The following is a 57671-nucleotide window of genomic DNA, read 5'->3' on the forward strand; positions in this document are numbered from 1 at the left end:
ATGTTAGCCTCGGCACTGGTGCCCTGAAAGCTTGAGTCTTTTAATAGGTGACGTGGATAGCGTTTAAATGCCTCAAATACTTGTTCGGTCAGTAGGTAAAGATCTTTAGGCGGCAGCAGTGGACGCAGCGGATCGACTCTGCGATTCTCATAACGCTGAGCGACTTCCACAAGGTGAGTTTTGGCGGCCAGTTCCAGATCGCCCACGGTCACAATATGTGTGTGCTCGGGGAGGTAATCAAATAGTGTCGCCGTTTGTTCAAAAAACAGCGGCAAGTAGCTTTCAATGCCAGCAGGCATCACTTTGCGACTGACCATCTGGTAGATAGATTCAGGCTCTTTTACGACGACGTCAAACTGTCGACGGTAACGTTGACGGAAACCCTCAATGGCAGTGTCATCGGTTGGAAACTCTTTGGCTGGCAGCAAGCGTATCCCTGCTATTTCACCACTGGAACGTTGGGTTTCTGGGTCAAACTGGCGTATCGATTCCACTTCATCATCAAATAGCTCTATTCGATAGGGATTATCGGAGCCCATTGGGAATATATCGATAATAGAACCGCGCACGGCGAACTCACCATGTTCATACACTTGCTCTACCATGTGATAGCCAGTGTTGATTAACTGCTGGCGAACCTGTTCAAATGGATAGGTATCGCCTTTATTGAGCAGCAATACATTGCCAGTCAAAAATGAATGTGGTGGCAATTTCACCATCAAGGTGCTGATGGGCACGATAACAAGGCTCTGCTGAGCGGCTGGGATACGCGACAGTGTTTCTAACCGCTGTGAGACGAGATCTTGGTGGGGAGAAAAACTGTCATAGGGCAAAGTTTCTCGGTCGGGAAACAGCAAAACAGGTATCGATTTTGGGCCGAGTAAGTAGGTTAACTCAGTTTCAAGTTGCAGGGCGCTAGGGGTGTCATGGGTGACAACCAGGGTTAAGCCGGTATGATTTGCACACAGTTGCGCAAGCGTTATGGCTTGGGCTGCACCGGTTAAATGGCTTAAGGTTTTTGGGGTTTTAGCCCCTTTCACTTGGGGTGGCTGTAGAACTGAGAAAGCTTTCATTGAGATGAGACAACTGGCCAAAAATCGACAAAGATGCTGGCTATTGTAGAGGCTTAGACTCAGTTGTGCCAGTGAAAACTAGGGCTGTTGTTGCTTCTGTTTCTTTCGCAGTTGTAGCTGTTTTTGTTGCACATTTAGACTGGCTTTGACTAACTGCTCGACATCTTCATCTAAGATTTGAGTAAATTCGAGTTCGCAAAGATAGCGCGGTTCCTCAGTATCATCGCTGAGTGGCTGACATGCGATGCATTTGGCGATACATAGCACTGACAATAATGCATCTTTGATATGCAGCGACATTTTGTAGTGTTGATTGACCAATAAAGGTGTTGGACTCTCAAGGCTTATGCCGCTCCCGCCAAACGTTACCCCTTGGCATTTGTCACCTTCGTGGGCTTGTTGTTCCATAACATGGGTGAGCACCAGATCAATTTTCTTCGATTGTAATTTCAAATAATCAACAACAGTACGGGCATCATCATCGAGGTTTCTTAGTTGCAACAGACAGCTGGCCTCCATTGCCCTAACTTCGTTGACTAATTGCATACCAACGGGAAACATCGCCTTTAATTCCGTTTCAGTGGGCAGGGGCGTATTGGTCGACCAAGCCGTGAGATAAGCGCTGAAGCTGTGCTTAACGCTAAAATAGGAGTTTGAGTCTGTGTTCAACGGATTGCCTCTTGTTTTTATAGTGCTATTACCCCTATTATCGTGCGCATCTCAATGATTTATCAAGGCTCATAAGCAAAGAGACCCAGCCAAACATGAATTTAGCGTTATCTTGGAACATAGGTTATCGATATTGGCGAGCTCGCAAGGCTAACTCGTTTGCCTCTTTTATTACCCTGTTTGCCGTATCAGGTATCTTACTTGGGGTTGCTGCATTGATTGTAGTTAGCTCGGTAATGAATGGCCTAGAGGGACAGTTAAAACAGCGAATTTTAGGAGCAGTGCCGCAACTGACTGTTTATAGCGAGAAGTCGATGGATGATTGGCAGTCCGTGGCTAGTAAATTGGTTGCACTCGATAAAATAGTAGCAGTCAGCCCCAGTGTGTCGACCCAAGCCATGTTGCAGTCGCCTGGTGCGATAAGTGCGGTACAGATTTATGGTATCTATCCTGAAAGAGAGCAGCAAAATCTAGCCGCGATGTCGGCACATTTTAATGGCTCGCTAGCGGCATTGACTCCCGGAAGTTACCATATTGTATTGGGCGCAGAGCTGGCGCGACGTCTCGACTTATCTGTGGGTGATAAGGTGCGGGTGCTAAGTAGTGACGGTGTGGTCTATTCACCGCTTGGCCCGGTTCCAGCACAACGCAACTTTACCGTAGCGGGCATTTTTGCTATGGGCTCTCAGGTTGACGCCAACTTGGCCTACGTCTACCACGATGATGCTCAACGGTTAATGCGAAAAAAGGCGGGTGAAATAAAGCAGTTACGGCTATACCTCAATGACCCGTTTCAAGCGTCGGCGATTCGAGATACGGTTGTCGAGCGTTTTAACACTGACGGGATAATGGTGACCACCTCCGATTGGCGGGATAACTATGGCCACCTGTTCTCAGCGGTCAACATGGAGAAAAACATGATGTCGCTGATGCTCAGCCTGATCATTGCAGTGGCCGCCTTTAATATTGTGTCTGCACTGGTGATGATGGTGGTCGATAAGACTACAGATGTGGCGGTGCTAAAAACCCAAGGATTAACCACTGCCAGTGTGATGGGTATTTTTATGATCCAAGGAGCATTGAACGCATTGCTTGGACTATTGGGTGGTTTATTTGTGGGAATATTGGTCACCTTAAATCTTAATACACTGCTCGCGATTCTTGGGGTGTCGATTTTGGGCGCCGGCCAATCACTACCTGTTCAGTTGGAGTGGTCACAGTTAAGCGTTATCGTTATCGGCACCTTGGTCGTCACTTTTTTAGCGACCGTGTATCCAGCACTAAGGGCAGCAAATGTACAGCCCGCCAGCGCACTAAGGTATGAGTAAAAGATGAGTCAAGAACTACTGCTAGAAGTTAAGAATGTTAGTAAACGTTATCAAGAGGGGAGTATCGATACCCAAGTGTTAAATGGGGTTGACTTAAGTGTCTATCGCGGTGAGCAGTTGGCGATTGTTGGTACCTCTGGTTCGGGTAAGAGTACGTTGCTACATATTATGGGGACACTGGACAAACCGAGCGCAGGTCAAGTGTTGATGCAAGGTGAAGATCTGTATCAGCTATCGGCCGCACGTCAAGCAAAGGTTCGTAATCACGATTTGGGTTTTATCTATCAGTTTCACCATTTGTTACCCGAATTTACCGCGTTAGAAAATGTTGCTATGCCGGGATTGATCCAAGGGTTACCACGTAAAGAGGTTGAGCAAGCGGCTAAAGCCCTACTTGAAAGAGTGGGGCTTGGACATCGATTGCAACACACGCCAGCGGAGATGTCTGGTGGTGAACGCCAACGAACGGCGATTGCCAGAGCTTTAATCAATCAACCTAAACTCGTCTTGGCCGATGAGCCAACGGGTAACCTTGACGCGGCAAGCGGCGATGCTGTTTACGCACTAATCAGAGAGCTGGGCGAGCAGTTTGGTACCGCATTTGTCATCGTAACTCACGATCCCAAGTTGGCAGCCAGAATGGATAGGCAGTTATTGATGAAAGATGGCTTTTTACAAGCAGGGCAGGCGCAAGGATGAAACAAGTGCTGTCATTGTGGATAGGCTGGCGCTTCTATATGGCGCGGCAATCTAATCGGTTTATTAGCTTTATCTCATTTGCGTCGACGGCGGGGATCGCCTTAGGTGTGGCGGTATTGATTATTGCTTTATCGGCGATGAATGGTTTCGAGCGTGAACTTGAACAGCGATTACTGGGCGTTGTCCCCCATGGTGAACTGACAGGGGTCAATGAGCCTATTCATCAATGGCAAAATATCGCCCAAGATGCCAGTTTAATTGACGGGATCGTCGCAGCGGCACCTTTTGTGCGTATTTCTGGCTTGATTCAAAAGCCTGGAGGATTTCAAGGGCTCAGTGTGGTGGGGATTCAACCTGATCTCGAAGCAAAGGTATCCAGTATCGCCCAATTTATGCCAAAGCAAAGTTGGCAGGCTCTGGCACAGGGGGATAAAAACAATATCGTGCTAGGTAAAGGCTTGGCCGATTCTCTTGGTTTAGCCATAGGTGATACCTTAAGCCTCTATACTCCGAGTATGGGTGCGACAAAAGCTCAGCGTATTGGTGCCGCTAAGAGTCACCGTTTTATCGTTGCTGGAATATTTGAAATCGGCGGCGAGATGGACTTAGGCACTGCTTATGTACCAATGGATTATGCGGCCGATATCCTTGGCTTAGGTGACGGAGTGAGTGGAGTTCGTATCAAAGTCGATGATGTGTTTGCTGCGCCTCGCCTTATACGCGATTTGGGCTACAGCCAGCAGCAATATATGTATCTGTCTGATTGGACCCGAACCCAGGGCCATCTCTATCAGGATATTCAGTTGGTCAGAGCGGTAATGTATCTTGTTTTGGCGTTAGTGATCGCGGTGGCCTGTTTTAATATTGTGTCGACATTGGTGATGGCGGTGCGAGACAAGCAATCTGAAATCGCGATTTTACTTACGATGGGCATGGCCAAAGCAACTGTGATGGGAATTTTTGTCGTACAAGGTGCACTTAACGGCATTTTAGGTTGCCTAATTGGTGGCGCGTTGGGTGTACTGGTGGCATTAAATTTAAGTTCAATCGCCAGCAGCATTGAGCAAATGTTGAGTGTACAACTGCTCTCGGCCGATGTTTACTTTATTGATTTTTTGCCATCTCAGCTTGTGCTGCAGGATGTTGCGTTAGTGATTAGCCTGGCGTTATGCATGAGCCTGCTATCAACTATTTACCCTGCCTGGAAGGCGAGCCGTGTGCATCCAGCCATGGCACTAGCAGGGAGATAAATGGCACATTGAAGCGGTTATAGTTTTTCGCGATGGATTAATTTTTGCTGGTACATGCTCCGATCAGCATCGGACAGTAACTCTTTAACATTGACGTTTTGTCCCACGTAACTGGCATAGCCAATACTGAGTGATGGTTCTAATTGATGTTTTCCCCAGTGAAAGGGCTGTGATGCGATCGAGTCCTTGAGCTGGGTAATAATACTTTCGATCTGTTCAAGGTCGGTGATCTCGTACAACAAGACTAAAAATTCATCGCCACCAAAGCGGGCAACGCTTCCTTTGGCGCCAACTTCTTTGGTCAGTTGTTTAGCAATGTATCTCAGTAGGTCGTCGCCAGCTTCATGCCCCAGTTCATCATTGACCAGCTTAAAGTCGTTAAGGTCGATGTTAAGTAGGGTGAACTTAGGTTTATTATTGCGTTTTATCAACCGAGAAAGCTCTGAAATAATAAAGCGTCTGTTTGGCAGGTGAGTCAGTTCATCTTGCAGTGCTGCTTTATGGGTGTATTGGTAGTTTCTAAAGAGTAATAAGATCAACAGATACAGCAGAATGGCGGTAACACTGCCTATGATCACCACTGCCATTCGAATGTTAGTAACACGCTGTAAGTTTTCAGTATCAAATTTGGCCGCTATGGTCCACATGCCACTGGGCAACTTTATAGGATACTCCACGTCAGGGTTATCGAAAATAGCCGCATCGCCATAAAATACCTGTTGAAGCTCACTTTGGATGACATGCTTTTTAATGGCAATTTGTCCACCGCGAAATCGTGTTATGCCAGAGCTTTCTAACAGTATGTCATAGTCCATGACAACACTGACGCTTCCCCAGTAGTGTTGGTTTAATGGATAGTCTGAGAAGATAGGGTAACGAGCGATGAGGCCTATCCCACCTTGTACTAAATTTACTGGACCGGCGATATAAACAGCCTGCTGTTGTTTGGCCAGCATAACGGTTTTTAACTGCTCTGGCCGAGTACGAAAGTCGAAACCTAACGCTTGCTCATTGCCTGCTAACGGATACACATATTTAATGATGTTATTGGGAGCAAGCGCGACACTGCGTACATATTGGGCTTTATCGAGCAATTTACCGGAAATAGCTTCCCAGTTACTAATGGCAAATTGAGAGTCGAGTGTCACGACTGTGGCCAAGCTATCGGCCAGGTAGGTATCTTTGTAAATACTGGCTTCAAAATTAACACGAATGAGGGCGAGACTTTTACGAAGCCGTTCATCTTCTTTTTCTATTTCATTTTCGACAAAGTAATGGGTGACGGTACTAACGGTCAAGACTGCAACTAATAGAAACAATAATGAACATAAAAAGAAGACAGCAGCCTGTTTCTGGCGTGATTTTAGGTACATGGCCTTCCCATAAATTTGTGGTGTTCTTTTGACAAAAAATAAAACTCTAGGAACGTCACTGAGTTTGTTACAGATTGTTGCGTTTGTAATGAGTTTGATCATTCTATCGTAAGTTTAGCTAATAAGCGAAACTTGAGTGACGGCATCTATGGAGAGTAAACCGTCACATCACGGCTGATATTAGAGAGGAAGGAAATTTTACTTTGATCGACTTTTCCACTTAAACAGGATTGAGTACTTCCACAGGTTATGGACGGTAAAATAGCCGATGGCGGCGAAGATTATCCCTAATACAAGGCAGCCAACTAAAAATGGCGGACCTATTGTGGAGATAGATGCTTCTATCCATTGCCAACTGGCTTCAAAGGCAAACTCTTGCGGAGGATGACTTAAGAGCTTTGCGCCCAGTAGGTAAGCGGCGTAAAACATAAATGGCATGGTAACTGGATTGGTGATCCACACTAGCGCAACAGCAATAGGCAAGTTGCAATTAAAAATAATGGCCAATGCCGCAGCGAGCACCATCTGGAAGGGCATTGGGATCCAAGCAACAAATAGCCCAACGGCAAATGCCATAGGCGCCGAGCGACGGTTAAGGGTCCATAAATTGGGTTTATGGAGTAGGTCGCCGAACATCTGCAAATGTTTATGATTTCGCAATGTTTCTGGTTTAGGCATAAATCTTTCAATGATTTTTTTTGGCATAGCGTCGGATTGCAGTCTTAAATTACTCATTATGAATCGATTTATGTTTGGCTACTGTGCCTCGATCATTTCGGCGCTCATTTGGCCGTCATTACTTTCACCTCAGCTTGCTTGGTGCTCTCTATTTGCGGCGTTTTTACACTTACGCTGGTCAAGAATATTGGCGGGTAGCCTATTAGCACTGGCATGGATGAGTCTATTTTGTCATCAAATGTTAGCCTTTCCAGAGGTAACAGACGGACAATCTATCCAAGTAAGGGGCGAAATCATATCACTAGTTCAACGAAACAGCGACTGGATAAGTGTCGATATTCGGCTGCTAAATGATAATTTATTTGATTTCCCGCAAAGATTCATGCGTCTTGAGTGGTTAACTGAACAGAATCCGACCTTGGGGTCCCAATGGTTACTCAGGGTAAAACCGCGTTCCATTTCTAGTCATTTGAATCAAGGAGGGTTTAATCGCCAGCGCTATTTTCTCTCAAAACATATTATCGGCCGTGGCAAAGTGGTTGCTGCAACCGCAATAGAGGCAACACCTAATCCCCGCTTTCAGTTGATCAGTCAGTTAATCCCACAAGTTGAAAACTTAAACAATGGTGATTTGATCTTGGCACTGATGTTTGGCGATAAGCAGCTCATCTCTACTGAACATTGGCAAGGGCTTCGCCAAAGCGGTACGGGCCATCTTATCTCTATCTCAGGTCTACACCTATCGGTTTTAGCCTTGTGGTTATTACTATGTATTGGTGGGGGGCTTAAGCGTATGCGGCCACGTTATGGACTATCGAATACTTACCTTACCGCATTGGCGACCATCATGGTTACAGCCATCTATGGCTACTTATCTGGTTTTTCTCTACCTACTCTTAGAGCATTCAGCATGCTTTGTCTGGTTATCGTCGTGGGGGTACTACAGCGGCATTCATCACCATTTGAGCGCTTGTTGTACGCACTATTTATTGTGTTGTTGCTTGACCCGTTAAGTGTATTGAGCTCAGGGCTGTGGCTATCGTTTGGTGCACTGGCGGTAATTTTGTGGTTTGGTGGTCAATTGGCTAATGCCGTCAAGGTTGAGGAACAGCAACAACCTGATTGGTTAACCATCTTTTGGCGACGGCTTGTTATCTTATGGTCAATTCAGTGGCGATTAAGTCTACTGATGGGGGCGATGTTACTGCTGCTGTTTGGTGGCGTATCACCTTACTCTGTGTGGTTCAATCTACTGTTTGTGCCCTGGTTTAGTGTCCTTGTTATTCCCTTTACCTTTATCGCGCTGATGTGGTGGGGAGCCAGTGTCTATTTGCAGCTTCCAGCAGGCTTACCATTGGTAATACTAGACTGGCTCATCGCGCCACTGACCTACAGTTTTAATGGGTTGCAATATCTACCAGGGAGTTGGTTGAATGTTTCATCGCAGCTTGCATCAGCTTTGCTCTTTGGGCTCGTTGCTTTTGGGGTCTATCGTTTACCTATCGCGCTTAGGTGGAAGGGCGTCGCTAGTGTGCTTTGTGCCCCATTGCTATGGCTGATGATCTCACCTATGTTGGTTCGCGATGAAGAGGGATGGCGTGTGCATCTGTTAGATGTTGGTCAGGGGCTGAGTGTGGTGATTGAGCGACGTGACCACATTTTATTGTATGACACAGGTGCGGCATTTGGTGAGAGTTTTAGTTATGCCAAACAGGTTGTCATTCCGTTTATGCATAGTAAAGGGTTTAGTCGCGTTGACTATTTAGTGGTGAGTCATGGTGATAACGATCATGCTGGCGGCACCGATGTGTTGATTGCACAGTATCCTCAAGCGCAGATAATCACTGATTTAGCACCGTATGAGGGCCTGAATTGTCGGCCAAAAACCTTAACCTGGCATGAGCTTACTATTAATGTTCTTGGCCCGCAGCGAGCCGAGAATGGCAACAATGGCTCCTGTGTGTTGCAGATAACCGATGGTCTGCAGCAGATAATGCTACCGGGTGACATCGAAATTGAAGCTGAAATCGACCTAATTAGTCAGCAAACACCGCTATCGCCAGGGCTTTCTAGCAGAGTGTTAGTGGCACCGCATCATGGTAGTAATACCTCTTCTAGCCAGGGCTTTGTTGACGCTGTGGCCCCTGAGATTGTGCTGTATGCAGCGGGACTCAACAATCGTTATGGGTTTCCTAAAAACGCCGTGATTAAACGGTATGATCACATTGATGCTTCGCAGTATAGTGTGGGCACTAACGGGCAGATTAGCCTTTTTTTTGAACAAGATGGCATTAAGGTTGTTAGCTATCGTCGTGATATTGCGCCTTTTTGGTATAATCAGGTGTTTGAATTTGGTGAGTTCGCTAATACAGAGTAGAATATCGTTTTTGCACCAATGATAGAATTTTGAATGACAACTTCTTCTAAAAGCGAAGTGCGCACCGTTTTCGTTAGACTGCTTACTTATCTTGTTCCCCTCAAAGGGGTGTTATTTCTGTCAGTATTTGGCCTAGTATTATACGGCCTGGTTGACGCAACCTTTATCTATTCCATTAAACCTTTTATTGACCAGGGGTTTGCCAGTAATGTTCCGACAACGCCAAGCATGGTGCAGGGTGTTGATTTGGGGCTCGGCGGCGGATTTAATTCTGATAGCGATGTGCTAATGATGGCGCCATTCGTAGTGATTGGATTATTTTCCCTGCGTGGCTTAGCTAACTTTCTGTCGACCTATGGCATCTCGTACATCAGTGCGCGCATGATCATGGATATGCGTCAGCAGGTGTTTGAGCACTATCTTAAATTACCTGTCAGCTACATTGACGCCGAGAGCAGCGGTAACCTTATTTCACGTGTAACCTATGATACCGAACAGATTGCTAGGGCCTCTGGTAGTGCATTAATTACCATAGTGCGTGATGGTATTACCGTTATAGGCATGCTTGGAGTGATGTTTTATAACTCGTGGAAACTTTCGTTGTGTATCTTGGTGGTCGGACCGCTTATTGGTTTAGTTATCGCAGTGGTCAGTCGTAAGTTTCGTAAAGTCTCAAAACAGATCCAAGCGGCCATGGGCGGCGTAACCTCTGTAACTGAGCAGATGATCAAAGGCCATAAAAACGTATTGGTATTTGGCGGACAGAAAGCAGAGTCTGAGCGCTTTGGTAAAGTCAACGATGATAACCGTTCGCGTACAATGAAGTTGGCTTTAGCCCAATCAATAAGCCAACCCTTGGTGATGGTCATTGGCTCATTTGCGTTAGCTTTTGTACTGTACGCTTCCAGCCTAGATAGCATGAAAGCCGATTTAACGGCGGGTACCTTTGCCACCATATTGGCTGCCATGCTCGCTATGCTGCAACCGATTAAAAGCTTAACTCGTGTTAATGCCGAGTTTCAGCGTGGTATTGCAGCCTGTAGCACTATTTTTGAAGTATTAGACACCCCTGCCGAAGTCGATACTGGCAGCTATGAAACTGACAGAGTAAAAGGGTATTTACGTTTCAATAAGGTAGATTTTCGCTACAACAATCAGGAACGATTGGCGCTAGCCAATGTGGACTTTAGTGTGAATCCTGGTGAAACTTTAGCGCTGGTAGGTCGTTCGGGGTCGGGGAAATCGACCATTGCGAGTTTAATCACCCGTTTCTATAGCGATTTGGAAGCTGGCGACATTACTTTAGACGACATTAGCTTACGTGATTACAAGTTAGCCTCACTGCGCAGTCAAGTGGCTTTAGTGTCACAGCAGGTTACCCTGATCAATGACACCATAGCGGCTAATATTGCTTATGCTTATCCGGGCGAAGTGACTGAGTCAAAAATCATTGAAGCGGCTAAATTGGCCAATGCCTATGAGTTTATAGAGCAGCTGCAAGAGGGGATTTATACTCAAGTCGGTGAAAATGGCGTGATGTTGTCGGGGGGCCAGCGGCAACGTATTGCTATTGCTCGCGCGATTTTACGCGACGCACCTGTACTGATTCTAGATGAAGCAACATCAGCTTTGGACACTGAATCAGAAAAGGCGATTCAAGGCGGTCTAGACAATTTACGTCAAAACCGTACTTCTATCGTTATTGCTCACCGTTTATCGACCATCGAAAATGCCGATCAAATCCTCGTGGTTGACCAAGGTAAAGTTGTGGAACGTGGCACCCATAGCGAGCTGCTGGCTAAACAAGGTATCTATTACAACTTGTACCAAATGCAGTTTGGAAACTAACAGGGATGCAGGCGTTTGTTAATCGACTCTGGTATGGTCGACAATTGGGTGGTTACGGGCTGTTAGCCATACTTTTACTGCCGCTGAGTGCATTGTTTTATCTGTTAAGTAGCGTTCGACGTTGGCGCTTCAAGTGGGGCATAAAGCAAGCTTGCCCCATCGATGTGCCCGTTATCGTCGTTGGCAATATCACTGTGGGAGGGAGCGGCAAGACACCCACTGTCATCTACTTAATTGAGTTACTGCGCCGCCAAGGCTACACACCAGGTGTTATCAGTCGTGGTTACGGTGTTAAGTTTGAAGGCACCAAATGGGTATTGCCGGAGTTAGGTGCAAAACAAGTGGGTGATGAACCGGCGATGATTGTTGGGCGAACTCAAGTCCCTATGGTGATAGGCAAAGACCGCGTTGCAGCGGCGAATGCATTGCTGAGTGATAATAAGGTTGATGTCATTATTAGTGATGACGGCCTGCAACATTACTCACTGCACCGTGATATTGAATTGTTAGTGTTAGATGGTGAGCGACGTTTAGGAAACGGTTTTTTGTTACCAGCCGGTCCGTTAAGAGAGGGGGTGTGGCGACAACAAAGCGTTGATCATGTCATTGTGAATGGACAAACCGCTAACGATAATGAATATGCGATGCAACTGATCCCTGGTGAGCTGGTATCGCTTACTGCACCATCAGCGGTATTTGAAGGCTACAGTGATTCGGTTGCCATTGCTGGTATTGGTAATCCAGCAAGGTTCTTTAACACCCTTAATGAAATGGGGATCTCCCCACTAATTACTCATGCTTTTGAAGATCATCATGATTATAGTGCCGCCGATATCCTAGCGATCGCAAACGGTCATCATGTGTTAATGACTGAAAAAGATGCGGTTAAATGTCGCGAATTTGCAAAAGAAAACTGGTGGTATCTTCCCGTAGATGCCAAGCTACCAGCTAAGTTTGAACAACAGCTGCTAGCGCAGCTAACAGCGTTAAAACAAGGAAATACAAATGGCGTTTGATAAGAAACTATTAGAGATTATTGCGTGTCCAGTGTGTAAAGGTCAGCTTGAATACAATAAATCTAAGCAACAACTAATCTGTAAAGCCGATCGTTTGGTTTACCCAATCAATGATGGCATTCCTGTCCTGCTAGAGAATAAAGCAGAACCTTGGACTGAAGAAGCCTAACTTCTGTCAATAGCGCGCTTGGTTGCCAGCGCGCTAGTCTCCCGCTTAAATAGAGCCTCCCTTTAGATATAATTTGCATTATTCGCTCATAGTTCCAGCAGCTGTCCCCGCCTAGATTGATTTATCTAAGATGACTTAGCATAATTGTTGCCTAATAAATTTGGAGCTTAACCTGTGACGACATCAGCCATTCAAACTGTTATTGACCAACTGTTATCCACCAAGAAGGGGGAAAGAGTGGTGAGCTTTGAGTTTGAGGGAAACCGTTACTGGCTGAAACAGACTGAGCAATTAACCGGTGCGATGCGCTGGCTTAAATCCAAACCGCACGAGTCATTGCAGTTAGAAATAGAGACTTTGTTAACCCTCGCACACAAGGGAGCACCAGTGCCCGAGCTTGTCAGCTATGGTGAAGGGTATCTCGTGGTGGCCGACGTAGGCAGCCCGGTGAACTATTGGTTAGCCAATAGTCCTTCTGATGTGCAGTTGACACAAATTCTTCAAGATAGTGGTACAGCATTAGCTAAATTACACCAGCAAGGCCTAGCACATGGACGTCCAGCACTTAGGGATATTTGTTGGAAAGCGGGTAAGGTAGCCTTTATCGATTTTGAAGCCAACCAACGTGATGATGATATTACTGCGCAGCAGCAGCGGGATCTATTGGTTTATATTCATAGCTTGTATCGCTATATCGGACCCTATCCAGAAAAGGTTGAGCCAGCTATTACCGCGTATCGGTCGGCTGGTGGCGAGGCGCTATGGCAGGCTTGCCAGCAGAAAATGCGAGGTTGGCAGTGGCTTAACTATCTTATTGCACCGCTAAAAACCATAGGCGGAAAAGATCTCCGCCCTATTTACTGGCTACTTAAGCACTTCGCTTAGGGTTTAGCGTTACTATGTGAAAGGTCTTGATACAAGGTTTCTATCCAACGTTCATCTGAAATAAAATTCCAACTCCAGCCTTGTAAGTGTTTAGGTAAACCATTTTCTTTGAGTATTTCTAACGATTTTGCTGATGCTAACTGGCTTTCCATCCAGTTAATTGATGCATCAAGTATATGTTTAAAGCGAATAAGATCATTTTTAGTGGCGAGCTCACCATGGCCCGGGATCACCTTAGTGTTGCTATCAATTTGATTAATAATGTTGGCCACACTGTCTCGATAGCCTTTCACCGAGCCGCCCGCGTTTAGATCCACATAGGGCCATCTATCTTTAAAGAAAAGATCACCCATATGCACCACGGATTTATCAGCCCACAGCACGACACTATCGCCATCAGTATGACCGGCCCCGATATGGATAAGATGTAAGGTATCGCCGTTGAAATGGATTGATGTGCCTTGTTCATACGTAATGCTAGGAAGCGCCGCTGGCGTGTATTTGTCGTTACTAGCGAGACGCTTAAGTACATTATTGTGGGCAAAAATAGTACCACTGACACCAAAGGTGTTATTTCCGCCGGTGTGGTCGCCATGATAATGGGTATTGATGACATAGCGAGGTAAACCGGGTTGTATGTCATTCAGAGCAGCGCTAATTTTCCCAGCCAAGGGAGCAAACTGGTTGTCGATAATAATAATGCCATCTTTGCCCGCTGACACACCAATGTTACCGCCAGAGCCTGTAAACATGTAGGTATTGGCTGAAAGTTGTTGTGCTTTTATCTCGACATTGGCAAACCTATCATCTGCCGCAAAGCTGCTCTGGCTTAAAAGCAAGCTAAATGCTATTAGGCTAAAACGACGTAGGGCGGTAGTTAGCTCAATCATAAGGGCTCTCTTAGTCATTATTTTATTTTGTAAGTATTTTGTTAACTTAACCTAAGTGACAGATAAAAAGAAGGGCTACAAATGTAGCCCTTAATGGTTAAATTAGTGTGCCCAAGGCATGACGCGTCTGGCAACACTGTCTGCCTGTCCTAATTTAATCGCTGCTCTATGTCGCATACGATATAACGCCTGATAACACAGAGGTACTAAGTAGAGGCTGGTGACGGTTGAGAAGCTCAAGCCGCCAATAATAGCGATAGCCATCGGTGAGTATGGTGGGCCACCGCCACCAATTTGGGTATCGCCCATTGCCAATGGAATAAGCCCCAGTACCGTTGTGCCCACTGTCATTAGCACCGGGCGTAGACGGGTGACACAGACGTCATGAATCGTCTTTGATAGTTCATCGAGTTCAGGGGTCTTCTGATTAATCTGATCGACTAATACAATCCCGTTGTTCACCACAATACCCATCAAAATAAGAATCCCTATCATCGCCATAATTGACATAGAAGTACCTGTCAGTAACAGCGCCCAAAACACTCCTGTGATAGAAAACAGGATGGAAGTGATAATGGCTGTTGGTAGTAACAGCGACTCAAATAATGCTGCCATAACAATATAGATCATAGCGATAGCCAAAATCATGTTAGTCGCCATAATGGCTTGGTCTTCATCCTGACGCTGAAACCCACCACGCAGTGAATAGTTATACCCAGGCGGGAAGTCGACCGCTTGCATCACCTTATTAATCGCCTTTTGCGCTTCTTCAGTGGTCAGCTCGTCTAAGTTAGCACCAATTGAGAGTGCTGTTTGGCGATCATAGTGACGAATTGTGTCAAATCTTGGTTGTATCTTTATTTCCGCTAAACTTTGCAGGGTGTAGACCCGGTTGTCGATACGCAAAATCGGTAGTTGTTTTAATTTCTCTAACGATTCTCGCCACTGATTTTCGAACGCTAGTTCAATACGCAGTTCGCCATTTGGATCGTGACGGAAAGAGCGCAGTGGGGCACCGCGTAGTGCCATCGATACGCTTGACGCCAGCTCGGTTAAACTTAAATCTAACCTTGCCGCCATTAAGCGGTCGAGCTGAATAATAACTTCTTGCTGAGTACCATTTAATTCAGAACGCACATCCGTTAATCCCTTTATCCCAGCAAGAAGCGGCACAACTTGTTCACTGAGGCCGATGAGTTCTGAGGTTGAACGACCCGTTAAGGTTACGCGAATACCATTATTTTCATTGCCCCATCCGAACTGTGGTTTAGCAATTGAAAACTTAGGGAATCCCTCTCTGATTTTGCGTTTGAGTGCTTTCATATCAACATCGGTATCCTCTTTTAGGATTAATGTTGATTGGCCGCGGTCTGCAGAGAAGTAACTATAGACGGAGTCAATGTAAAACTCCTCCTTATTCGCATAGAGGTAATTTTCCATGCGATTAATCATCGCTTCGGTTACATCTAGGCTGTGGCGACCCTCTACTTGATAGTTAATATAGAGGCGGTTGTTGCCTTCACCGTCAGATTGATCTTGATTGACCATGCTTAATGGCAGTGCCGTTGAGGCCAGCATGACAACTGCAATGACGCCTGAAATTTTAGGGTGAAGTAAAATCCAGTTAAGGCTGCGCTCATAAAGGTGCTGCAGTTTGCTCTCTTTGGGGTTCTGTTCAACCTTAAAATCTAGTTTGGACAGCATTAGCGGTATCAATGTTTTAGCCACAAGTAGTGACGCAGCAAGCGAGATACAGATAGCGATTGCCACATGTTCAAGGAAGATGGTTAGCTCTACTTTTACACCAAAAATATTGGGTAAAAATACAATAGCAGTCGTTAATGTCCCCGCCAGTACTGCTAAGGCGACTTTATTGACCCCTGTAAGCACAGCTTGATTTGTTGAGGTGTCGCCTTGATGTTGTTTCTCTTGCAGTACGCTTTCACTTACCACTACCGCATTATCGATGAGCATACCTACGGCCAGTAGCAAACCCATCATAGAGAGAATGTTAAGGCTGTAGCCAAGAAAGTACATACCAGCTAGTGTCATACATAATGAAATCGGTACAGATGAGACCACGACCAAGGTCATTTTCAAATTACGTAAAAATAGGTAAAGTACGGCAAAAGAGAGCAGGGCGCCGATCAACCCAGCTGTCAGTAGGTCTGATAAGGAAGATTTTACCCCAAAGGCTTGATCTTCCATGATAAAAAGTTTTATCCCTTGAAATTGCTGATCTTGTTTAGCCGCCTCAATGACTTTAAGGACTCGGTCGGATACTTCCACTAAGTTGGCACCAGACTCTTTAAATACGTCCAAGCCCACCGCATAATTTTGATCAAGATGACGGCCATCCAAGCGCTCTGGTAGTGAAAAGTTGACTGTTGCCAAGTCGCCTAACCGGATACCAGGTGCTAAGACTAGCGCGCGGATCTGCGCTAGATCTAAGAACTCACCCTTAGGTGAAACCTGATACACCTTAGCGTTGGTGCGCAGTGTACCTGCACTAACGATAAAGTTTTCTTGTTGCAGACGCGCTTGCAGAGCCTGTGTACTGATCCCACTGGCGGATAGTTTGTCAGCATTTATTCGTATCTCAATCTGCTTTTGCTCTACACCGTACAGGGTTACTTGTGACACGCCCTCTACACGCTCAAGTGGTCGCTTAAGTTGTTTGTCGAGCAGATCAAATGCGCCAGACAGCTCCCTGTCACTGGAGATGCGTATGGTCAACACTGGCATATCAGCCGTTGAGAACTGCCTGATAAACACTCGTTCCACATCTTTTGGCAATAGATGACGTACTGTATCTATTTTTTCTCTTGCTTCGAGACTCTTAGTGGCGACGTTTTCGCCCCATTTCATCCTGAGTTCGATCTCGGCACCATTTTGCGAAGAACGCGATCTTAATTCCTCAATACCGCCCATGGTCGCCAATGATTCTTCGAGCACATTAGTGATATCACGTTCAACCTCCGCTGGAGTTGAGCCTTTATAGGGCACCTCAATCAGTACTTGTGGCATCTCGATGCCCGGAAACATCTCCAGTGGCAGTAAACGACTCGATGCCAAGCCAAACAGCAAGATGGCGACGAAAAACATCGAAGTGGTGACAGGACGTTTAATCGCTAAGCGGGTGATATTCATAGCGCGTCCCCTGTTGCAGCATTGGTCGTTGTTGAGCCCGTCTTCGCTTGAAAATCTTTACGATCAAATAGCGAATAAAGCGCTGGAATAACCACCAGTGTTAGTAGTGTCGCCAGGGATAAACCAAATATCACTGTGATGGCCATTGGTGCCCTGACTTCGCTGCCATCGCCCAGTCCAAGTGCCATCGGCGCAAGACCGAGTGCCGTTGTCATGGTCGTCATAATTATGGGGCGTAGTCGTGATTTGGCAGCATCTTCAATCGCTTGTGCTTTCTCAATGCCTTGCTGGCGTAGCTGGTTAATACGATCGACCAAGACAATTGCGTTATTGACCACAATACCCGCCAGCATAATGAGTCCGATAAACACCACCACACTTAAATGAGTTTGGGTAACGTAGAGACCTAAAATACTGCCACCGACCGCCATCGGAACGGCAATCAAAATCAGCAACGGGTGGATAAGCGATTCAAATTGACTCGCCATGACCAAGTACACTAAGAAAACGGCTAAGACCAACGCAATTTTCAGTGATTGGAATGAATGTTCCATCTCCTCATTTTGACCACCGAAACGCACTTGAATCGCGCTAGGTAATGTCTGCTGATCAATAATGGCTCGTGCTGCCAATACCGCTTCATTAAGGTCACCGTGGGCAAGGTTTGCTGACACAATCGCTACACGTTGCTGACTAATTCGGTTAATGGCAGACGGCCCTAAGTTAAGAGAAACTTCAGCCACTGCACTCAATGGAATTGGCTGATTACTATTGGGGTTAATAATCATTGAATCGATATCGCTGATCTGATCGCGCTCTTCGATTTCACTACGAACCAAGATATCAATCTTTCTGTCTCTAACCGTATATTGGCTAGCGACTGTGCCACCGATACGCTGTGCGATACGGTTAGCAACAGTCGGTGCATCCATACCCAACGCGGCTAAACGTGCGTGGTCAAAACGAATACTCAGCTCTGGTTGTCCGTCTCTGAGACTTGTGTTTAGGTCAGCGAAACGATCTGAATCTGATAGTGCATCGACTAAACCGTCAGCCGTTTGCTTTAACTGGGCCAAATCATAACCAATCACTTCGATTTCAAGTGGGGTTTTGAAGCTAAATAGTTCAGGGTGCTGAATTTTAGCTTCTAACTCGGGTATACGCATCGCTGTGGTTCGCAGCACTTGGGTCACCGCATCAAATGCTTGATGATCGGCTAATACCACTTGTAGTCGGCCCCAGTTTTCGCCGCCGCGAGATGTATCTGAAGTCATTAGCCCGCCACTACCCGCTTGGCTATAGGCATGTTTAACATCGCTACGATCTTTAATAGATAGCGCAAGCTTCTGTAACACCCTGTCGGTTTCGCTGACTTCGGTCCCTGGTGGCAATAATACTTCAACGTAAAATTCACCTTGATTCATGGGAGGGATCAGCTCCATACCAAGACGTGGGATCAGGCTCATGGTGCCTGCGGTCACTATGAGTGCAATACTGAGCGTGACCCAAGTGAATCGAAGCGCTTGCTTAAGTAACTTATGGTAGATTTTTTCTAGTTGATTATAAAACCAGTTAAATATACGACTGATCGGGCGCATAACCACACCACCAAGCCAAGATAGTGCACGGCCAAGCATTAAACCTATTGTCATGAGAAATGACGGAAGGTAACTAAACAAGAGTACGAACGGGAAAGAGAAAACCGTTGCACTATAGTGCTTTAACTTGGCCATTTTAGTGTCCAGTACTGGCTTTTCACTTTTTCCCACAATGTGAGGTAGGGCTTTAAAGCCTTCGCGAGAGGCAAGCATCGGGATAGTTGTCAGCGCGACAAGCAGTGAAGCCAGTAGGGCAAAGGTCACCGTTAATGCTTGGTCAGAGAACAGTGCACCAGCAACGCCGTCGACAAAAACTAGCGGCACAAACACGGCTAGCGTCGTTAAAGTCGATGCAAAAATAGCGCCCGCAACCTCTTTGGTACCAGTCACCGCCGCATCGAGTTTATTCATGCCAAGCTTTTTACAGCGATCGATGTTTTCAAGCACCACAATGGCATTATCGACCAATAGGCCCACCGCCAGTGCTATTCCGCCTAGTGACATGATATTTAAGCTGATATTGGCAAAATACATCATGTTAAAGGTGGCGATGACCGAAAATGGGATAGAGATAGAGATGATCAGCGTCGGTACGATGTCACGTAAGAAAAGGTAGATCACTAACATAGAGAGTAAACTACCGAGCAAGGCGGCAGAGGTGACCTCACTGACGGCGCTCTCAATAAACTCAGATTGATCGTAAATGACTTGCAGTTCCGCTTTTTCATTGAGTTTGTTTAGCTTTTCAAGCTCGGCGGCCACTTTTCTGGCTACGGCCACGGTATTGGCGTCGCCCTCTTTATAAATGGCTAATTCAATCGATTCTGCCGACCCGATGCGGGTGACATCGTTACGTTCTTTATGACTATCGACAATCTCAGCCACTTCAAATAGACGCACCAACGTTTGATTATCGCGGTAGACGATGATCTGGCCTAGCTCTTCTAACGAGTTGAATTGGTTGAGTGTTCTAACTAAATACTCTTTCTCACCTTGAACCACTTTACCCGCTGATAAGTTGATGTTTTCAGCTGCAATACGTGCTCTGATCTTGTCGGCATTAAGGTTAAGTTGAGTCAGTTTTTGTTGATTCAGTTGAATATGGACTTCTTGTTCCAGACCACCGGAAAGACGCACGGCAGCCACACCTGTTAGGGATTCTAGCTGGCGCTTGAGATCTTCTTCTGCAAACGTTCGCATCTGTTTGAGTTGTGCAGGTGTCGCATCGGGCACAGACAGCGCCATGCGAATGATTGGATCCAAGTTAGGGTTAAAGCGCAGCAATAATGGCTTTTTTACGTCGAGGGGGAGCTCAATGGTGTCGAGTTTTTCTCGCACATCTAAGCTCGCCATATCCATATCTGTGCCCCATTCGAACTCTAGGACAACATCGGACATACCCGAACGAGAGATTGAACTGATTTTCCTTAGGCCTTTTACGATACCGGCCGCTTCTTCGATAGGCTTTGATACTAACTGTTCTACTTCAACAGGGGCTGCGCCCTCATATTGTGTACGAATAGTAATGGTTGGATAACTAAGATCTGGCAAAAGCTTTACGGCAAGGCGGGAGAATCCCACCATACCAAATAGCATGACAGCCAGCATAAACATCCATACTGTTACGGGACGTTTGACTGAGGTGTTAATTATAGACATATGAAAATTCCCGTTTACTGTTGTGCGCTAGCAACATCAAGTTCACTGATCACTTCTACTAACGATTGATCTTTTAGGTTTTGATGACCGCGGATAACTATCTGCTCACCAGGTGTGATACCTGATACAACCTCTACAGTGTCAGCTTCGCGATAACCTAAGGTCACAGCTCGACGGGATGCATTTTCGCCATCAATCACATATAGCGCGTACTCATTGTCTTGATTGATAACAGCGTTGTACGGCACAGTGATGACATCGCTGTGAGTGTCATATCTAAGCTCAACTCGAGTAAACATGCCGGCTTTTAATGTCGCATTCTTGTTAGGAACTGATAGAGTGACTTTGAATGTACCACTTTGAGCATCAACGATTGGACTGATGCGCAGCACCTTTGCATGCACCGTATCTTGGGTATGTTTATTGGCAAAAAGTTGGGCTTCTTGACCTAGACGTAGGCTGTGTAGCTGTGCTTCAGGAAGGTGAACGATGCCATATAACTCGTCTTGATTAACAATATAGAAAAGTTCATCAAACTCTTTGGCCATATTACCCGCTTTAACGAAGCGCTTAGCGACGATTCCATCAATAGGTGAGCGAACCATGCTCTCCTCTACTTGCAGGGCGGCAAGATCGCGTTTCGCCATTGCTGCTTGGAGGTTGTATTCGAGTTTGGCCATGGAATCGGCGCTGATGAACTCTTTATTACCCATTTTCTTTAAACGGTTGAGTTCTTGTTCAATGATCTCTACCTCTGCCTGCGAGCGTGCTAAATCATAGCGTTGGCGTTTAGCATCTAAAACGGCGAGTAGTTGGCCCTTGGTCACACGATCCCCTTCTTCCACACTCAAAGATTCGATAAGCCCCGAAATACGGGTGACGACATTGGCTTCTAATGGAGCTTCAAGTGTGGCGGTTGTACTATAAAAAGAGGAGACATCGCCTTGAATGACGGTTGTGGTTTCAACTGGGATGGCGTACTTCTCTTCCTCTTTCGCTTGTTCTTCATTTCCACAGGCACTGAGGACGGCAACAAAAAGTAACGGAAGGGCGATTTTAAATTTTGATAGAGATTCCATGTGAGCATACCTATTTTATTTATCCAATTGAAACATAGTAAGCATTTACCATGCCAATATGCTATTTCCTTTAATTACAGTTGCTTATGTTTTTTGTTCGTTGAGTGAGAAACAAAAGCCGCAGTTTTGTAGTGATTTTATTTAACACTTGGTTAAATTTGCTAACACTAGTAATAGGGATAATGCAGCAGGGTGCAAATTGGATTTGCTACAAAATGTGACTCAGTAGGATGGTGAGCAGGTTTTGCTCAATTGAGGAGGGTGAAATCCTGATTGGTATTACTGGATGGCTTCGTTAATGCCTCGTTCTACAGACAATAAAAAAGGCACTTAAAAAGTGCCTTTTTTTAGCCAACTGTGATTTTAGCGTTTGTCTATTTCGACAAAGCTACGCTCTTCAGCACCAGTATATAACTGGCGAGGGCGGCTAATCTTATGACCAGGTTGGTCTAACATCTCTTTCCAATGAGCAATCCAACCGACTGTGCGTGCCAGTGCAAATAGCACGGTAAACATACTCGTTGGAATACCGATGGCCTTCATGATGATACCTGAGTAGAAATCTACATTTGGATAGAGTTTCTTAGATACAAAATATTCATCTTCAAGGGCGATGCGCTCAAGTTCCATTGCAACATCCAGTAACGGATCGTTGACCTTAAGCTCTGCTAAAACTTCATGACACGTTTCACGCATGACTTTAGCGCGAGGGTCGAAGTTTTTGTAAACGCGATGACCAAAGCCCATTAGACGGAAAGGATCATCTTTATCCTTAGCGCGTGCAATAAATTCTGGGATGCGGTCTACAGTACCAATCTCTTCTAGCATGTTTAGACACGCTTCATTTGCTCCACCATGTGCAGGGCCCCAAAGAGAGGCGATACCTGCAGCGATACAAGCAAATGGGTTAGCCCCTGATGAACCTGCAAGACGCACGGTAGAGGTTGAAGCGTTCTGCTCGTGATCCGCATGAAGGATAAAGATACGATCCATCGCACGTTCGACGATTGGATTCACTTTATACTCTTCACAAGGCACGGCAAACATCATGCTTAAGAAGTTACCGGCATAGCTTAAATCGTTACGTGGGTAAACAAATGGCTGTCCAATTGAATACTTGTAACACATCGCTGCAATGGTTGGCATTTTAGACACTAAACGGAACGCTGCTATTTCGCGGTGGCGCTCGTCATTGACGTCTAAAGAGTCTTGATAGAATGCAGATAGAGCACCTGTCACACCACATAGCATTGCCATTGGGTGTGCATCACGGCGGAAACCACGGAAAAACGATGCGAGTTGCTCGTTAACCATAGTGTGTGTTTTAACCGTGTGAACAAACTTTTCATACTGGGCCTTGTTAGGTAACTCACCGTAAAGGAGCAAATAACAAAGATCTAAATAATCAGAATCGACGGCAAGTTCGTCGATCGCGTAACCACGGTGTAAAAGTATACCTTGGGCGCCATCAATATAGGTGATAGCTGATTCGCAGGATGCTGTTGCTAAAAATCCTGGGTCAAATGTGAAATGACCTTTGCTACCTAGTTTGCTGATGTCGATAACATCAAATCCTGCCGTTCCTTTTTTGATAGGCAGATCAATCGAATCGTTCCCTGGTAGTTCCAATTTGGCTATATTATCAGCCATACCCCGTTCTCCTTACTTCATTCTTATGTGAGTGCGGCTTGTCAAACGCCAATACTTTACAGTGAATGTAGATCACATTTCAATTTAAATAACCGTTTAAATTCGTTAGACCATGGTCTTAATAGCGGTTAAGTGCCCGTCAATACAGCAACTTGGCAGATTTTTTTACCAAAAAAACAAAATTTGCATAATGTGATGTTTGTATTTGACATTTGCGCAGCGTATACTTGCTTCGGCTCGAAAGAGCTACAAACAAACCAACTCATAAACCATTTATTTACATGCTTAATTAGTGATTTTTGAATTAGTTAACTGTTTGTTTAAACTTTTCTTTTGTAACGAGATTAGGAGGTAAGTTTGCTTGCTGTACAAATTTCGTTCGAAAGAGGTTCAAATAACAAAAATAATGCTCAATGGAGCAGAGTGAGCAGAACGTGAAAAAGCAAAGACCTGTCCATCTAGATCTGCAGACCATTCGCTTTCCTGCAACAGCGATTGCGTCAATCCTTCACCGTGTATCCGGTGTCATCATGCTGTTTGCCGTCGGCATTCTTATCTGGTTGTTGAGTGAATCACTCGCATCTGCTGAGAGTTTCGCGGGCATCCAATCTCTTTTTGATAACTTTATCGTTAAGTTTGTCGTCTGGGGAATTCTTACCGCGCTTGGTTACCATTTAGTAGTTGGCTTACGTCATCTCGTTATGGATACAGGCCGCTGGGAAGAGTTAGACTCAGGTAACGCTTCAGCGAAAGTCGCTTTTGTAATTGCAGCGGCATTATCAATCATTGCGGGGATTTGGGTATGGTAACAAATGCAGCAAGTCTTGGACGCAGTGGCGTTCATGATTTTATTCTTATTCGTGCTAGTGCCGTAATTCTTACTTGTTACACCATTTTCTTAGTAGGATTCATTGCCGCTAGTTCTCCTCTCACTTATGACGTTTGGCATGGCTTATTTAGCACCTTGCCAATGAAAGTGTTTACGTTGCTAGCCCTAGTGGCAATATTGGTCCACGCATGGATCGGTATCTGGCAAGTGCTTACTGATTACGTGAAATGCGTCAGTTTGCGCGGCGTACTCCAATTCGTCTTCGTCGTGGCTGCCTTCAGTTATATGGCCGCTGGCATTGTTATTGTGTGGGGTGTTTAAGTGAGTATTCCAGTACGTGAGTTTGATGCGGTCGTTATTGGCGCCGGTGGCGCAGGTATGCGAGCTGCACTACAGATTTCTAAAGAAGGTAAGAGCTGCGCGCTCTTATCTAAAGTATTTCCTACTCGTTCTCATACCGTATCGGCACAGGGTGGTATTACCGTTGCACTAGGTAACGCCCATGAAGATCATTGGGAACAGCACATGTACGATACCGTTAAAGGTTCTGATTTCATCGGTGACCAAGACGCTATCGAATTTATGTGCCAAACCGGTCCAGAAGCGATTATTGAACTTGAGCATATGGGTCTCCCATTCTCTCGCTTTGAAAACGGTAAGATTTACCAACGTCCTTTTGGTGGCCAGTCAAAGAATTTTGGTGGCGAACAAGCGGCGCGTACAGCTGCTGCGGCTGACCGTACCGGTCATGCGCTACTGCATTGTCTTTATCAGCAAAACGTTAAGCACAAGACGGAAGTCTTTTCTGAATGGTATGCACTTGATTTAGTTAAGAACGAAGACGGCGCAATTGTCGGTTGTACTGCAATCGAAATTGAAACTGGCGAAATCGTTTACTTTAAAGCCAAGGCAACGATTCTGGCGACCGGTGGTGCAGGGCGTATTTATGCTTCGACCACTAACGCTCATATCAATACTGGTGACGGTGTCGGTATGGCAATGCGTGCTGGCGTGCAGATGCAAGACATGGAAATGTGGCAGTTCCACCCAACAGGTATTGCTGGCGCCGGTGTTTTGGTGACTGAAGGCTGTCGTGGTGAAGGTGGATACCTACTCAATAAAGATGGCGAGCGCTTCATGGAGCGTTATGCGCCAAACGCGAAAGATTTAGCATCACGTGACGTGGTTGCACGTTCAATGATGACTGAAATTCGTGAAGGTCGCGGTTTAGATGGTCCATTAGGTCCACACTGTCTGCTAAAACTTGACCACTTAGGTAAAGAAACCTTAGAAGCGCGTCTTCCTGGCGTTTGTGAATTGTCTCGTACCTTCGCTCATATCGATCCGGCAGATGGTCCAATTCCAGTGCTGCCTACGTGTCACTACATGATGGGCGGTTTGCCAGCAAAAGTGAGCGGTCAGGTTATTCGTAAGAATGAAGATGGCAGCGAGCAAGATGTTGTTGGTCTGTTTGCGGTCGGTGAGATTGCTTGTGTATCTGTTCACGGTGCTAACCGCCTCGGTGGTAACTCTCTACTTGATTTGGTGGTATTTGGTCGTGCAGCGGGTCAACACTTAGGTAAAGCGCTTGACGCAACAGCCGATCCTAAAGATGCCTCTGACGCGGATATCGCTAAGTCACTTGAACGCCTTAACCGTTGGGAAAGCAATAAAGACGGTGAAGACCCAGCTAAAATCCGTAAAGATCTGCAGCTATGTATGCAGCTTAACTTCTCGGTATTCCGTAGCGGCGACGCGATGGCTGAAGGCCTGGCTGAACTTAAGTCAATTCGTGAGCGTCTAGCGAATGCTAAGTTGTCTGACAACTCAAGTGAATTCAATACCCAGCGTATCGAATGTCTTGAATTGGATAACTTAATGGCGACCGCGATTGCGACGGCTTATGCGGCAAATTTCCGTACTGAGAGTCGTGGTGCACATTCACGTGAAGATTTCCTCGACCGTGATGACGAGAACTGGTTATGTCACAGTGTTTTTGACCCAGTCACTGAACAGATGACTAAGCGTGATGTCAACATGGAGCCTAAGCTTCGTGCCGCCTTCCCGCCGATTAAGCGTACCTACTAAGGAATTTGAGATGAATTTGAAGATTGCTATTTATCGCTATAATCCTGATGTAGACACTAAGCCTTACATGAAGGATTATACGTTGGAAGTTGCTGAAGGTACCGATATGATGGTGCTTGACGTATTGATGCTGCTAAAAGAGCAAGATCCAACGTTGGCTTTCCGCCGTTCATGCCGTGAAGGTGTGTGTGGTAGTGATGGCGTCAACATGAATGGTAAAAACGGTTTAGCGTGTATCACCCCAATTTCGACCTTTAAAGGTAAGAAAATGGAGATCCGCCCGCTACCTGGCATGCCTGTTGTGCGCGACTTGATTGTAGATTTAACGCAATTCTACAAGCAGTACGAAAAAATTAAGCCTTTCTTGATTAATGATGAAAAAACGCCAGCGCGTGAGCATCTGCAATCACCAGAAGAGCGTGCACACTTAGATGGACTCTATGAGTGTATTATGTGTGCTTGTTGTTCAACGGCTTGCCCATCATTTTGGTGGAACCCTGATAAGTTCGTTGGTCCAAGTGGCTTATTACATGCTTATCGATTCCTTATCGATAGCCGTGATACCGCAACGGAAGAGCGTTTATCTGAGCTAGATGATGCCTATAGCGTATTTCGCTGTCACGGTATCATGAACTGTGTGGATGTATGTCCTAAGGGACTTAACCCAACTAAAGCGATTGGACATATTAAGTCTATGTTGCTGAAGAGAGCAGTTTAAATGCAACAAAATGAGCTGATTTTAATAATTATATAGCTCAGTGAGAGTCACTTCTTCTGTAAGAGAAGTGGCTCTTTTGTGTAATGGAACTACAATGTGCCGTGAAATCTGGACTCTAGGGGCGGCAGATATTTTGCAATTGCAGTGCGTTTAACTGGGATTGCATTTTTAAGACTTTGGCTAAACACGTGTATAAAGTTTGAAAGGAATAGAAATGCACCAAGGCATCATGAAAGCCTGGCTCGACTCGTCTCACCTAAGTGGTGCGAATTCGACCTATGTAGAAGAGATGTATGAAGCCTATCAAGAGGACCCTCAGTCAGTTTCTGATGACTGGCGAGCGGTGTTTGATAACCTCCCACATGCCAACGGTGCAACAGCAGATGTGCCCGAAGCTGCCCACTCTAAAGTACGTGAATATTTTCGTAGTTTAGCGTTAGAAGGCCGTCATAAGAGTGCAACTCGAATGACCGACCCTGACGTAGATGCTAAGCAAGTTAAAGTTCTTCAGATGATTAACGCCCACCGTTTCCGTGGTCACCAGAATGCTAATCTGGATCCCCTCGGTTTATGGAAGCGTGAAGCTGTCTCTGAATTGGACCCTGCCTTCCACGGCTTAACTAGCGAAGATATGGAGCGTGAATTCAATACGGGTTCCTTTGCGCACGGTGGTGACACCATGCAGCTAAGAGATCTCGTAAAAGCACTGAAGGCCACTTATTGTGGTTCAATTGGTGCCGAATACATGCATATTACCGATACCGAAGAGAAACGTTGGATTCAGCAACGTTTGGAGCCATCCTTAGGTAGAGCCAATTACGATAAATCCGCTAAAACCCGTATTTTAGAAGGCCTTAACGCCGCAGAAGGTATGGAAAAATACCTCGGTGCTAAGTTCCCTGGCGCGAAGCGTTTCTCACTGGAAGGTGGTGATGCGTTAGTCCCTATGATGCGTGAAATTATCTATCGCGGTGGCGAAGCCGGGACTAAAGAGATTGTTGTGGGCATGGCTCACCGTGGTCGTCTTAACCTACTGGTCAACGTATTAGGTAAAAAACCATCAGAGTTATTTGATGAGTTTGCTGGTAAGCACAGCGACGTATTAAATGGTTCTGGTGACGTAAAGTATCATCAAGGTTTCTCCTCTGATTTTGAAACGCCAGGCGGCAATGTTCATCTAGCGCTTGCGTTTAATCCATCTCACCTTGAAATTGTAAACCCTGTGGTCATGGGCTCTGTTCGCGCTCGCCTTGACCGTCGTGGTTGTGATACTGGCTTGCAAGTGATGCCAATTACCATTCATGGTGATAGTGCAATTGCGGGTCAAGGTATTGTGCAAGAGACATTTAACATGTCTCAAACCCGAGCCTTTAAAGTTGGCGGTAGTATCCGAATCGTGGTTAACAACCAGGTTGGTTTTACGACCAACTTGACCGAAGATACTCGTTCAACTGAATACTGTACCGATATTGCTAAAATGGTACAGGCACCCATCTTCCACGTTAATGCTGATGACCCAGAAGCCGTCGCTTTTGTGGCGCAGGTGGCTGTTGATTACCGTAACACCTTTAAGCGTGATGTAGTCATTGATCTCGTTTGTTATCGCCGCCACGGCCATAACGAAGCTGATGAGCCAAGTGCAACACAGCCATTAATGTATGCAAAAATCAAGAAACACCCAACGCCGCGTAAGATCTATGCTGACCGTCTAATTGAAGAAAGCACCCTTGGTGCTGATGAAGTGACCTCGATGATCAATGATTATCGTGATGCACTCGATCAAGGAGATTGTGTCGTGAAAGAGTGGCGTCCAATGACACTGCATTCTGTAGACTGGACGCCTTATATCAATCGCGAATGGGATGAAGATTATCCGGCGGCAATGTCGCTTGAGCGTTTAGAAAACCTTGCGCAAAAGATCAGTTATGTGCCAGAAAATCATAAGTTGCAGTCTCGTGTTGCTAAGATCTATAAAGATCGTGTGTCAATGGCTAATGGCGAGAAACTGCTCGACTGGGGCTTTGCTGAAACCTTAGCTTATGCATCGATTCTTGAAGATAAGAAACGCGTGCGTATTACTGGGCAAGATTCTGGTCGTGGTACTTTCTTTCATCGTCATGCCGTGCTGCATAATCAAAACGATGCGACCGCTTATTTGCCTTTGCGTCAGGTAACGGACGATCAAGGCCCTATCGATATCTCTGACTCAGTGCTATCTGAAGCGTCGGTCTTGGCTTTTGAATACGGTTACGCGACAGCTGAACCCGGTGGTTTGACTATCTGGGAAGCGCAGTTTGGTGATTTTGCTAACTGTGCTCAGGTGGTTATTGATCAGTTCTTATCGTCAGGTGAGCAGAAGTGGGGCAGATTGTGTGGCCTGACCATGCTATTACCTCATGGTTACGAGGGCCAAGGTCCTGAGCATTCAAGTGCGCGTCTAGAACGTTTCTTGCAACTGTGTGCAAACCACAATATGCAAGTTTGTGTGCCATCGACGCCAGCTCAGGTCTACCACATGTTGCGCCGTCAGGTCGTTAGACCAATGCGTCGCCCATTAGTCGTTATGTCACCTAAGTCTCTGTTGCGTCATCCATTAGCCGTATCTAGCTTGGAAGAACTTGCCTCTGGCACCTTCCAAAACGTGATTGCTGAAATTGATGAGCAAGACACGAGTAAGGTTGATCGCGTTGTGTTCTGTAGCGGTAAGGTCTACTTCGAACTGCTTGAAAAACGTCGTAAAGAGAACGTTACTAATGTTGCCCTAGTTCGTGTTGAGCAACTTTATCCGTTCCCGCATGAAGATATGGACAAGATCCTTGCCCAGTATCAGCACGTTAAAGATTTTGTTTGGTGTCAGGAAGAGCCACAAAACCAGGGAGCTTGGTATTGTAGCCAGCACCACTTCTGGTCGGCAATCCCTGCAGGTGCACAGCTAACCTACGCCGGTCGTGAAGCATCTGCTGCACCGGCTTGTGGTTATCCAGGACTGCATGCCCAACAGCAAGAATCTTTAATTAATAGCGCATTAAAACTGTAGTAATAGACAATTTATAAAAAGGATAGTGATCCATGAGTATCGAAATCAAGGTACCCGTACTGCCAGAATCTGTTGCTGATGCAACTATTGCCACTTGGCATGTTAAGGCTGGCGAACAAGTTTCTCGCGATCAGAACCTAGTTGATATCGAAACAGATAAAGTTGTTCTCGAAGTGGTTGCGCCAGAAGATGGTTCAATCGTAGAGTTTCTTGCTGAAGAAGGTGACACCGTTCTGGGTGAAGCTGTGATCGCTAAATTTGTAGCGGGTGCGGTTGCTGGCCAGGAAGTGTCTAAAGCTGAAGCTGAAGCTGCAGCGCCTCAAGACGCGGCTAGCGATGAGTCTAATGATGCGCTAAGTCCATCTGTACGTCGTTTGATTGCTGAACATAATGTTGATGCATCAAAGCTTAAAGGTACTGGTGTTGGCGGACGTATCACGAAAGAAGATGTTGAAGCGTTCGTTAAATCAGCGCCTGCAGCGAAGCCCGCTGCAGCCCCTGCGGTCGTAGCGCCACTAGGTGAGCGTAGTCAAAAGCGTGTACCAATGACGCGTCTACGTAAGACTATTGCTAATCGTCTACTTGAAGCGAAGAACTCAACAGCTATGTTGACCACCTTCAACGAAGTGAACATGAAGCCAATCATGGACATTCGTAAGCAATATCAAGAAGTGTTTGAAAAGCGTCACGGCATTCGCCTAGGTTTCATGTCTTTCTACGTGAAGGCGGTGACTGAAGCCCTTAAGCGTTTCCCTGAAGTGAATGCATCAATTGATGGCGATGATATTGTTTATCACAACTATTTTGATGTGAGTATCGCAGTATCTACCCCTCGTGGTCTAGTTACTCCAGTACTGCGTGATACTGACACAATGAGCCTAGCTGATATTGAGCGTAATGTACGTGAACTCGCTATTAAAGGCCGCGATGGTAAGTTGACCGTTGATGATATGACGGGTGGTAACTTCACCGTGACTAACGGTGGCGTGTTTGGCTCACTCATGTCTACGCCAATCCTTAACTTGCCACAGAGCGCGATTTTAGGCATGCATGCCATCAAAGATCGCCCAATGGCAGTTAATGGTCAGGTAGAAATTCTGCCTATGATGTACCTAGCACTGTCTTATGACCACCGTATTATCGATGGTCGTGAGTCTGTTGGCTTCTTGGTTGCCATTAAGGACTTCCTCGAAGACCCAACTCGTCTACTACTCGACCTGTAAGACGACGTTGATTCAATGCCTATCAATTTGATAGGCATTACCCTCGCTACTGGCTCTGATGAGCTGGTTGGATTTGATAAGAAGTATACGGATAGATCATCATGAATTTGCATGAGTATCAGGCAAAATCCCTATTTGCCGAATATGGTTTACCAGTGTCAGAAGGTTTTGCATGTGACACCCCTCAAGAAGCGGTAGAAGCAGCAGGCCATATTGGCGGAAATATGTGGGTTGTTAAGTGTCAAGTACACGCAGGCGGCCGTGGTAAAGCAGGTGGCGTTAAAGTTACCGGCGATAAAGAAGAGATCAGAGCATTCGCTGAAAATTGGTTAGGTAAGAACTTAGTGACTTACCAAACTGATGAGAAAGGTCAGCCAGTTGCTAAAATTTTAGTAGAAAGCTGCACTGATATCGCTAACGAACTTTATCTTGGTGCCGTTGTAGACCGTGCGACGCGTCGTGTTGTGTTCATGGCATCAACTGAAGGTGGTGTTGAGATTGAGACTGTGGCTGAAGAAACGCCGGAGTTGATTCACAAAGCAATTATCGACCCTTTGACTGGTCCTCAACCATACCAAGCTCGTGATCTTGGCTTCAAGTTGGGTCTAAACCCAACTCAAATGAAGCAGTTCACTAAAGTGTTCATGGGTCTTGCTAAGATGTTTAACGACCATGATTTCGCACTGCTAGAGATCAACCCACTTGTTATCACGACCGAAGGCAATATTCACTGTCTAGACGGTAAGATCGGTATCGATGGCAATGCGTTGTTCCGTCAACCAAAAATCCGTGATATGCACGATCCATCACAAGATGATGCTCGTGAAGCACATGCGGCTAAATTTGAGCTTAACTACGTTGCTCTAGATGGTAACGTGGGTTGTATGGTTAACGGTGCAGGCCTAGCAATGGGTACCATGGACATCGTAAACCTGCACGGCGGCAAGCCAGCTAACTTCCTAGACGTAGGCGGTGGAGCAACTAAAGAGCGCGTAGCTGAAGCATTTAAGATCATTCTTTCTGACGACAATGTTAAAGCTGTTCTTGTGAACATCTTTGGTGGCATCGTACGTTGTGACATGATCGCTGAAGGCATCATTGGCGCTGTCAAAGAAGTGGGTGTTGAAGTGCCAGTTGTTGTACGTCTTGAAGGTACTAACGCAGATCTCGGTCGCGAAGTATTGGCTAACTCTGGTCTTGACATTATTGCAGCGGAGTCACTTACTGATGCTGCGGTTAAAGTTGTTGCTGCTGCGGAGGGCAAATAATGTCTGTATTAATCAATAAAGATACCAAAGTTATCTGTCAAGGTTTCACTGGTGGTCAAGGTACTTTCCATTCAGAACAAGCTATTGCTTATGGCACAAAAATGGTTGGTGGTGTATCTCCTGGAAAAGGTGGTCAAGTTCACTTAGGTCTTCCAGTATTTAATACTGTAAAAGATGCCGTGGCTGAAACTGGCGCAACAGCGACAGTTATCTATGTACCAGCACCTTTTTGTAAAGATGCCATTCTTGAAGCTATCGACGGTGGCATTGAGCTAATCGTATGTATTACTGAAGGTATTCCTACTCTGGATATGCTTGAAGTTAAAGTTAAGCTTGAAGAAACAGGCGTTCGCATGATCGGTCCTAACTGCCCAGGTGTTATCACCCCGGGTGAATGTAAGATTGGTATCATGCCTGGTCACATCCACAAGCCTGGTAAAGTAGGTATTGTTTCTCGCTCTGGTACTTTGACGTACGAAGCGGTTAAGCAAACTACCGATGAAGGTTTCGGCCAATCAACATGTGTTGGTATCGGTGGCGACCCAATTCCTGGTACTAACTTCATCGACGTATTGGAAATGTTCCAAAACGATCCACAAACTGAAGCAATCGTTATGATTGGTGAGATCGGTGGTACTGCTGAAGAAGAAGCGGCTGAGTTCATCAAAGCTAACGTGACTAAGCCTGTTGTATCTTACATTGCTGGTGTGACTGCACCAGAAGGTAAGCGCATGGGTCACGCTGGTGCGATCATTGCTGGCGGTAAAGGTACTGCAGAAGATAAGTTTGCCGCACTAGAAGCAGCAGGCGTAACGACAGTTCGTTCACTTGCAGATATTGGCAGTGCACTACGTACTAAGACGGGTTGGTAATTTTTTCCAACCAGTTAAAAAGGCGCCTTAGGGCGCCTTTTTTATTGGATTAAAAACGGCATTTTTGCCAAGCCCCAATTTTGTTCATCGTTTTTGCCAATTTTTCGTTAGCATTACCCCCAGGGTTAATGACTTTGCTAACTTTGATATCAAATGCGTATATCACTTATAGATATTATTCATTATCGCGACTACGCCGTGAGAGGGATAATCCTTTATCGAGTCGTGATGACTTTTACACTTCAGCTAAGGGACATCGATGAATTACGCTACAAAAAAGCTCTTGCTTTCAATCACTATTGTATTGGGTTCCAGTGCAATGGTTGCAAATGTTTCCGCTGCTGGCTTAAGCCTATCTCAGCTGGCAACTGCTGAAAGTATTGGGACAGCAGGTGTTGCGAATGTCACCAACAACCGCGATGCATCGGCAGTGATGGCCAATCCAGCTGGGCTAAGAGGCATTAGCAATAGTAGTATCATGATCGGTGTTCAATACTTAGATGTTGAGTCTGATTTTACAGGCAATAGTGCAGGGCGACCGCATGAGAGAACCACTGGTGAAGCGGGACAATTTACCCCAAACCTCTCCTATGGTAAACGCCTTGATGATAGTTGGGTTGTCGGCATGGGCGTACACGCCCCTGGTGGACTGGGACTTAGCTACGATAATGGTGTGGCCGGAGGTCCATTAAATATCATCAATGACAATAACATTGCCATTGTCAACTTAACGACATCTTTGGCCTACCAAGCTAATGACAGCTGGTCATTAGGTGCGTCTATCATTGCCCAGTATGCGGAAGTTGAGATCGATCTGTTTCAGGGCACTGATAAGGCGAGCAGTCTTGTTGGTGATAACTGGGCACCATCTTTTGCGTTAGGGGCGATGTATCACTTGTCGGAGAAGACTCATTTGGGTTTGACCTATAACTATGGGGCTAAACATAATTTAGACTTAACGAGTCAAGTTATCTCGCCTCAGGCGATTGATGTTAACTGGCCACAATCTGTTGATATGGGGATGGCGCATCAATTGAACGCTGCCGTAACGTTAATGGTGAGTGGTAATTGGCAGCAATGGAGCGAGTACGATGAGCGATACAGCGACACATGGGGTGGTGGTGTTGCACTCAGTTACGAGTTAACGAAGTGGACCTTGCAAGCGGGAATGAGCTTGGATAGCAGTCCCTTGACTGCTGAAAGTCGCGATGTATTGCTACCGCTTGATAAGCAATGGCGAGTAGGTATCGGTGCTGTGAAGAGATTGAAAACAGGCAGTGAGCTTGGCCTTGCCTACCAGTATCAGTCATTAGGAGATGGCGAGATAACAGGTAATGCACTGAACCCGATACAGCCGTCTGGCTACTACAGCAATAATCGGCTTCATTTTGTTGGGCTGTCATTAAGCTTTTAACTCACTATTGCAAAGGCTCACGCTAGCCCAGTACGATAAGCGCGCCAATACCTAGTACTAGCGTGAGTGTTTAAATTCTGCAGGGGTCAACACATAGGTGTCTTCACAATAAAATTTCGCCGCGCTGCACTGCTGCCACCAGGTTGTCCATGCTGAGTCTTTGATGTGGCCAGTTAGTAGAGCATTATGTGCGAGCGGTGCAACTAAACTGCCACTGGAGATCAATAAGCCATAGGGAGAGCGTCGTTTAAGCATATTGGGTGTAAGTTGGTTAGGGTTATCTAGTCCCATGCTACCCACCAGTTCATAGAAACTTTTCAGGGTATTTTGTTGGAAGTTTTTTACTCGCTTACTTTTGCTTTCGACATCGATAGCGTGAGAACGAGCAGGGTCTTGGGTGGCGATGCCTGTTGGGCACAGGTTGGTGTTGCAGTGACGAGATTGAATGCAGCCTATGGCCAGCATCATGGTTCGCGCCGCATTAACAATGTCGGCCCCCATGGCAACTTTAGCAAGTAAATCAAAGCTTGATGCCGTTTTGCCTGATGCGATTAGTTTAATTTTATCCCTCAGGCCCACGCCGACTAATGCGTTATGAACAAAATAGACACCTTCTAAACAGACCATACCTAAACGGTTACTGAACTCAACTGGGGCTGCACCTGTGCCACCTTCTGCACCATCAATGGTAATAAAATCGGGAAGAATATTAGTTTCAAGCATGGCTTTGCAGATAGCTAGGAATTCAGCCGGATTACCAATACACAATTTAAAGCCAACCGGTTTTCCGCCGCTCAATTCTCGCAGGGTTTTAACAAATTGCAGTAGGGCAATTGGCGTTGTGCATTCTGGATTGACAGCGGGTGAGACACAATCTTTATCCATAGGGATATGTCGTATCATCGCAATTTCATGGGTGATTTTTGCTTTGGGGAGTACCCCTCCATGACCCGGTTTTGCCCCTTGACTGAGTTTAATTTCAATCATCTTAATCTGTGGCTTAGCGGCCATTTTTTCGAAGGTGACAGGGTTAAACCGGCCATCGTCGGTACGGCAACCAAATAGTCCTGAGCCTATTTGCCAGACAATATCTCCCCCATGCTTTAAGTGATAGGGACTTGCGCCACCCTCGCCAGTGTTATGGTAACAGCCCGCATGTTTTGCACCGAGGTTGAGTGCTTCTATTGCATTGGCGCTTAGTGAGCCAAAACTCATCGCCGATATATTGAGGTAGGCCGCATCGTAGGGTTGAATGCAGTCGGGTCCCCCTATGGTGATGCGTTTGACGTCATCACTTAGGTGCTTAGGCGATAGCGAGTGCCACAAGCTGAGGTAGTTCTCTTCGAGGAGGTCACGTTGGGTGCCGAAGGCGATAGTATCACGTACATTTTTAGCGCGTTGATAGACCAAAGAGCGCTGCTCTCGATTAAAGGGCTTCTCTTCGGTGTCATTAGCGATAAAATATTGTTGAATTTCAACCCGATAAGACTCTAAAAAGTAGCGTAAGTAGGCAACCACTGGGTAGAGTTTGTTGAGTGTGTGTGGGCTGATATACAGATCGTAACTGCCTATTGCCGTATAGCCTAGCGTGAAGGCTAGCAAAAGTGTGCTAGCGACAGAGCTTTGGTTTACATATAGGGACAGCGCGATGATGTTGCCTAATGTGGCAATCAACCAAAATACTCGTTGCATTATGGTCATAGTACCTCCGTGTAAAAACTGCTATTTATTGTCTGGTGACATAACGTGATTATATTTGGATTAAATAATAAGTCTCTTATTAAAGGGTATTTATTTAAATTGTTTACTAAGGTTGCAACAAGCGCATACGCAAGTGAGTGATCAGGCATTAAGGTGTGAGTCGCTTACTTATCGATGCAGGTATTAATTATTGATACGATATATTGCTTAATTGATGGGGCTGGCTGGGAATACGGAGGACTAACTTTCAATAATCCTTTTATTTGTTTTTCATTTATCCTGTCAATGATGCGCAAAATACTCCTTAATCATTGCACACGGATAAGTAACAAAAAACCAGCGCTATGCTGGCTTTTTCGTGATGATATGCAACCCTTTGGTATTGTGCCGTAGGTTAGCTATTCAGTGTTAGGCCTCGCCGTGGTCGCACTCATCGTTAGTGCAAACACCATAAAGGTATAAACTGTGGTTAGTCAGTTTGATGTTGTGCTTCATTGCGATTTCATCTTGACGACGCTCGATGACATCGTCTGAAAACTCAATGACTTTACCACAAGATAAACAGACTAAGTGATCATGATGATGTTGTGATGATAGTTCAAAAACGGCTTTGCCACTTTCAAAATGATGACGGGATACAATGCCGGCATCGTCAAATTGGTTCAATACTCGATAAACGGTTGCTAATCCGATCTCTTCACCTAGATCGAGCAATTTTTTATATAGTTCTTCCGCGCTGATATGCTGGTTTTCGGGTCCCTGCATGAGTTCGAGGATCTTGACGCGTGGTAAGGTGACCTTTAATCCCGCTTTCTTTAGCGCTTGATTTCCATCTGTCATTATTAATCTCTTGATTGCAGAACCATTAGCAAAGCCAATACAGGTTCGGTAGTTGATATTGCAAACCATTATAGGGGGTGAATTTGAAAACTTAAACCTTTGATCTTGCATATTGTTCGCTTAGGCAATTTTTTGCGCTAAATTGGACCTACCTGTGCGATAAATACTGCAATTTAAGCATACTTTTTGTAGTGTTATTTATACTAATGCCCAATAGTTTGCTGCGAAAAATTATGGCAGGGTTTGGTAAATATAAGAATCCCTAACTTCTCAATTGTAAGCTGGTTTTAGGGACATAATAATGACAATAAAAGGGACCGCAGATGTATCGACAAATCGTAGTGTTAACCGGGGCTGGTATCTCGGCTGAGTCGGGGCTTCGTACGTTTAGAGATCAAGATGGCTTGTGGGAAGAACATAAGATAGAGGATGTGGCAACGCCTGAAGGTTACCAACGGGACCCTGAAATGGTAGAGCGCTTCTATAATGAACGTTGGCAGCAGCTACACGATGGTAATGTCGAGCCCAATGCGGCTCATTTGGCGTTAGCACGGTTAGAGAATGAATTTGATGGTCAGCTTTTAGTGGTGACACAGAATATTGATGATCTACATGAGCGCGCGGGCTCTCGGCGTTTATTACATATGCATGGCGAGTTGACAAAGGGTCGTTGTCCTCGTTCACAGCAAACTTTTTTGCTCACCGATCATTTTAGCGTGCACCATACCTGTACTTGCTGTATTCCAGCACAACGCTTGAGACCCCATGTGGTCTGGTTTGGTGAAATGCCAATTGGTTTAGATCGTATTCAACATGCCTTAGATACCTGTGACTTGTTTATTGCTATTGGTACCTCTGGCACTGTGTATCCTGCAGCCGGCTTTGTCGATACCGCTAATCATCATGGAGCACAAACGGTGGAAGTGAATCTGATTGAAGCCGATCGTCATAGTCAATTCCAGTATCACCTCCAAGGCAAAGCTAGTGAAATAGTCCCGCAACTTGTTGAGCAGATCTTGCAAGGACAGATCATCAGTGATCAGGTGAACCTAGCGGCGCAAGGATAGAATAATTACTATGAGTGAAGGGGATAAAAGCGGTAAATTGGCCATCATTATGCGTGGTTTACCTGGGAGTGGTAAGAGCCATTGGGTTGAGCAGTTTATTTTGACACAAACGCCTAATGATGCAATTGCACTGCGCCAGCGAGGGATTTTTTCAACCGATGCGTTGTTTATTGAGGATGGCGAGTACCGTTTCAATGTCCGTAAGCTATCTCAATACCATCAACAAAACTTGACTTTTTTTATCCAAGCATTAAGCCGCAATGAGCCCATTGTTATTTGTGATAACACCAATATGGCGCATTGGGAGTTTATGGCTTACGAGGCTGCGGCAAAAGCACTAGGCTACCAAGTCAGAATTGTGTTGATAGGGGATCCCACTGATAGTGCTCATCAGCAGTTGTGTGCCCGTCGCAATCGTCATGGGGTACCAATTGCACAAATTAGGTCGATGGCGGCACAGTTTCAAGCTTTTTAAGCAAGGAGCAGGCAAGTATGTACGCAGTCATATTTAGGGCCAAAGTGGCTAATCAAGATGAAGCCTACTCGGCGATGGCGGTTAAGATGCGCCAGTTGGCCTTTGAGCAATACCGGTGTATCGATTTTGTCGCTGTGACAGAAGGGGATGAGGAGATTGCTATCTCATATTGGCATAGTGAAGCGGATATCTTGGCCTGGAAGCAAGACAGTCAACATCAGGTGGCGCAGCACTCTGGCCAGCATAAATGGTATCAAAGTTATCAAGTGCAAATCGTTGAAGTAAAGCGAAGCTATAGTAGCGCAGTATAAGCCCCATGATTTAAAAGATTCTGTTGAGTTTAAATAAGGATGTTAATGAAATTTGTATTACTGAGTGCCCCCAAGAGTGATGCGGCCATTTCTGCCATCAGGCATTTGCTGGGCAACATCGCTGGCGCGATTCGCATTGGCTATTTAGCCTCTTCCCATGAGCCTGACCGTCGCTATTACCGGCAGATGCAAACTTATTATCAGCAGTTCGGTGCAGATCTCTGCTGCTACGTTGACTTAGAGCAAGGTTTTTCCCTGCAAACTTTTGAGCAATTATGTCAGTGTGATGTGATTCACCTGGCAGGAGGGGACACCTATCGCTTTCTTAAAGGTGTTCAAGACCGAGAGGTTGCGCAGCAGTTATGTGCTTTCTCTAAGGCCGGAGGTGGATTTATCGGTTTAAGCGCTGGAGCTATGTTGCTCTGCCCGAGTATTGAGTCGGCCACATTGTGTGGCGATCAAAATGGCGTCGAACTCTCCGACATGGCTGGCTTGCAGCTCATTCCCTATCAGTTTATTCCCCATACCGATAAGACAGATAACGGTGTCAATGCGGCACTTACGGCAGCAGAGCACCTGAGTAGTCAAACGCTAGCAAAGTTTCCTGCAATTTTATGTGCTGATGATGATGCGGTTATCTTTGAACAGGGCAGTTTGTTAGGGTTTGGTTCACCATTGCTATTTGATGGTTTACAGCTTTTATCGATCAATCAATGAGACCATTGCAGATGGCTTATATTGATTAATATAAGCCATCTGCCTGGCGGTTCACTTATCGAATGAAAGAGTTTTTACCGAAGAATTTATCTGATTCATACTCTGTCACAATCGCTGATAATGGGCGATTTTGATCGTTGGCTAAGAGTTTATGGCTCAGAGCACTGAGTTTTATCAGCACGTCTTTACACTCAATTCGGGCAGACTGCACCTCTGAAGATGCCATATAGAGAATTTGTGCATACAATTCGCTCGGTTTTTCGATAATGTTACCGCTGAAATTGACATAAGTCGCAAACATCAATTTCATATTTTCATCGTATTGATTAGCTGTAACAAGCCGAACAAATTCTTCTTTATCTTCATTCGGTGCAAAAGAGCGCACCCAGTTGCAGTAATCTGCGTCTAAAATAAGCGCAAATGCTTTTCGTCTATAGTCTTCATTTTCGATTAAGGCGTTAATAAACCCCTCTTCTTGGCAATTTTCTTGTAGCTCTTTAGCCATTAAATGTACGGAATTGAACTCATTTAATAACCCAATCCAACCCGAGCCTAATTTATTGTGGAGTTGTGAGATCTCTTCGATATCTTTGAGAAATGCCTCTAAAAATTCTCGTCCATCCGAGAGTGAGTCGAGCACGGGAATCAGTGAGTAGCGGCGCTTTTGGATATTTTCATAAAAAATATCAACCCATTCCCTAAACTCTTCTAGACGAGCGATATTTTCTTGGAGAAACTCATCACTGGCCTCGATGCGTGAAGACAATCTTGAAAAGTCTAGACCGCTGTCTGTGGACTTCACCCGTCTATCGACTGGGGTTTCAAACTTGGTTCCCGCAAGTACCAATTTGCTAAATGAGGATTCGAATTCAGATAATATCTCTTGAACTTTGTCTAAAGAGGTTGCACGGGCACGCTCGTTAATCCCTATCTGCTGCTCTTTTTGCGCGCGTCTTCTGCTTTCCCATCCCCAAGAAACTAATGCGCCGATAATGGTTGCACTGGTCGCAATATCAAACCCTAATTGTACTTTTTCCGTGAGCAAACTCTCTATCACAATATCATCCTTATATTCGGTTAAATGACTGCTAACAGCCGTAAAGACTTGTCCTTAGTAACATATTAAAAACATGATTATCAAATGAATTTTTAGTTTGTGTGGCTGGGGCGGATGAAAGATTTTAGTGCCATGTAAAGATTTTACTGGCATGTAAAGACTTAGGCGTTATGTCGGTCATAACACCTCATAAGCTATGTGCGCTATTTTAGCTCCCAGACATCCCAAGAGCGCAACTGATATTGCTGGGCTAACGATAGAGCGAGTTGTTGATGGTGATCAGCTTTAGCGGTTTGTTGCTGTGCGTCATAGTAGACGCTCAGCTCGTGTTGCCAGTCAGGGGAGTTGATGCCTTCTGCGGCCACGCTATCGAGTAACTGCTTTGCACGCTGATGTTCGCCTTTAATGTTCATCCCCTTAGCGATGTGTACGGTAACAATCGTTAATGAGAGTGGGAACTTCTTAGCGATCTGGGCTAATACCTGATCAACTTTGTCAGTTTGTTTGGACCAAAATAGGTATTTAGCGAATTGGTAGGCTTGTAACCACTCAAATTCAAATCCGCCCCATTGTGACTGGCTGGTTTCAAAATAGCTCAACACCTGCTCCACATCGCCCATGGCCAACATCTCTCCACCATCGGCGCCATAATCTGGGCTAAGAAAGGTGAGCGCATCATAAAGTGCGGGCAATGCAGTTGTGAAGTGATTTTCCTCAGGGTAAGACTTAAACTGCCACAACAGGCTCTCTGGGGCGTGGTGCTCTAACCACTGCACCACCGTATCTACGCCCATCTCCTGTTCATTAGCAACACTGATAAAAAGCGGATGTTTAAGACCTTGTTGCTCAGCGGCACCATCTAGTTTTTTGGTAATGCTCTGGTTATCGAACCAAGCACTGGGGCTCATGGCCACAAAAGCATTAAAGGGGGTATCAGCTTGGGTCATGCTAAAAAGCGTGAAAAGACCTCCTAGCGAGTACCCTGACAGTGCTCGTTTATTGTTAGTGCGGTATTGTTTATCGATAAGTGGTACTAATTCATTCGTAATATAGCGATGAAAGGTAACAGCACCGCCAAATGCCTCGTCAGATTTATCTGGCCATGTGGTGGCATACAGATAGTCAGTAGGGCCTTGATTCGCGATACCGACAACAATCATGGGGGCAATCTTGCCCATCCTTGTAAGGTGGTGCACGGTTGCCGAAACATGCTGAAACTGAAAGTCGCCATCGACGACATACAGGGTGGGATATTGCCTATTTGAAGCAAAGTAACGCTCGGGCAGCGCGACTTGGTAACGACGCTGCTCAGCCATGACTTTTGACTGATGGTGATAGGCATAGCCTTCCACAATTGCGACGCCATTATCTTGGGCTGATAGTGGTGATGAGATGATAGAAAGTAATAGTGTAAACAATAAAATTAATAGTTTTGTAAGGGCATTCATTGCTTTAAAGCTCCGTATTCGCAGCGTGTTATTTAGCCTAGCAGCATTGAATAAACCTGAGTTACTGGCGAGTGAATTGTCGGTAATACTCGGTGAATATTTAGTGAAGTTATTTATTATCAGTTGTTTGCAATCAAAAGTATACGACATGCCATGACTCATAACGCCCTCCAACATCCATTCTCCGTGTCGTCTAATTAACCCGTTTTGTATTGATGGTTAATCCATGTATCACTGAGACTGTAAATACAGACTGACAAAACCTTAGACTAAAGTTATGCAGATTTGACCACTAATCACTTGCTTTACGTTCGCGTAAACGTCACAGTGAATATTATTTGAAGACGATCACAGTTCACATCTTTATCTCGATGTGAGCCAGACGCATGAGTACCTTAATTGGAGCGGAAAATGAGTACAGAGCAATCAAACCAAGATATCGTTATTGTGGCAGCAAAGCGCACTCCTATGGGCGGCTTTCAAGGTTCACTGTCAACGGTGACATCGCCTAGCCTTGCCGCCACCGCAATAAAAGGCTTAGTGGATGCGACAGGGATTGAAGGGAGTAAAATTGACGAAGTGTTGATGGGCTGTGTATTGCCTGCAGGGCTTGGACAAGCTCCTGCTCGTCAAGCGACATTGGGCGCTGACTTACCCTTATCGGTGGGTGCAACGACGGTAAATAAAGTGTGTGGCTCAGGCATGAAAACCGTCATGCTTGCGCATGATCTGATTAAAGCGGGAAGCGCTAATATTGTTATCGCCGGCGGTATGGAGAGCATGAGCCAAGCGCCATACCTATTAGATAAAGCCCGCGGCGGCATGCGTATGGGCCATGGCAAGGTGTTGGATCATATGTTTCTTGATGGTCTGGAAGACGCCTATACCGGTGGTGCGATGGGCACCTTTGCACAGCAAACGGCCGATGAGTTTAAGCTAAGCCGCGAAGCGATGGACCAGTTTGCACTTAACTCATTACAAAAGGCCAATGCAGCGATTGAAAGCGGTGCATTTAAAGCTGAGATAGTACCAGTGACCGTATCAAGCCGACGTGGCGATATGGTTGTTGATACTGATGAGCAGCCAGGTAATGCTCGTCCTGACAAGATCCCCACATTGCGACCAGCATTTGCCAAAGATGGCACTATCACCGCAGCCAACTCGAGTTCCATCTCTGATGGTGCAGCGGCACTAATGTTGATGACGCGTGAGCAGGCAAACGCCAATGGGTTAGCGATTATGGCGACGATTAAAGGCCATGCTACTCATGCTCAAGAGCCGTCCATGTTTACTACCGCACCCGTTGGCGCCATGAGTAAGCTGCTTGAAAAAGTAAGCTGGGATAAAACTGATGTTGACCTGTTTGAGATAAATGAAGCTTTTGCCATGGTGACTATGCTGGCTATCTCTGAACTAGGTTTGGATGCCGCTAAAGTCAATATTAATGGTGGTGCCTGTGCGTTAGGTCACCCCATCGGATGTTCAGGTGCTCGCGTATTGGTGACACTTATTCATGCACTTAAGGCCAAAGGTCTTAAGCGAGGCGTGGCGTCATTGTGCATCGGCGGTGGTGAAGCGACGGCGATGGCCATTGAACTCTAATGGATATGAAGGGCTAGCACTTAAGCGGTTAGCCCGCACGGTTTATTCTCTATTAACACGATAATCCTTTTAATTATGTGAGTTTTTTGCTGTCACTTACATAGAACAACTGCTTGAGCGTTTAATAACGCTTGGCGATAAAAGATCTTAGGAAAGCGATATGACAACTCAAGTGAAACATTACATCGATGGTCAATTTACCTTAGGTGAAGGCCAACAACAGATCTCTGTGACAAATCCAGCTAATAACGAGGTTATCGCGACCATTAACGCGGCGACCGTCAATGAAGTTGAGTTTGCCATAGCCAGTGCTAAAAAGGCATTTACCACCTGGAAAGAGGTCCCTGTATCAGAGCGTGCTCGGGTAATGTTTCGCTATCAGCACTTGCTTAAAGCTCATCATGATGAAATCGCAACTATTCTAGCCCAAGAGACGGGTAAAACCTTTGAGGATGCAAAGGGTGATGTATGGCGCGGTATCGAAGTGGCCGAGCATGCCTGTAATATTGCAAGCCTTATTATGGGAGAGACGGTCGAGAATGTGGCTCGTAGCATAGACACTTATAGTTATACCCAGCCGCTGGGTGTCTGTGCGGGGATCACACCATTTAATTTTCCAGCCATGATTCCACTTTGGATGTTCCCATTGGCCATCGCCTGCGGTAATACCTTTGTACTTAAGCCTTCGGAGCAAGATCCTATGACGCCTCAGCGTCTAGTGGAGTTGTTTGAAGAAGCTGGTGCGCCTAAAGGTGTTTTACAATTAATACATGGCGATAAGACGGCGGTTGACGTGCTGCTTACCCATGAAGATATCAAGGCGATCTCATTTGTTGGTTCTGTCGGAGTGGGTCAATATATCTATAAAACCGGTACCGACAATCTTAAGCGTGTGCAAGCTTTTGCTGGTGCGAAAAACCACTGTGTGGTGATGCCAGATGCCAATAAGCAGCAAGTGATCAATAACCTTGTGGGTGCCTCTGTAGGGGCTGCTGGTCAACGCTGCATGGCGTTGTCTGTGGCGGTATTCGTTGGCGAAGCTAAGAAATGGATCCCAGAGCTACGTGATGCTATCGCTAAAGTCAGACCGGGTGTTTGGGATGATAAAGAGGCGGCCTATGGCCCTGTTATCAGCCCTGCGGCAAAAGAGCGCGTGTTAAAGCTGATTGCGCAAGGTAAAGAAGAGGGGGCAGAGTGTCTGCTTGATGGTAGCGACTTTACCGTTGAAGGCTTCGAGAAAGGCAACTGGGTTGGCCCGACTATGTTCACCAATGTGACGACAGAGATGAGTATCTACAAAGAGGAGATCTTTGGGCCTGTACTGTGCTGCATGGAAAGCGAGACATTAGAAGAGGCGATTGAGATTGTAAACGCTAGTCCTTACGGCAACGGCACATCTATTTTCACCGCCAGTGGCGCGGCTGCGCGTAAATATCAACACAATATCGAAGTGGGTCAAGTTGGCATCAACGTTCCTATTCCTGTGCCACTTCCTTTCTTCTCATTTACGGGCTGGAAGGGTAGCTTCTATGGTGATCAACATGCCTACGGCAAGCAAGCGGTGCGTTTCTATACTGAAACCAAAACCATCACCGCACGCTGGTTTGAGTCTGATATCAGCGAAGCTGAACATCATGCGCCAAATATGACCATAGCACTGAAGTAAATAACTAAGGCCTAGGAAGCTAACTCTTCTTAGGCCTTTCATGGTGACAATTGCTTTGTCGCCAAAACACGTTAAATACATTAATCAACAAGTAACGCACCGCCACAAATAAAGCCATTGTGATAACGCAATATGGCGCAGAACTAAAGGTGCACAAGGAGCGATCAGATGGATTTCAATCTGAATGAAGACCAGCGTCAGTTTGCTGAACTAGCGACACAATTTTCCCAAGAAGAACTTGCACCCTATGCCGCTAAGTGGGATGAAGAGCATCACTTTCCAAAAGATGTGATTCAAAAAGCGGGCGAACTCGGATTCTGTTCATTGTACTCGCCCGAATCAGAGGGCGGCATGGGACTTTCTCGCCTCGATGCATCGATTATTTTCGAACAGTTGGCGATGGGCTGCACGGCAACCACTGCCATGTTAACGATTCACAATATGGCGACTTGGATGATCACCAGTTTTGGTTCTCAAACGCTGCGTGATGAGTGGTCACCGTCATTGACCACGGGGGAAAAGCTTGCTTCATACTGTTTAACCGAAGCGGGTGCGGGTAGCGACGCGGCGTCATTGAAAACTAAAGCGGTACGTGATGGCGATGAGTATGTGATCTCAGGTGCCAAGATGTTTATCTCTGGTGCTGGCTCGACCGAAATGCTCGTGGTGATGTGCCGCACGGGCGAAGAGGGACCTAAAGGGATCTCAGCGATTGCGGTACCTGCTGATGCTGCTGGGATCACCTATGGTAAAGCGGAAGATAAAATGGGCTGGAATGCGCAGCCAACTAGAGAGATCACCTTTGACAATGTGCGTGTTCCTATCACTCACTTACTCGGTGAAGAGGGCCAAGGTTTTACCTTTGCGATGAAGGGACTCGATGGTGGTCGTATTAATATTGCTACCTGTTCAGTGGGAACAGCCCAGGCAGCTCTGGAGCGCGCTACGCAATACATGAACGAGCGCAAGCAATTTGGTAAGCCCATTGCCGCGTTTCAAGCATTGCAGTTTAAACTAGCCGACATGGCAACAGAGCTTGTCGCAGCAAGGCAGATGGTACGTTTAGCCGCATTTAAACTCGACAGTGGCGATCCTGAAGCGACAGCTTATTGCGCCATGGCTAAACGGTTTGCGACCGATATCGGATTTGCCGTTTGTGATGGGGCCTTGCAGCTTCATGGCGGTTACGGTTACATCCGTGAGTATCCGTTAGAGCGCCATTTCCGTGATGTGCGTGTGCATCAGATATTAGAGGGAACTAACGAGATCATGCGTCTTATCATTGCTCGTCGTTTACTCGACGAAAATGCTAGCCAAATCCTGTAATTGTCGCCAAGGAATATAGATATGACTGCCATTATTGAAAGAATTGTTGGCCATACGGCCGTATTAACGATGAATAACCCGCCAGCAAATACCTGGACGGCTGACAGTTTGCAACTGCTTAAACAAAAAGTGACTGAGCTCAATGCCAATAAATCTATCTACGCGTTGGTGTTAACTGGAGAAGGTGAAAAGTTCTTTAGTGCTGGTGCCGATCTGAAACTGTTTGCCGATGGTGATAAAGGTAACGCGGCCACTATGGCTAAACATTTTGGTGAAGCATTTGAAGCCTTAAGTGGGTTTCGTGGAGTGTCGATTGCGGCAATAAATGGCTATGCCATGGGAGGCGGCTTAGAGGTCGCCTTGGCCTGTGATATTCGTATTGCCGAGGAACAAGCGGTGATGGCACTGCCTGAAGCAACCGTTGGCCTACTCCCCTGTGCTGGTGGGACACAGAATCTGACTGCATTGGTCGGCGAAGGTTGGGCAAAACGTATGATATTGTGTGGTGAACGTGTCGATGCTACCAAAGCACTGTCATTGAGATTGGTAGAAGAGGTTGTCGCCAAAGGCAGCGCGTTAGACAGCGCGATGGCGCTTGCTGACAAGGTTGCTAATCAAAGTCCAAGTAGCGTGACCGTTTGTAAACAGCTTATTCAGGCTGGACGAGCTATGCCTCGCAGCCAAGCCCTACCTGTTGAGCGTGAGCTATTTGTGGGCTTGTTTGATACGGACGATCAAGCAGAGGGCGTTAATGCGTTTTTGGATAAGCGCAAGGCAAATTGGACTAACAGCTAATGAACAGTGAACAAACTAATAGTGTTATCTTTCAAACGCTAGGCACCTTATCGGGCAAACAGGTTGGGGTCGCAACGCTTAACATGGAAAAAGCGCTTAATGCGTTAAACATGGAGATGATCCAGGCATTGACTAAGCAGCTAACCAGCTGGGCGCAAGATGATGCCATTGCCATGGTGGTATTGGATGGCGCTGGCGAAAAAGCATTTTGTGCTGGTGGCGATGTACGAGCCTTGTTTCATGCCTCAAAAGCGCACTCTGGTGAGATCAGTGACATTGCTACAGCATTTTTTGCGCAAGAATATCAACTTGACTATCTGCTGCATACTTTCGATAAACCCGTATTAGTGTGGGGGGATGGCATTGTGATGGGCGGCGGTCTCGGACTCATGGCTGGGGCAAGTCATCGTGTGGTCACTGAGCGTTCGCGTATTGCCATGCCTGAAGTCACCATAGGTCTCTATCCTGATGTGGGTGGTAGCTATTTCCTAAATCGCATGCCCGGCCACCTAGGTCGTTTTCTTGGCATGACCGCTTACAACATGAGTGGCGCCGATGCGCATTTTGTCGGCCTTGGTAATCACTATTTAAATAGTCATGATAAAGAGCCGTTATTTGATGCCCTTGCTAGTGTCGACTGGGAAGGGGATATTGGTGCGAACCACAGCAAACTCAACGCACTGTTAGAAGCGATGACTGGCCGCTGCGCTGTCCCGCTTGCAGAGAGTACACTTGCGGTCAATCAATCACAGATTGATGAGTTGATGAGTGGCGACTTATCTCAAGTGCTAGCAAGGGCGAGTGGCGAGAAAACCATAGAACCTTGGCTCGATAGGGCATTAAAAACCTTGTTGGCAGGTAGCCCGTTAAGTCTATGTCTAATTGATCAGCAATCACGTTTAGGCACTGATATGAGTCTTGAACAGGTGTTTCAGTTTGAGTTAGCGCTTAGCTGTAATTGCTGTGCCAGTGGCGACTTTGTCGAAGGGGTTCGTGCATTACTGATTGATAAAGATCGCCAACCTAAGTGGCAATATGCCACGGTCGATGAGGTCCCTGCGCTTGCGATTGAAAAGCTGATGGCCTCACCATGGTCGAGTGATGAACATCCGTTGAATCAGCTGGGCTGTTAGTGGTTTAAGTCACAGTTTTTTAAAGGGGCAACCCTGATAAAGGAGCAAAAGATGAGTACTGTTGCATTTATTGGATTAGGAAACATGGGCGGCCCTATGGCTGTCAATCTCGTGAAGGCGGGCTTTACCGTTAAAGCGTTCGACCTATCGGCTCAGGCGTTACATGACGTCAGTGAGCAGGGGGCTATTCCTGCGCCAAGTGCGTGTGCGGCAGCAGCGTCCGCGGATGTGGTGATCACTATGTTACCAGCGGGGAAACATGTTCGGGGCTTATATCTGGGTGACGAGAGCAATAAAGGCATTATTGATGTCGTCGCGGATGGTACGCTATTAATTGATTGCTCGACCATTGATGCGCACAGTGCCCGCGTTGTTGCCGAACAGGCCCAAACCAAGGGGCTGGAATTTATCGATGCGCCTGTATCGGGCGGCACCGCAGGCGCTGCTGGTGGTACTCTCACGTTTATTTGCGGTGGTAGTGACCACGCTTTTGAGCAAGCCCAAGGTGTTCTTAATGCGATGGGGGCGAATATTTTTCATGCGGGTGGCGCGGGCGCTGGTCAGGTGGCAAAAATCTGCAACAATATGTTGTTGTCTGTCTTGATGGTGGGTACCAGTGAATCTATTCAGATGGGTATAGATCATGGCCTTGATCCAAAAGTGCTTTCTGAGATCATGAAAGTCAGTAGTGGTGGTAATTGGACGCTAGATAAATATAATCCTTGTCCAGACGTGATGGAAAAGGTGCCATCATCCAACGATTATCAGGGAGGTTTCATGGTCGACTTGATGGTTAAAGATTTAGGCTTGTCCCAAGAAGCGGCATTATTGTCTAATTCGAGCACCCCAATGGGGGCATTAGCCCGCAGTTTATATGTGAATCATGCTCGCCAGGGTAATGGTAAGCGAGATTTCTCCAGTATTTTTGAGCAGTTTAATAAGAAAGGGTAGATTGATGGATTTAAAAGATAAGGTAGTTGTCATCACGGGTGGCGCAGGCGGACTTGGTTTTGCAATGGCGCAAGAACTGGCTGCTGCTGGTGCGAAATTGGCGCTTATCGATGTCGATCAAGAGAAACTTGAACGTGCTTGTGCTGATATCGGCGCGGCAACGGAAGTGCAAGGTTACGCTTTCGATATTACTGACGAAGAAGATGTGGTGGCAGGTTTTGGCTATATCTTGGAAGATTTTGGTCAGGTTAACGTATTGATTAACAACGCTGGTATTTTACTCGATGGCATGTTGGTTAAAGCCAAAGAGGGAAAGGTTATCGACCGCATGTCATTCGCGCAGTTCCAAGCGGTGATCAATGTTAATCTCACCGGCTCGTTTTTGTGTGGACGAGAAGCCGCCGCAGCTATGATTGAGTCTGAGCAGCAAGGCGTGATCATTAATATTTCCAGTTTGGCTAAGGCGGGCAATATAGGTCAAACCAACTACGCCGCGTCTAAAGCGGGCGTTGCAGCGATGTCAGTTGGTTGGGCAAAGGAGCTTGCGCGGTACAATATTCGTAGTGCGGCGGTTGCCCCTGGTGTGATCGAAACCGAAATGACGGCGGCAATGAAACCTGAAGCGCTTGAGCGTCTAGAGAAGATGGTTCCTGTTGGGCGTTTAGGCCAAGCGGGTGAAATCGCCTCGACCGTAAAATTCATTATCGAAAATGATTATGTTAACGGTAGAGTCTTTGAAATTGATGGCGGCATTCGCATTTAAAAGCGCTGACAATAGTGGTCACGCTTAAACACAAAAACGGGCATTAGCCCGTTTTTTATTGAATGATTTAAATGCGCAGTTAAATAGGTAATAATGAAAACCACTCAGATTGACCAAGAATCAAAGGAGCAAAGGTATGTGGATAGAGAGATTGACTAAGCGTCTGATGCTACTGATTGGCATTGTTGGAGTATTGGTCATCTACGTTGGATTTTTCTACCTACTATTTCAACAGCAAGGTAGCGCCACTTTACCTTGGTATATTTTGATCTCACCATGGTTATGTATCTATTTCGGTTTAAACCCGCAGCAACAAGTTAATACTCGGCTTTGGCTGAAGCAGAAGTTGCCATTTAAGCGTAAGTAGGCCTGTTTAGTGGAATGTGCGGTTATATAACCTTTCTATATGTTTAAGTTTATGTAAAATAAGTTAAATTTATCCCTTTGTGGCTGAATGTCCTAGCCATACAATAGTCACAGGCCCATAAGTGCAAGTGGCGTAAGTATTGAGGTGGCTGTGCAAGGCGTACTAAGTATTCGCTCCTATCTAACTCTCACTCTGTTTGCCCTATTTGCAGGGGGCTTTATTCTTGCTTGCGGCCCAAAAAACACCGATGAAAAACAGGCTGTTGACCAACGTAGCGGCCGAATGATTGAGGATTATGGCAGTTGGATATCGACTATCTCTGCTGAGGATGTCTATGGTCCCTCTGATCGGATAGGTGTTTTGCAAAGTGTTGATGAAGCGCTGTATTTCTCACTTTCAGACAGTGAGAATGAGGGGAAAGTAGGTATTAAACGACTGGCTCTGAAAGGTGAGCTAACAGAAGCCGTGAGCGCCCAGTTTGACGTTAAAACCCGGGTTCATGAATATGGCGGCGCGCCGTTACTGGGTATTGGCAATAGTTTATTTGCGGTTAAGCGAGATGATCAACGCCTGTATCGATTCGCACCGAATCAAGAGCCTGTTGCCTTAACACCGAATGGCACTCGTCATGCGGATTGTGTCTCATACCCTAAAGGGTCGCGGCTCGTCTGCGTGCGTGAAGATCATCGACAACCAGGTACGCCAACTTCTAGTCTTGTTTCACTTAACCTTAACTTTAAAAATGAAGGGCAAACCTTATTCAGTGGACAAGATTTTTACGCTTCGCCGCGCGTTTCCCCCGATAACAGCCAGCTTGCATGGATTAGCTGGCAACATCCAAATATGCCCTGGGACATCACTCAGTTGTGGGTGGCGGACTTAACACCCGCAGGGGACGTTGGTGAACCTAAACAGTTGCTTGCAGGGCACTCTGGCTCCATCACCCAACCTTTATATAGCCCTAGCGGTGAGCTTTACTTTATTGCTGATTTCGATAATTGGTGGAACATCTACCGTATAACAGCAGAGGGAACCCTTGAGAAAGTACAGCAAGAGTCGGCCGAGTTTGCGGTGCCTGATTGGATGATGGGTAATCATAATTATGCATTTGAATCTGAAGATACCATTATCGCGAGCTACAAAAGCAAAGGTAAGACAGAACTAGTCAGAATTGATTTAGACAGTGGCTTAGTCAGCACGATTGCTGCGGAATTTGCCGATGTGAGGCAAGTAATTAAAGGTTCTGATGGTGTCTATTTTGTCGGCAATAAAGCCACCCCAGAAAAGGGGATCTATCGCGTTAAGGGGCGCGGTGTAGAACTTGTTTATGCACCACAGTTACCAGTGGTTGACCCCAATTATATTGCACGTGCACAAACCATCAGTTTTACTTCTGCCACGTGTGATACACCTGTGCACGGGTATTATTACGGCCCACGTAACCCTAACTATCTCTCGCCGTCAGATCAGCGCCCACCGCTGTTGCTGATGATGCATGGTGGGCCAACTGCCAGTGCCAGTTTGAGTTTTCGCCGCGACATTCAGTTTTGGACCAGCCGCGGGTTTGCGGTGTTAGATCTTAACTATCGCGGTAGCTCGGGTTTTGGCCGTGATTATCGTCGCAGCCTCTATGGATTATGGGGTCAAGCCGATGTTGAAGATGCTGTGCAGGCGGCAAATTATCTGGTTGAACGTGGATGGGTCGATGGTAAAAAACTGGCAATACGTGGCAGCAGTGCAGGGGGCTTCACCGTGTTATCGGCACTGGCTTTTTACGACACCTTTAGTGCCGGCGTGGTTTATTCTGGTATTAGTGACTTAGATTCTTTAGATAAGTTAACCCACAAATTTGAACAAGGTTATTTAGATCAATTGGTTGGTGATTTAAAACCGGGTTCAAGCGTGTATCGCGATCGTTCGCCACTCTATCACCTCGATCAACTGACCGAGCCTTTGTTGCTCATACGCGGGTTGGACGACCCTATTGTGCCACCCGATCAATCACTGTCCATCTTTTATACGCTAAAGAGCCGCGGCGTGCCAAGCGCACTGCTTAGCTATGAGGATGAAGGGCACGGATTGCAAAAACCGGCCAATCAGATTGCAGCGCTAGAAGCTGAACTGTCGTTTTATGGCCAAGTTTTTGGTTTTAAGCCCGCAGGTAATATTCAAACGCTCACCTTAGACAATAGCGAACACTTACCTGTCATGGATCCCCAAGTCCGTTAATTTATTAGACTGTCGTGTTATGGCAAACTTTGTAGGGAAAGCTAACCACATCCCCAGTGCTATAAATTAGTGCATAAATTAGAGCCACTAGTGTTACCCGCTGCAGTTAAAGTTGCTAATTGGGGGCTAAATCGCTATAGTAGCGCGCTTTAATTTGTCCATTTTAGCGCGCTTTTTAATCAGCCAGGCACAGACGGTATTTATACTGTTTGTTTACGGCGTAGGATTTAAGGGAGCAGGCGCTACGCTTAACTAATTTTCGGAATCTCACTTTGATCACTACAGCTAATATCACCATGCAGTTTGGCTCTAAGCCACTGTTTGAAAACATCTCAGTCAAATTTGGCGGCGGTAACCGTTACGGTCTTATCGGTGCTAATGGTTGTGGTAAATCAACCTTTATGAAAATCTTAGGCGGCGAACTTGAGCCAACCTCTGGCAATGTCTCTTTAGACGTTAATGAGCGCTTAGGTAAGCTAAGCCAGAACCAGTTTGGTTATGAAGAGTTTAACGTGGTTGACACCGTTATCATGGGGCATGCCGACCTATGGAAAGTAAAGCAAGAGCGTGACCGTATCTACTCTTTACCTGAAATGACCGAAGAAGATGGTATTAAAGTCGCTGATCTTGAAATGGAGTTTGCCGAGATGGACGGTTATACCGCCGAATCTCGTGCTGGTGAGTTACTACTTGGTGTTGGTATTCCGTTAGAGCAACATTTTGGCTTGATGAGTGAAATAGCACCAGGGTTTAAACTACGTGTACTATTGGCTCAGGCGTTATTTAGCGATCCAGATGTGTTACTCCTCGACGAACCGACCAACAACTTGGATATCGACACTATTCGTTGGTTACAAGAGATGCTTAATCAGCGCAATAGCACCATGATCATCATCTCGCATGATAGATACTTCCTGAACTCAGTGTGTACTCATATGGCTGACTTGGATTACGGTGAATTACGTGTTTATCCTGGTAACTATGATGAATATATGATGGCGGCAAACCAAGCTCGTGAACGTTTGTTATCTGACAACGCTAAGAAAAAAGCCCAGATCTCTGAGCTTCAAGGTTTCGTTGCTCGATTCTCGGCCAACGCATCTAAAGCTAAGCAAGCGACCTCTCGTGCTAAACAGATCGACAAGATCAAATTGGAAGAAGTCAAAGCCTCTAGCCGTGTGAATCCATTTATTCGCTTTGAACAGGAGAAGAAACTGTTCCGTAACGCGCTAGTGGTTGAAAATCTGACTAAAGGTTTTGATCAAAATCCTTTATTCAAAGACGTCAACCTGATTGCTGAAGTGGGCGAACGAATTGCGGTATTGGGTGAGAACGGTGTGGGTAAGACCACCATGTTACGTACTCTTATCCATGACATCCCCCAAGATAGCGGTACCATTCAATGGTCTGAAAACGCGGCAATCGGTTACTATGCGCAGGATCATGAGTCTGATTTTGAAAATGACATGACCTTGTTTGAGTGGATGAGTCAATGGCGTAAGCCTGAAGATGATGATCAGAGTGTCCGTGGTTACTTAGGTCGTATGCTATTTGGTTCTGATGATATCAAGAAGTCTGTTCGCGTCCTGTCTGGTGGTGAGAAGGGCCGCATGTTGTTTGGTAAGCTGATTATGCAAAAGCCAAATATCTTGGTGATGGATGAGCCAACCAACCACTTAGATATGGAATCGATTGAATCACTGAACAATGCACTAGAGATGTATGAAGGTACATTAGTCTTTGTCAGTCATGACCGAGCATTTGTATCATCATTGGCGACCCGTATTATTGAAGTGACCGCGAATGGGGTCAATGACTTCAAGGGGACTTATGATGAGTTCCTACGCAGCAAGGGTGTTGATGCCTAATCGCGTTTGCTGATAATAAAAAGCCCAAGGAAGTTAAACTTCCTTGGGCTTTTTTATGAACGCCGATTAACGCTAAAGATTAGCGAGAGTCGGCGTGTTAATTACCGCTATTTATCGAAACGTTGCTGTAGGTATTCAAATACCGCGCGAATACCAAAGGCTTCCCCACCCACAGGACGCCCTGGGAGTTTACGATTGTTCCAAGCCATAACATCAAAATGGCTCCAGCTGATTTTCTTATCAACAAAGGCCTCAAGGTAAAGCGCTGCGGTGATTGCGCCCCCAAATGGTGTCTTACCACAGTTGGCGAGATCGGCAATATCACTGCCTGTTAGCTCCATATAGGGTTTATGCAATGGCATGCGCCATACCGGATCTTCTACTTTTAGGCCCGCTGCAGTGAATCCAAGCGCGACGTCATCATCATTACTGAAAAATCCTGGTAGCTCGGTGCCTAAGGCGATACGCATTGCGCCCGTTAAGGTAGCGAAATCGATAAGGAGCTCAGGATTGTCATCACTGGCTTCAGCTAACGCGTCACATAAGACTAAACGTCCTTCAGCATCTGTGTTATCAATTTCAACGGTTAAACCTTTACGAGTGGTGATCACATCACCAGGACGAAATGCATTTGCCGATACCGCATTTTCAACGGCAGGCACCAAGACTCGCAGGCGAACTGGCAGGTTGCTGGCCATGATCTGGTGTGCCAGACCGATAACATGGGCAGCTCCTCCCATATCTTTTTTCATTAAACGCATGCCTGCGCCTGGTTTAAGGTCTAGCCCGCCAGAATCGAAACATACACCTTTACCGACTAAGGTCACTTTCGGTGCGTTTTCATCACCCCAGGTTAAGTCGATAAGACGGGGTAAATTTTCGCTGGCACGGCCAACCATATGGATAGTGGGGTAGTTCTGTGCGATCAGCTCGTCCCCAACAATCTGTGTGACTTGACCACCAAACTCATCGGCTAAGGCTTCCATCTGCTCACCAAGGTGCTGTGGCATCATGTCGGCCGCGGGGGTGTTAACCAGATCACGTACCATGGCGACAGAGCGGACCAACTTAGCGGTTTGCTCGACGATTTGTGGGTTATTGATCACCAATTGTGGATACTGTTTGTCATTGGCTTTGTAGCGATCAAATTTATAGGCACCAAGAGCCCAGCTAAATGCAGCAACTTTCATCTGCGTTTCATTGGCATCAAGGCGGTATTGGTTGGAAGGCAGTTCATTAACGATATCGCCACATACCCAATATGAATCGACCTCTGGGGTGACGTAGATCACCTGTGCAATGCTGCCGTCTGGGCCAGGGATAACACTGAGGCCTTTGCCTGAAAATTTAGTGTTAGTTAACCAAGTTTGCTGAGCGCTAGGTTGTTGTTCAAGCCATGCTGTGAATTCATCGGCAGCAATAATTGAAAGGGGGATTCCTTCAGTACCAGATAGGAGGTGTTGAGTCATGGGGCATCATCTTATTTTAGGTCAAAAATTACCTAAGACTAGCACGCGGAAGCCACAGGGTAAAAGCCGAGCGTTATTTACTGCTGGCTTTTTCTACACTGCGTTTTTGTTGTTGAGCTAGTCTGCCTAAATGCGCTTTTCTTTCTGATAAATTATTGAAAGAACTTGGCAATACTTCAACGCCTACAACCTTGCCCAATTTAACCACAATCGGAATAGTGATTGGCGCAAATGGCAATACGGCAAACATGCCTAAACCAAGGCCTTTGATTAAGTCGGCTAATTGCTGATTGGCGAGTTTAAGCTCATCTTTATTGGCTTGCTTACGGGTATAACGTTTATAGGTTACCAACATATCTTTGGTTTCCTGCTTTTCTTGAGACAGGGCATCTTTGAGCACTAACATGTCTCGTTTTAAACGCAGCCCAAAGCGCTTACGGCTGATGCGTAAGACTCTTACCGGTGCTTTGTGAAACTTACGATAAACTCTCATGGCGCGATTGTCTCACATGGTAAGCTTTTGGCATATCTTTTAATCTGGCTATCTCAATGATGGCCACAAGATGTTAAAATGGTAGACATTATGAGGGCCATATTGGATTCATTTAGCTAATAATGTTGTGCTGGTATAATCTCTTGGCATAATAAGTATCGCTCTTAATCCAATGTATCTTTGATTAAAAACCATAATACCAATCAGTAAATGACATAAATGGAATTGTTTAACATGAAAAAAATTTTCATTCTTGCTTTATCTTCTCTTGCACTTATTTCATCAATTGCATCAGCTCGAGATGATGTTGGTAGCTATTCGATTGCTGATGCATTGAGCACTGAAACAGCAAAAACGAAGTTGGGTAACGACGTTCAATTTTATTTTGGTGAGCAAGCATATGGTGAAACCGTTAACAAATTTGGTGAGCTTAAGACTAACAAAAAAACCAATGCGTTTAATAAGTCTGATCAAGAAGCCTGCCAATGGGTATTTCTGTCGGCAATGATTGCACTTAAAAAGAGTGCGAAAAAGCAAGGTGGTAATGCTGTCG

The 57671-nt window shown here is 45.9% G+C and carries 47 protein-coding genes (2 of these 47 cut by a window edge); 32 read left to right on the forward strand and 15 right to left on the reverse strand.

The window, feature by feature from the left end:
* Both mfd and L876_RS0116840 read right to left on the reverse strand, forming a co-directional pair.
* Positions 1–1073, reverse strand: the beginning of a protein-coding gene (gene mfd / locus L876_RS0116835) for a transcription-repair coupling factor (RefSeq protein WP_028764864.1). Its footprint begins 2410 nt before the window's first position; 1073 of the gene's 3483 nt are visible here — the first part of the coding sequence; it begins with the start codon at positions 1071–1073; its stop codon lies beyond the left edge, outside the window.
* A 78-nt stretch (positions 1074–1151) separates the two neighbouring features.
* Positions 1152–1742 (reverse strand): hypothetical protein, encoded by a 591-nt coding sequence (locus L876_RS0116840; protein WP_028764865.1) that lies wholly within the window; start codon positions 1740–1742, stop codon positions 1152–1154.
* 95 nt (positions 1743–1837) lie between these two features.
* Here L876_RS0116840 and L876_RS0116845 point away from each other — a divergent pair, with 95 nt between their 5' ends.
* The 3 genes from L876_RS0116845 to lolE are packed head-to-tail and all read left to right on the forward strand — an operon-like array spanning position 1838 to position 5019.
* Positions 1838–3070 carry a lipoprotein-releasing ABC transporter permease subunit gene (locus L876_RS0116845; protein ID WP_028764866.1) on the forward strand — a complete coding sequence of 411 codons (1233 nt, stop codon included), beginning with the start codon at positions 1838–1840 and terminating at the stop codon, positions 3068–3070.
* 3 nt (positions 3071–3073) lie between these two features.
* Positions 3074–3769 (forward strand): lipoprotein-releasing ABC transporter ATP-binding protein LolD, encoded by a 696-nt coding sequence (lolD, locus tag L876_RS0116850; RefSeq protein ID WP_028764867.1) that lies wholly within the window; start codon positions 3074–3076, stop codon positions 3767–3769.
* Positions 3766–5019 (forward strand): lipoprotein-releasing ABC transporter permease subunit LolE, encoded by a 1254-nt coding sequence (gene lolE / locus L876_RS0116855; protein ID WP_028764868.1) that lies wholly within the window; start codon positions 3766–3768, stop codon positions 5017–5019. Before lolD ends, lolE begins: the two co-directional genes overlap by 4 nt.
* Before the next feature lie 17 nt (positions 5020–5036).
* Here the strand turns inward: lolE and L876_RS0116860 are convergent, their stop codons facing one another.
* Together L876_RS0116860 and L876_RS0116865 are read right to left on the reverse strand one after the other, a co-directional pair.
* Positions 5037–6392 carry a diguanylate cyclase domain-containing protein gene (locus L876_RS0116860; protein ID WP_028764869.1) on the reverse strand — a complete coding sequence of 452 codons (1356 nt, stop codon included), beginning with the start codon at positions 6390–6392 and terminating at the stop codon, positions 5037–5039.
* Between the two features lie 198 nt (positions 6393–6590).
* On the reverse strand, positions 6591–7097 hold the full coding sequence (locus L876_RS0116865; RefSeq protein ID WP_028764870.1) for a DUF2062 domain-containing protein: 507 nt from the start codon (positions 7095–7097) through the stop codon (positions 6591–6593).
* Between the two features lie 43 nt (positions 7098–7140).
* Between L876_RS0116865 and L876_RS0116870 the strand changes: the two genes are divergently transcribed.
* The 5 genes from L876_RS0116870 to L876_RS0116890 all read left to right on the forward strand — a co-directional run bounded on the left by L876_RS0116870 (position 7141) and on the right by L876_RS0116890 (position 13365).
* On the forward strand, positions 7141–9447 hold the full coding sequence (locus tag L876_RS0116870) for a DNA internalization-related competence protein ComEC/Rec2 (RefSeq protein ID WP_051413168.1): 2307 nt from the start codon (positions 7141–7143) through the stop codon (positions 9445–9447).
* A 33-nt stretch (positions 9448–9480) separates the two neighbouring features.
* Positions 9481–11295, forward strand: a complete 1815-nt coding sequence (msbA, locus tag L876_RS0116875; protein ID WP_028764872.1) for a lipid A export permease/ATP-binding protein MsbA — start codon at positions 9481–9483, stop codon at positions 11293–11295.
* A gap of 5 nt (positions 11296–11300) precedes the next feature.
* Positions 11301–12311 (forward strand): tetraacyldisaccharide 4'-kinase, encoded by a 1011-nt coding sequence (lpxK, locus tag L876_RS0116880; protein ID WP_028764873.1) that lies wholly within the window; start codon positions 11301–11303, stop codon positions 12309–12311.
* Positions 12301–12480 (forward strand): Trm112 family protein, encoded by a 180-nt coding sequence (locus L876_RS0116885; RefSeq protein WP_028764874.1) that lies wholly within the window; start codon positions 12301–12303, stop codon positions 12478–12480. Before lpxK ends, L876_RS0116885 begins: the two co-directional genes overlap by 11 nt.
* Positions 12481–12654: 174 nt before the next feature.
* Complete coding sequence (locus L876_RS0116890; RefSeq protein WP_028764875.1) at positions 12655–13365, forward strand: phosphotransferase; 711 nt, start codon at positions 12655–12657, stop codon at positions 13363–13365.
* Here L876_RS0116890 and L876_RS0116895 read toward each other — a convergent pair.
* The 5 genes from L876_RS0116895 to L876_RS0116915 all read right to left on the reverse strand — a co-directional run bounded on the left by L876_RS0116895 (position 13362) and on the right by L876_RS0116915 (position 23391).
* Positions 13362–14255 (reverse strand): MBL fold metallo-hydrolase, encoded by an 894-nt coding sequence (locus L876_RS0116895; RefSeq protein WP_037429134.1) that lies wholly within the window; start codon positions 14253–14255, stop codon positions 13362–13364. The genes L876_RS0116890 and L876_RS0116895 overlap by 4 nt on opposite strands.
* Before the next feature lie 102 nt (positions 14256–14357).
* Positions 14358–17405, reverse strand: a complete 3048-nt coding sequence (locus tag L876_RS0116900; RefSeq protein ID WP_028764877.1) for an efflux RND transporter permease subunit — start codon at positions 17403–17405, stop codon at positions 14358–14360.
* On the reverse strand, positions 17402–20662 hold the full coding sequence (locus tag L876_RS0116905; protein ID WP_028764878.1) for an efflux RND transporter permease subunit: 3261 nt from the start codon (positions 20660–20662) through the stop codon (positions 17402–17404). The genes L876_RS0116900 and L876_RS0116905 overlap by 4 nt, the downstream gene beginning before the upstream one ends.
* Positions 20663–20676: 14 nt before the next feature.
* Complete coding sequence (locus L876_RS0116910; RefSeq protein ID WP_028764879.1) at positions 20677–21741, reverse strand: efflux RND transporter periplasmic adaptor subunit; 1065 nt, start codon at positions 21739–21741, stop codon at positions 20677–20679.
* Between the two features lie 363 nt (positions 21742–22104).
* Entirely contained in the window at positions 22105–23391 is a 1287-nt protein-coding gene (locus L876_RS0116915; RefSeq protein ID WP_028764880.1) for a citrate synthase, read from the reverse strand.
* A gap of 413 nt (positions 23392–23804) precedes the next feature.
* Between L876_RS0116915 and sdhC the strand changes: the two genes are divergently transcribed.
* The 9 genes from sdhC to L876_RS0116960 all read left to right on the forward strand — a co-directional run bounded on the left by sdhC (position 23805) and on the right by L876_RS0116960 (position 34840).
* Entirely contained in the window at positions 23805–24200 is a 396-nt protein-coding gene (sdhC, locus tag L876_RS0116920) for a succinate dehydrogenase cytochrome b556 subunit (RefSeq protein WP_028764881.1), read from the forward strand.
* The gene (gene sdhD / locus L876_RS0116925) at positions 24194–24541 is read left to right on the forward strand and encodes a succinate dehydrogenase, hydrophobic membrane anchor protein (RefSeq protein WP_028764882.1); all 348 of its coding nucleotides are present in this window, start codon (positions 24194–24196) and stop codon (positions 24539–24541) included. Before sdhC ends, sdhD begins: the two co-directional genes overlap by 7 nt.
* Positions 24542–26308, forward strand: a complete 1767-nt coding sequence (gene sdhA / locus L876_RS0116930; RefSeq protein WP_028764883.1) for a succinate dehydrogenase flavoprotein subunit — start codon at positions 24542–24544, stop codon at positions 26306–26308.
* Between the two features lie 10 nt (positions 26309–26318).
* The gene (locus L876_RS0116935; protein WP_028764884.1) at positions 26319–27026 is read left to right on the forward strand and encodes a succinate dehydrogenase iron-sulfur subunit; all 708 of its coding nucleotides are present in this window, start codon (positions 26319–26321) and stop codon (positions 27024–27026) included.
* 214 nt (positions 27027–27240) lie between these two features.
* Positions 27241–30063 (forward strand): 2-oxoglutarate dehydrogenase E1 component, encoded by a 2823-nt coding sequence (gene sucA, locus L876_RS0116940; protein ID WP_028764885.1) that lies wholly within the window; start codon positions 27241–27243, stop codon positions 30061–30063.
* Positions 30064–30095: 32 nt separating this feature from the next.
* Positions 30096–31286, forward strand: coding sequence for a 2-oxoglutarate dehydrogenase complex dihydrolipoyllysine-residue succinyltransferase (gene odhB, locus L876_RS0116945; protein WP_028764886.1), 1191 nt, complete (start codon positions 30096–30098; stop codon positions 31284–31286).
* 101 nt (positions 31287–31387) lie between these two features.
* Positions 31388–32554 (forward strand): ADP-forming succinate--CoA ligase subunit beta, encoded by a 1167-nt coding sequence (gene sucC, locus L876_RS0116950; RefSeq protein WP_028764887.1) that lies wholly within the window; start codon positions 31388–31390, stop codon positions 32552–32554.
* Positions 32554–33426 (forward strand): succinate--CoA ligase subunit alpha, encoded by an 873-nt coding sequence (sucD, locus tag L876_RS0116955; protein WP_028764888.1) that lies wholly within the window; start codon positions 32554–32556, stop codon positions 33424–33426. The genes sucC and sucD overlap by 1 nt, the downstream gene beginning before the upstream one ends.
* Positions 33427–33685: 259 nt before the next feature.
* On the forward strand, positions 33686–34840 hold the full coding sequence (locus tag L876_RS0116960) for an OmpP1/FadL family transporter (protein WP_028764889.1): 1155 nt from the start codon (positions 33686–33688) through the stop codon (positions 34838–34840).
* A gap of 57 nt (positions 34841–34897) precedes the next feature.
* Here the strand turns inward: L876_RS0116960 and L876_RS0116965 are convergent, their stop codons facing one another.
* Both L876_RS0116965 and fur read right to left on the reverse strand, forming a co-directional pair.
* Positions 34898–36541, reverse strand: a complete 1644-nt coding sequence (locus L876_RS0116965; RefSeq protein WP_028764890.1) for an FMN-binding glutamate synthase family protein — start codon at positions 36539–36541, stop codon at positions 34898–34900.
* A gap of 408 nt (positions 36542–36949) precedes the next feature.
* Positions 36950–37381 (reverse strand): ferric iron uptake transcriptional regulator, encoded by a 432-nt coding sequence (fur, locus tag L876_RS0116970; protein ID WP_028764891.1) that lies wholly within the window; start codon positions 37379–37381, stop codon positions 36950–36952.
* A gap of 323 nt (positions 37382–37704) precedes the next feature.
* Between fur and cobB the strand changes: the two genes are divergently transcribed.
* The 4 genes from cobB to L876_RS22000 are packed head-to-tail and all read left to right on the forward strand — an operon-like array spanning position 37705 to position 39951.
* Entirely contained in the window at positions 37705–38448 is a 744-nt protein-coding gene (gene cobB / locus L876_RS0116975) for a Sir2 family NAD+-dependent deacetylase (protein ID WP_028764892.1), read from the forward strand.
* A gap of 10 nt (positions 38449–38458) precedes the next feature.
* The gene (locus L876_RS0116980; RefSeq protein ID WP_028764893.1) at positions 38459–38923 is read left to right on the forward strand and encodes an ATP-binding protein; all 465 of its coding nucleotides are present in this window, start codon (positions 38459–38461) and stop codon (positions 38921–38923) included.
* A 17-nt stretch (positions 38924–38940) separates the two neighbouring features.
* Complete coding sequence (locus tag L876_RS0116985; protein ID WP_028764894.1) at positions 38941–39234, forward strand: antibiotic biosynthesis monooxygenase family protein; 294 nt, start codon at positions 38941–38943, stop codon at positions 39232–39234.
* Positions 39235–39279: 45 nt separating this feature from the next.
* The gene (locus tag L876_RS22000; protein ID WP_051413169.1) at positions 39280–39951 is read left to right on the forward strand and encodes a Type 1 glutamine amidotransferase-like domain-containing protein; all 672 of its coding nucleotides are present in this window, start codon (positions 39280–39282) and stop codon (positions 39949–39951) included.
* Between the two features lie 55 nt (positions 39952–40006).
* On the opposite strand, the gene L876_RS0116995 is transcribed toward L876_RS22000, so the two are convergent.
* Complete coding sequence (locus tag L876_RS0116995) at positions 40007–41008, reverse strand: hypothetical protein (protein WP_028764895.1); 1002 nt, start codon at positions 41006–41008, stop codon at positions 40007–40009.
* Between the two features lie 203 nt (positions 41009–41211).
* A complete protein-coding gene (locus L876_RS0117000) occupies positions 41212–42456 on the reverse strand; it encodes an alpha/beta hydrolase (RefSeq protein ID WP_028764896.1) in 1245 nt (414 codons plus the stop codon).
* Between the two features lie 411 nt (positions 42457–42867).
* Here L876_RS0117000 and L876_RS0117005 point away from each other — a divergent pair, with 411 nt between their 5' ends.
* The 10 genes from L876_RS0117005 to L876_RS0117050 all read left to right on the forward strand — a co-directional run bounded on the left by L876_RS0117005 (position 42868) and on the right by L876_RS0117050 (position 55156).
* Positions 42868–44058, forward strand: coding sequence for a thiolase family protein (locus tag L876_RS0117005; protein ID WP_028764897.1), 1191 nt, complete (start codon positions 42868–42870; stop codon positions 44056–44058).
* A 160-nt stretch (positions 44059–44218) separates the two neighbouring features.
* Entirely contained in the window at positions 44219–45724 is a 1506-nt protein-coding gene (locus L876_RS0117010; RefSeq protein ID WP_028764898.1) for a CoA-acylating methylmalonate-semialdehyde dehydrogenase, read from the forward strand.
* Positions 45725–45892: 168 nt separating this feature from the next.
* Positions 45893–47050, forward strand: coding sequence for an acyl-CoA dehydrogenase family protein (locus L876_RS0117015; RefSeq protein ID WP_028764899.1), 1158 nt, complete (start codon positions 45893–45895; stop codon positions 47048–47050).
* Between the two features lie 21 nt (positions 47051–47071).
* Positions 47072–47845 carry an enoyl-CoA hydratase gene (locus tag L876_RS0117020; RefSeq protein WP_028764900.1) on the forward strand — a complete coding sequence of 258 codons (774 nt, stop codon included), beginning with the start codon at positions 47072–47074 and terminating at the stop codon, positions 47843–47845.
* Positions 47845–48978 (forward strand): enoyl-CoA hydratase/isomerase family protein, encoded by a 1134-nt coding sequence (locus L876_RS0117025; protein ID WP_028764901.1) that lies wholly within the window; start codon positions 47845–47847, stop codon positions 48976–48978. The genes L876_RS0117020 and L876_RS0117025 overlap by 1 nt, the downstream gene beginning before the upstream one ends.
* 33 nt (positions 48979–49011) lie before the next feature.
* A complete protein-coding gene (mmsB, locus tag L876_RS0117030) occupies positions 49012–49929 on the forward strand; it encodes a 3-hydroxyisobutyrate dehydrogenase (RefSeq protein ID WP_428829725.1) in 918 nt (305 codons plus the stop codon).
* 4 nt (positions 49930–49933) lie between these two features.
* Positions 49934–50692, forward strand: coding sequence for an SDR family oxidoreductase (locus L876_RS0117035; protein WP_028764903.1), 759 nt, complete (start codon positions 49934–49936; stop codon positions 50690–50692).
* Positions 50693–50828: 136 nt separating this feature from the next.
* Positions 50829–51059 carry a hypothetical protein gene (locus tag L876_RS0117040; RefSeq protein ID WP_037429135.1) on the forward strand — a complete coding sequence of 77 codons (231 nt, stop codon included), beginning with the start codon at positions 50829–50831 and terminating at the stop codon, positions 51057–51059.
* A 219-nt stretch (positions 51060–51278) separates the two neighbouring features.
* Positions 51279–53288: a S9 family peptidase gene (locus tag L876_RS22005; RefSeq protein WP_248674655.1), complete on the forward strand. Its 2010-nt coding sequence runs from the start codon at positions 51279–51281 to the stop codon at positions 53286–53288.
* Positions 53289–53560: 272 nt separating this feature from the next.
* Positions 53561–55156 (forward strand): ABC-F family ATPase, encoded by a 1596-nt coding sequence (locus tag L876_RS0117050; RefSeq protein WP_028764905.1) that lies wholly within the window; start codon positions 53561–53563, stop codon positions 55154–55156.
* A 107-nt stretch (positions 55157–55263) separates the two neighbouring features.
* Here L876_RS0117050 and L876_RS0117055 read toward each other — a convergent pair whose 3' ends face one another.
* Both L876_RS0117055 and L876_RS0117060 read right to left on the reverse strand, forming a co-directional pair.
* Complete coding sequence (locus L876_RS0117055) at positions 55264–56625, reverse strand: leucyl aminopeptidase family protein (protein WP_028764906.1); 1362 nt, start codon at positions 56623–56625, stop codon at positions 55264–55266.
* Positions 56626–56698: 73 nt separating this feature from the next.
* Complete coding sequence (locus L876_RS0117060; RefSeq protein WP_028764907.1) at positions 56699–57118, reverse strand: hypothetical protein; 420 nt, start codon at positions 57116–57118, stop codon at positions 56699–56701.
* 234 nt (positions 57119–57352) lie between these two features.
* Between L876_RS0117060 and L876_RS0117065 the strand changes: the two genes are divergently transcribed.
* Positions 57353–57671, forward strand: partial view of a hypothetical protein gene (locus L876_RS0117065; protein WP_028764908.1) — the 5' portion only. It continues 119 nt past the right edge of the window; the window shows 319 of its 438 coding nt (coding positions 1–319); it begins with the start codon at positions 57353–57355; its stop codon lies off the right edge, out of view.

Origin of the sequence: Shewanella colwelliana ATCC 39565, assembly GCF_000518705.1 — a bacterium.
Lineage (GTDB): Bacteria > Pseudomonadota > Gammaproteobacteria > Enterobacterales > Shewanellaceae > Shewanella > Shewanella colwelliana.

Bases quoted from the DNA above. Each gene is read 5' to 3' on its own strand.
- L876_RS0116845 (WP_028764866.1), top strand. From the start codon at position 1,838: ATGAATTTAGCGTTATCTTGGAACATAGGTTATCGATATTGGCGAGCT.
- lolD (WP_028764867.1), top strand. From the start codon at position 3,074: ATGAGTCAAGAACTACTGCTAGAAGTTAAGAATGTTAGTAAACGTTAT.
- lolE (WP_028764868.1), top strand. From the start codon at position 3,766: ATGAAACAAGTGCTGTCATTGTGGATAGGCTGGCGCTTCTATATGGCG.
- L876_RS0116860 (WP_028764869.1), bottom strand. From the start codon at position 6,392: ATGTACCTAAAATCACGCCAGAAACAGGCTGCTGTCTTCTTTTTATGT.
- L876_RS0116865 (WP_028764870.1), bottom strand. From the start codon at position 7,097: ATGCCAAAAAAAATCATTGAAAGATTTATGCCTAAACCAGAAACATTG.
- L876_RS0116870 (WP_051413168.1), top strand. From the start codon at position 7,141: ATGTTTGGCTACTGTGCCTCGATCATTTCGGCGCTCATTTGGCCGTCA.
- msbA (WP_028764872.1), top strand. From the start codon at position 9,481: ATGACAACTTCTTCTAAAAGCGAAGTGCGCACCGTTTTCGTTAGACTG.
- lpxK (WP_028764873.1), top strand. From the start codon at position 11,301: ATGCAGGCGTTTGTTAATCGACTCTGGTATGGTCGACAATTGGGTGGT.
- L876_RS0116885 (WP_028764874.1), top strand. From the start codon at position 12,301: ATGGCGTTTGATAAGAAACTATTAGAGATTATTGCGTGTCCAGTGTGT.
- L876_RS0116895 (WP_037429134.1), bottom strand. From the start codon at position 14,255: ATGATTGAGCTAACTACCGCCCTACGTCGTTTTAGCCTAATAGCATTT.
- L876_RS0116900 (WP_028764877.1), bottom strand. From the start codon at position 17,405: ATGAATATCACCCGCTTAGCGATTAAACGTCCTGTCACCACTTCGATG.
- L876_RS0116905 (WP_028764878.1), bottom strand. From the start codon at position 20,662: ATGTCTATAATTAACACCTCAGTCAAACGTCCCGTAACAGTATGGATG.
- L876_RS0116910 (WP_028764879.1), bottom strand. From the start codon at position 21,741: ATGGAATCTCTATCAAAATTTAAAATCGCCCTTCCGTTACTTTTTGTT.
- L876_RS0116915 (WP_028764880.1), bottom strand. From the start codon at position 23,391: ATGGCTGATAATATAGCCAAATTGGAACTACCAGGGAACGATTCGATT.
- sdhC (WP_028764881.1), top strand. From the start codon at position 23,805: ATGGAGCAGAGTGAGCAGAACGTGAAAAAGCAAAGACCTGTCCATCTA.
- sdhD (WP_028764882.1), top strand. From the start codon at position 24,194: ATGGTAACAAATGCAGCAAGTCTTGGACGCAGTGGCGTTCATGATTTT.
- L876_RS0116935 (WP_028764884.1), top strand. From the start codon at position 26,319: ATGAATTTGAAGATTGCTATTTATCGCTATAATCCTGATGTAGACACT.
- sucA (WP_028764885.1), top strand. From the start codon at position 27,241: ATGCACCAAGGCATCATGAAAGCCTGGCTCGACTCGTCTCACCTAAGT.
- odhB (WP_028764886.1), top strand. From the start codon at position 30,096: ATGAGTATCGAAATCAAGGTACCCGTACTGCCAGAATCTGTTGCTGAT.
- sucC (WP_028764887.1), top strand. From the start codon at position 31,388: ATGAATTTGCATGAGTATCAGGCAAAATCCCTATTTGCCGAATATGGT.
- sucD (WP_028764888.1), top strand. From the start codon at position 32,554: ATGTCTGTATTAATCAATAAAGATACCAAAGTTATCTGTCAAGGTTTC.
- L876_RS0116960 (WP_028764889.1), top strand. From the start codon at position 33,686: ATGAATTACGCTACAAAAAAGCTCTTGCTTTCAATCACTATTGTATTG.
- L876_RS0116965 (WP_028764890.1), bottom strand. From the start codon at position 36,541: ATGACCATAATGCAACGAGTATTTTGGTTGATTGCCACATTAGGCAAC.
- fur (WP_028764891.1), bottom strand. From the start codon at position 37,381: ATGACAGATGGAAATCAAGCGCTAAAGAAAGCGGGATTAAAGGTCACC.
- cobB (WP_028764892.1), top strand. From the start codon at position 37,705: ATGTATCGACAAATCGTAGTGTTAACCGGGGCTGGTATCTCGGCTGAG.
- L876_RS0116980 (WP_028764893.1), top strand. From the start codon at position 38,459: ATGAGTGAAGGGGATAAAAGCGGTAAATTGGCCATCATTATGCGTGGT.
- L876_RS0116985 (WP_028764894.1), top strand. From the start codon at position 38,941: ATGTACGCAGTCATATTTAGGGCCAAAGTGGCTAATCAAGATGAAGCC.
- L876_RS22000 (WP_051413169.1), top strand. From the start codon at position 39,280: ATGAAATTTGTATTACTGAGTGCCCCCAAGAGTGATGCGGCCATTTCT.
- L876_RS0117000 (WP_028764896.1), bottom strand. From the start codon at position 42,456: ATGAATGCCCTTACAAAACTATTAATTTTATTGTTTACACTATTACTT.
- L876_RS0117005 (WP_028764897.1), top strand. From the start codon at position 42,868: ATGAGTACAGAGCAATCAAACCAAGATATCGTTATTGTGGCAGCAAAG.
- L876_RS0117010 (WP_028764898.1), top strand. From the start codon at position 44,219: ATGACAACTCAAGTGAAACATTACATCGATGGTCAATTTACCTTAGGT.
- L876_RS0117015 (WP_028764899.1), top strand. From the start codon at position 45,893: ATGGATTTCAATCTGAATGAAGACCAGCGTCAGTTTGCTGAACTAGCG.
- L876_RS0117020 (WP_028764900.1), top strand. From the start codon at position 47,072: ATGACTGCCATTATTGAAAGAATTGTTGGCCATACGGCCGTATTAACG.
- L876_RS0117025 (WP_028764901.1), top strand. From the start codon at position 47,845: ATGAACAGTGAACAAACTAATAGTGTTATCTTTCAAACGCTAGGCACC.
- L876_RS0117035 (WP_028764903.1), top strand. From the start codon at position 49,934: ATGGATTTAAAAGATAAGGTAGTTGTCATCACGGGTGGCGCAGGCGGA.
- L876_RS0117040 (WP_037429135.1), top strand. From the start codon at position 50,829: ATGTGGATAGAGAGATTGACTAAGCGTCTGATGCTACTGATTGGCATT.
- L876_RS0117055 (WP_028764906.1), bottom strand. From the start codon at position 56,625: ATGACTCAACACCTCCTATCTGGTACTGAAGGAATCCCCCTTTCAATT.
- L876_RS0117060 (WP_028764907.1), bottom strand. From the start codon at position 57,118: ATGAGAGTTTATCGTAAGTTTCACAAAGCACCGGTAAGAGTCTTACGC.